This is a genomic window from Paracoccus sp. NSM, assembly GCF_052379855.1.
GTDB lineage: Bacteria > Pseudomonadota > Alphaproteobacteria > Rhodobacterales > Rhodobacteraceae > Paracoccus.
This window is the reverse complement of the sequence record NZ_JBQTCG010000005.1, coordinates 1-55,559: the sequence shown is the minus strand read 5'-3', so window position 1 is coordinate 55,559 and position 55,559 is coordinate 1. Positions and strand designations below refer to the sequence as shown.

The following is a 55,559-nucleotide window of genomic DNA, read 5'->3' as shown; positions in this document are numbered from 1 at the left end:
TCTGCGGCATGGCGGGCGTTCTGGACTCGGCGCGTTTCCGTCACTTCCTGTCGCTGGAATTCGGCGTCTCGATGCGCGACGTGACCGCCTTCGTTCTGGGCGGGCATGGCGACACGATGGTGCCGCTGGTGCGCTATTCGACCGTGGCGGGCATCCCGCTGCCGGATCTGGTCAAGATGGGCTGGACCACGCAGGACAAGATGGACGCGATCGTCCAGCGCACCCGCGACGGCGGCGCCGAGATCGTGGGCCTGCTGAAGACGGGTTCGGCCTTCTACGCCCCCGCGACCAGCGCCATCGAGATGGCCGAGGCCTATCTGAAGGACCAGAAGCGCGTCCTGCCCTGCGCCGCCTATGTGGACGGCGCCTACGGCCTCAAGGGCATGTATGTCGGCGTGCCGACCGTGATCGGTGCCGGTGGCGTCGAGAAGATCATCGACATCACCCTGGACAAGGACGAACAGGCGATGTTCGACAATTCGGTCAACGCGGTGAAGGGTCTGGTCGAGGCCTGCAAGGGCATCGACGGCAGCCTGGCCTGATTTCGGTCCAGATCGCAAAGACGACAGGCCCGGCCGCAAGCCGGGCCTTTTTCATCGCGCCCCTGCCCTGCCCCCGCCCTGCGCACCCCTAAATGACGCTGCGCTGCGGCATCATTGGTCTTGCATCGCGCCTCATATCTTGGATCGCCGCTGCGAATCACCTTGCTTGCGCTATCAGCGCCGGGCCTGTGATCACAGTGTTTCCGGCTGTGATCACATTAGGCGCGAACCCGCCAGATTTCCCGATTTCGCTGCGATTTGTGTTCTCGGCCCATCCGGGTTGTGGCACAACGCGCCAAATCCTGGAACCGAACGAGGGGGTCCCGATGAACATTCACGAATATCAGGCCAAGGCGCTTCTGCGTCAGTATGGCGCACCCGTCAGCGATGGCCGCATCGTGATGAAGGCCGACGAGGCCAAGACCGCCGCAGGCGAGATGGACGGCCCGCTCTGGGTGGTGAAGGCGCAGATCCATGCGGGCGGCCGCGGCAAGGGCAGCTTCAAGGAAGCCGAAGCCGGTGAGAAGGGCGGCGTCCGTCTGGCCAAGTCGGTCGAGGAAGCCGAGGAACTGACCCGTCAGATGCTGGGCCGCACGCTGGTCACGCACCAGACCGGCCCCGCCGGCAAGCAGGTCAACCGCATCTATATCGAAGACGGCAGCGACATCGCCCGCGAGCTGTATCTGGCCCTGCTGGTGGACCGCCAGACCTCGCGCGTCAGCTTCGTCGCCTCGACCGAGGGCGGCATGGACATCGAGGAAGTGGCCGCCCACACCCCCGAGAAGATCGTCAGCTTCTCGGTTGACCCCGCCTCGGGCCTGTCGGATTTCCACGGCCGCCGCGTGGCCTTTGCCCTGGGCCTGGAAGGCGCGCAGGTCAAGCAATGCGTGGCGCTGGTCAAGAACCTCTATCGCATGTTCATTGAAAAAGACATGGAGATGCTGGAGATCAACCCGCTGATCGTGACCCCCGAGGGCCAGATCAAGTGCCTCGACGCCAAGATGGGTTTCGACAACAACGCGCTCTATCGCCAGCCCGACATCATGGCGCTGCGCGACGAGACCGAGGAAGACCCCAAGGAACTGGCCGCGTCCAAGTTCGACCTGAACTACATCGCGCTGGACGGCGAGATCGGCTGCATGGTGAACGGCGCGGGCCTCGCGATGGCGACCATGGACATCATCAAGCTGTTCGGCGCCGAACCGGCCAACTTCCTTGACGTCGGCGGCGGCGCCACGAAGGAAAAGGTCACCGAGGCGTTCAAGATCATCACCTCGGACCCGAACGTCAAAGGCATCCTGGTCAACATCTTCGGCGGCATCATGCGCTGCGACATCATCGCGGAAGGCATCATCGCCGCCGTGAAAGAGGTCGGCCTGCAGGTCCCGCTGGTCGTGCGTCTGGAAGGCACGAACGTGGAGCTGGGCAAGGAGATCATCGCCAATTCCGGCCTGAACGTCATCGCTGCCGACGACCTCAAGGACGGCGCGCAGAAGATCGTCAAGGCCGTCAAGGGCTGATCCATCCGGGCGCGCGTCCGGCGCGCCCTCCTCTGGAACATCGCGGTGCAGAGGCGCCGCTTACGCAAGGAGGCCATGATGGCCGTTCTCGTTGACAAGAATACCAAAGTCATCTGCCAGGGGATCACCGGGTCCCAGGGCACCTTCCACACCGAACAGGCGATCGCCTACGGGACCAAGATGGTCGGCGGCGTGACCCCCGGCAAGGGCGGGTCCGAGCATCTGGGCCTGCCGGTCTTCAACTCGGTCCACGAGGCCGTGGCGAAAACCGGCGCCAATGCGACCGCGATCTATGTGCCGCCTCCCTTCGCGGCGGATTCGATCCTGGAAGCCATCGACGCCGAGATCGAGCTGATCGTGGCGATCACCGAAGGCATCCCGGTTCTGGACATGATGCGCGTCAAGCGCGCGCTGGCCAACAGCAAGTCGCGCCTGATCGGGCCGAACTGCCCCGGCATCATGACGCCTGACGAATGCAAGATCGGCATCATGCCGGGCAGCATCTTCCGTCGCGGCAGCGTGGGCGTCGTGTCGCGTTCGGGCACGCTGACCTATGAGGCGGTCAAGCAGACCTCGGACGTGGGTCTGGGCCAGTCCTCGGCGGTCGGCATCGGCGGCGACCCGATCAAGGGGATGGAGCATATCGACGTGCTGCAGATGTTCCTCGACGATCCGGAAACGACCTCGATCATCATGATCGGCGAGATCGGCGGCAGCGCCGAGGAAGAGGCCGCCGAGTTCCTGGCCGAGCAGAAGCGCAAGGGCAAGTGGAAGCCCACCGCGGGCTTCATCGCGGGCCGTACGGCGCCTCCGGGCCGCCGCATGGGCCATGCCGGCGCGATCGTGTCGGGCGGCAAGGGCGACGCGGAATCCAAGATCGAGGCCATGAAGAAGGCCGGGATCGTGGTTGCCGACAGCCCCGCCGGTCTGGGCGAAGCCGTTCTGAAGGCGATCAAGGGTTGATGATTTGACCCCCCGCCCCCCATCTTTCATAGGGGGCGGCATGACAAGGGGAAGGACCGGACAGTGACAGGACCATGGGCTGATCAGCCCCGGCAAGACCCGCCGCGCCGCCTTGCGACGCGAGGGTTGCCCCTGTCGCTGGCCGCCTTTCTTGTGTTGACGGCCTGCGGCGAGCGGATAACGGCCGACATCCTGCCCGGCGGCATCCCCGCGCGCACCAATCTGCATCTGGCGACGACGCTTCCGCCCGCCTCGGTCCGCACCGTGGCGCGGCGCGATTTCGGTTGGCGGGTGATCTACCAGCCCTCGCTGGCGCCGCCCGATGCCGAAAGCCGCGCAGCCGTCGCCTTGTGCGGGCTGGAACGGCGCGCCCCCGCCCGCATCCAGCAGCAGCCGAGGCTGGACCCCTTCGCCGATCCCGGCGCCCGCATCTTCGACATTCACTGCGCCTGAGCGCGTTTTTCCGCCCTGAACCGGGGACTGACCATGACCGAGCAGCCTAAGAACACCGACTTTCACGATTCCTCGTTCCTGCAGGGCCACAACGCGGCCTATGTGGAACAGCTTTACGGGCAATGGGCCAAGAACCCGGCGGCGGTCGATCAGGCCTGGGACGCGTTCTTCCGGGGTCTGGGCGACGAGCAGGCCGATGCCGCGCGCGAGGCCGAGGGGGCAAGCTGGTCGCGCAAGGACTGGCCTCCGGTTCCCGCCGATGAACTGACCAGCGCGCTGACCGGCGAATGGCCGGCGGGCGGCAAGGCCGAGGCCAAGGCCGCGGGCCAGAAGATCGCCGCCAAGGCTGCCGAAAAGGGCGTCGCCCTGTCCGAGGCGCAGCTGCGTCAGGCCGTGCTGGACAGCATCCGCGCGCTGATGCTGATCCGCGCCTACCGCATCCGGGGCCATCTGCATGCCGATCTGGACCCGCTTGGCCTGCGCAACGTCCCCGACCATGGCGAGCTGAACCCCGAAAGCTACGGTTTCGGCCCCGAGGACATGGACCGGCCGATCTTCATCGACAACGTGCTGGGCCTCGAGGTCGCCTCGATCCGTCAGATCCGCGACCTGATGGAGCGCACCTATTGCGGCACCTTCGCGCTGCAATTCATGCACATCTCGAACCCCGAGGAAGCCGCCTGGCTGAAAGAGCGGATCGAGGGCTTCGGCAAGGAAATCCAGTTCACCCGTGAAGGCCGCCGCGCCATCCTGAACAAGCTGGTCGAGGCCGAGGGCTTCGAGAAGTTCCTGCATGTCAAATACATGGGCACCAAGCGTTTCGGCCTTGACGGCGGCGAGGCGCTGATCCCCGCGATGGAACAGATCATCAAGCGCGGCGGCGCGCTTGGCGTGAAGGACATCGTGATCGGCATGCCCCACCGGGGCCGCCTGTCGGTTCTGGCCAACGTGCTGTCCAAGCCCTATCGCGCGATCTTCAACGAATTCCAGGGCGGCAGCTTCAAGCCCGAGGATGTGGACGGTTCGGGCGACGTGAAATATCACCTCGGCGCATCCAGCGACCGGGAATTCGACGGCAACACCGTCCACTTGTCGCTGACCGCCAACCCCAGCCACCTTGAAGCGGTGAACCCGGTCGTGCTGGGCAAGGCGCGCGCCAAGGGCGACCAGCTGGGCGACCGCACCGACCGCAGCTCGGTTCTGCCGATCCTGCTGCATGGCGACGCGGCCTTTGCCGGTCAGGGCGTCGTGGCCGAATGCCTTCAGCTTTCGGGCATCAAGGGCCACCGCACCGGCGGCTGCATCCATATCGTGGTGAACAACCAGATCGGTTTCACCACCGCGCCGCATTTCAGCCGCACCTCGCCCTATCCGACCGACATCGCGCTGATGGTCGAGGCGCCGATCTTCCACGTGAACGGCGACGATCCCGAGGCCGTGGTCCATGCCGCCAAGGTGGCGACCGAGTTCCGGCAGAAGTTCAAGAAGGACGTCGTCATCGACATCTTCTGCTACCGCCGCTTCGGTCACAACGAGGGCGACGAGCCCATGTTCACCAACCCGGCGATGTATACCCAGATCAAGGGCCACCGGACCACGCTGCAGCTTTATACCGAGCGTCTGGTCGCCGACGGGCTGATCCCCGAGGGCGAGATCGAGGACATGAAGGCCGCCTTCCAGAAACACCTCAACGAGGAATTCGAGCAGGGCAAGACCTTCAAGCCAAACAAGGCCGACTGGCTTGACGGCAAGTGGTCGGGCCTCGCGCGCGAGGGCGAGGAATATGTCGCGGGCGAGACTGGCATCGACCCCGAGGCGATGACCCGCATCGGCACCGCGCTGACCACCGTCCCCGAGGGAATGAACCTGCACAAGACCGTGGGCCGTCTGCTCGAGGCGAAAAAGCAGATGTTCTCGACCGGCGAGGGTTTCGACTGGGCGACCGGCGAGGCGCTGGCCTTCGGCTCTCTGCTGCTGGAGGGCCACGGCGTCCGTCTGGCCGGTCAGGACAGCACGCGTGGCACCTTCAGCCAGCGCCATTCGGCCTTCATCGACCAGCAGAGCGAGGACCGCTATTACCCGCTGAACAACATCGCGGAAGGTCAGGCGCAGTACGAAGTCATCGACTCGATGCTGTCGGAATATGCGGTGCTGGGCTTCGAATACGGCTATTCGCTGGCCGAACCGAACAACCTGGTCATGTGGGAGGCCCAGTTCGGCGACTTCGCCAACGGCGCGCAGATCATGTTCGACCAGTTCATTTCCTCGGGCGAGAAGAAATGGCTGCGCATGTCGGGTCTGGTCATGCTGCTGCCCCACGGCTTCGAGGGTCAGGGCCCGGAACATTCCTCGGCCCGTCTCGAACGCTTCCTGCAGGGCTGCGCCGAGGATAACTGGATCGTCGCGAACTGCACGACGCCGGCGAACTACTTCCACATCCTGCGCCGCCAGCTCAAGCGCAAGTTCCGCAAGCCGCTGGTCCTGATGACCCCGAAATCGCTGCTGCGCCATCCCATGGCCATCAGCCGCGCCGAAGAGTTCCAGACCGGCAGCACCTTCCACCGGGTGCTGTGGGACGACGCGCAGCGCGGCGGCTCGGCCACGGAACTGGCGGCGGACGACAAGATCAAGCGCGTCGTCGTCTGTTCGGGCAAGGTCTATTACGACCTGCTCAAGGCGCGCGACGAGGCCGGGATCACCGATATCTACCTGTTGCGTCTGGAACAGTTCTACCCCTTCCCCGCGCAGGCGATGGTCAAGGAACTGGGCCGCTTCAAGCAGGCCGAGATCGTCTGGTGCCAGGAAGAGCCCAAGAACCAGGGCGGCTGGAGCTTCGTCGAGCCCTATCTGGAATGGTGCCTGGAACGTCTGGGCGCCAAGCATACGCGGGCGCGCTATGCGGGCCGCAGCGCCGCCGCCTCGGTCGCGACGGGCCTTGCATCGCGCCACAAGGCCGAGCAGGAGGCCCTGATCGCCGACGCGCTCGGCCTGGAAGGCTGAGCCGATGAGCACCCCAGTCCACGTTCCCGCCCTGGGCGAGTCCGTGACCGAGGCGACGGTCGCCACCTGGTTCAAGAAACCGGGCGACCGCGTCCAGGCCGACGAGATGCTCTGCGAGCTGGAAACAGACAAGGTGACGGTCGAAGTGCCCAGCCCCATCGCGGGCGTATTGGCCGAGATCGTCGCAGCCGAGGGCGAGACCGTCGCCCCCGACGCCCTTCTGGCCCGGATCGGCTCTGCCGATGCCGGTGCCAGCGAACCCAAGCCCGAGAAACCGCAGGCCCAAGCACAGGCCGACAAGACCCCGGAAGGACAAGGCAAGATGAGCGGCAAATCCGTGGACGTGATGGTCCCCGCCCTTGGTGAAAGCGTGACGGAAGCGACCGTCGCCACCTGGTTCAAGAAGCCCGGCGACCAGGTCGCCGCAGACGAGATGCTGTGCGAGCTGGAAACCGACAAGGTCTCGGTCGAGGTTCCGGCCCCCGCGGCGGGCGTCCTGGCCGAGATCCTGGCCGGCGAAGGCACCACCGTCGATGCCAAGGCCCGCCTTGCGATCATCACCGAAGGCGCCAGCGGCGCGAAACCCGCCGCCGCCAGCGGCGCGCAGGCCGCGCAGGACACGGTGCTGAAGAACGCAGGCCCCGAGGAAATGCGCCCCCGCGACCCCGAGGACGCGCCCTCCGCCAAGAAGGCCATGGCCGAGGCCGGTCTCAGCCGCGACCAGGTTCAGGCCTCGGGCCGCGACGGCCGCGTGATGAAGGAAGACGTGGCCCGCGCCGCCTCGGCGCCCGCCCCGGCCCCGGCAGCCGCTCGCGCACCCTCGTCCGCTGACGACGCGCCGCGCGAGGAACGGGTCAAGATGACCCGCCTGCGCCAGACCATCGCCCGCCGCCTGAAGGACGCGCAGAACACCGCCGCGATGCTGACGACCTACAACGAGGCCGACATGAGCGGCATCATGCAGCTTCGCAACGAATACAAGGACGCCTTCGAGAAGAAGCACAAGGTCAAGCTGGGCTTCATGTCCTTCTTCGTGAAGGCCTGCTGCCACGCCCTGAAGGAAGTCCCCGAGGTCAACGCCGAAATCGACGGCACCGACGTCGTCTACAAGAACTTCGTCCATATGGGCGTGGCCGTCGGCACGCCCTCGGGCCTCGTCGTGCCGGTCGTGCGCGACGTCGACCAGAAGAGCTTCGCCGCGATCGAGAAAGAAATCGCCGAACTCGGCACCAAGGGCCGCGACGGCAAGCTCTCGATGGCCGAGATGCAGGGCGGCACCTTCACCATCTCGAATGGTGGCGTCTATGGCTCGCTGATGTCCTCGCCGATCCTGAACCCCCCGCAATCGGGGATCCTCGGGATGCACAAGATCCAGGATCGTCCGGTCGTCGTGGGCGGCCAGATCGTGATCCGCCCGATGATGTATCTCGCGCTCAGCTACGATCATCGCATCGTCGACGGCAAGGGCGCGGTCACCTTCCTCGTCCGCGTCAAGGAGGCGCTGGAAGACCCCCGCCGCCTGCTGATGGATCTCTGATCCGGCGAAAGATCAACGGATCGGGCGCAAGGCGCCCGGTCCATGCCCGGCCAAGGACAGCCCATGCCGACGCCCCTCCCCATCATCCAGACCGACGCCCGTCCGTCCCTCGACTGCAGAATCTCGAACACGTTGCGCCGCTGCGCGATAACGCGTTAAGGGAAACCGTGGACAGAAGGCGCGAAGCGGCATGACCATGACACCCGAACTGACCGTCCTGGCGCTGGCAGGCCTGCTGCAATTCGCGCAGATGATCGCCTTTTCTCTGGCCGCGCAACGCCAGATCGGACGCCGCGCCGCGATGGGCAACCGCGACGAACTTGCGGGCCACGCGCTGACCGGACGCGCGGGCCGTCTGCAACGTGCGCTGAACAACCATTTCGAGGGGCTGATCCTCTTCACCATCGCCGTGGTCGTGGTGACGCTTGGCCAGAAGTCCTCGACCCTGACCGCCGCCCTCGCCTGGACCTATCTCGGCGCCCGCATCCTCTATGTGCCCGCCTATCTGCGGGGCTGGGTGCCCGGCCGCTCGATCATCTGGGCTGTTGGCTTTCTGGCGACCATCCTCATGATCATGGCAAGCCTGCTGTGATTTGCCTTGGACCAAATATCCCGCGGGGGTCCGGGGGCGCGAAGCCCCCGGTCCTGCGGCCTGACGAAAGGAATTGCCATGTATGATCTGATCGTGATCGGCGCCGGACCCGGCGGCTATGTCTGCGCCATCCGCGCCGCGCAGCTGGGCCTCAAGGTGGCCTGCGTCGAAGGGCGCGAGACCTTGGGCGGCACCTGCCTCAATGTGGGCTGCATCCCCTCCAAGGCGCTTCTCCATGGCACGCATATGCTGCACGAAGCCCATGAGAACTTCGAGAAGATGGGCCTGATGGGCGCCCATGTCTCGGTCGATTGGGACAAGATGCAGGGCTACAAGGCCGAAACGGTGGCGGGCAACACCAAGGGGATCGAATTCCTCTTCAAGAAGAACAAGATCGACTGGCTCAAGGGCTGGGCCTCGATCCCCGAAGCGGGCAAGGTCAAGGTCGGCGAGACCGTGCACGAGACGAAGAACATCGTGATCGCCACCGGCTCGACCCCCGCGCCGCTGAAAGGCGTCGAGGTGGACAATGACGCGGGCCGCATCGTCGATTCCACCGGCGCCCTGGCGCTGAAGCGGATCCCGAAATCCATGGTCGTGATCGGGGCGGGCGTCATCGGGCTGGAACTGGGCTCGGTCTATGCGCGCCTCGGCGCCGAAGTGACCGTGCTGGAATACCTGGACGTCATCACCCCGGGCATCGACGGAGAGGTGCAAAAGGCCTTCCAGAAGATGCTGTCCAAGCAGGGCCTCAAGTTCACGCTTGGCGCCGCGGTGCAATCGGCCGCGGTTGCGGGCGATCAGGTCAAGGTCAGCTATGCCCTGAAAAAGGACGACAGCGCGCATGAGATCAGCACCGATGTCGTTCTGGTCGCGACCGGCCGCCGCCCGCATGTCGAAGGCCTGGGCCTCGACGCGCTTGGCGTCACGATGACCGATCGCGGCTTCGTGCAGGTGGACAAGCACTGGGCCACCAGCGTCAAGGGCATCTACGCCATCGGCGACGCGGTGCCCGGCCCGATGCTGGCCCACAAGGCCGAGGACGAGGGCATGGCCGTGGCCGAAGTCATCGCGGGCAAGCATGGCCATGTGAATTACGGCGTCATTCCGGGCGTCATCTACACCACCCCCGAGGTCGCCAATGTCGGCCTGACCGAGGAACAGGCCAAGGCAGAGGGCCGCAAGATCAAGATCGGCAAGTTCCCCTTCATGGGCAATGCCCGCGCCAAGGCGCAATTCCTGGGCGAAGGCTTCGTCAAGCTGATCGCGGATGCGGAAACCGACCGGATCCTCGGCTGCCACATCATCGGCCCGTCGGCGGGCGACCTGATCCACGAGGTCTGCGTGGCGATGGAATTCGGCGCCTCGGCCGAGGATCTGGCGCTGACCTGCCACGCCCACCCGACCGTGTCGGAAGCGGTGCGCGAGGCGGCCCTCGCCTGCGGCGGCGGCGCGATCCATGCCTGAGGCGGGCCTGCCCGACCTGACTGGCGCGGCGGGGGACCACGTCCCCGCCGACCGCGCCGGCGCCGCGGATCACGGCATCGCCCGCCGCTTCGGGCGGCGCGGCCTGATCCTCGGCGTGCTGGCACTTGCGGCCTGCGGGGGCGGCGACAGCGCCACCGCGCGCCGCGGCATGACGCATACCGGTCTTTATCCGAACGAGACGCCCTATCTGCGGCAGCGCATCAATTTCTGGGCCTCACATTACGACGTGCCGCCCGCTCTGGTGCAGCGCGTGGTGCTGCGCGAATCCAGCCACCGGCCCGGCGCGCGCAACGGCCCCTATTACGGCCTGATGCAGATCCACCCTCAGACCGCCCGCACGATGGGTTTTCGCGGGCCGGATGCGGCGCTTCTGGATGCGGATACGAACCTGAAATACGGCGTGCGCTATCTGCGCGGCGCCTGGATGGTCGCGGACGGCAATCCCGACCGGGCGATCATGTGGTATTCGCGCGGCTATTACTACGAGGCCCGCCGCAGGGGCCTTCTGCGCGAGACGGGGTTGCGGCGCTAGGCCGCGACCCGATCAGCCTCCGGCGATGATCCGCACATAGTTGCGGGTTTCGCGATAGGGCGGGATGCCGCCATATTTCTGCACCGCCCCCGGCCCCGCATTATAGGCCGCCAGCGCCAGCCGCCAGTTGCCGAACTGGTTGTACATCATCCGCAGATAGCGCGCCCCGCCTTCCAGATTCTGCATCGGATCGTTCGGGTTCACGCCCAGCTTGGACGCCGTGCCGGGCATCAGCTGCGCCAGCCCCATCGCGCCCTTGTGCGACCGCGCATTCGGGTTCCAGCCCGATTCCTGCTGGACGAGGCGCAGGAACAGATCCTCGGGGATGCCGTGGCGCTGCGCCGCCGCGCGGGCATGGGGCAGGTACTCGCTGCGCCGCCCGGTATAGCGCGGGATGTTGCCGCTGTCGGGGGCAAGCGGCATGGCCTGCTCGATCCGGCCGGGCTGAAGTCGCGCCGATTGCTGGTATTGCGTCGAGAGCCGCGAATCCATCAGACGGGTCTGGCGGGCGAATTGCTCGGCGCGGGACTTGGACGAGCTGCCCGAAAGGCGCAGCCCCTCGGCCGAGACGGGCGCCGCGACCCCCGTCGCCAGCGCCGCACAGATCGCGAGCCTGAAGAGATGTGTGAACCGCATGTCTCTGCCCTCGTGTTCGTCAGCTTGTCGCTGCTTCGACGCCGGGCACTATACACCGGTTTGCCCGCTCCGCCACCCGCCGCGCGCCCGGACGGGGGCGCAATGCCCCGCTCGGCGGCGGCTTGCCCATTGCCTGACGGCTTGCGGCGGGGGGCGCGGCTGCGCTAGACCGGCCTTCAACAATCGGAACAAGGGAACCCCGTCATGGCAGGCAGCGTCAACAAGGTCATCCTGATCGGCAATCTTGGGCGCGATCCCGAGATCCGCAGCTTTCAGAACGGCGGCAAGGTGGCCAATCTGCGGATCGCCACATCCGAGACCTGGAAGGACCGCACCACCGGCGAGCGGCGCGAAAAGACCGAATGGCACACCGTCGCCATCTTCAACGAGGGGCTCGTGAACGTGGTCGAGCGCTATCTGAAGAAGGGCAGCAAGGTCTATATCGAGGGCGCGCTGGAAACCCGCAAATGGCAGGACCAGTCCGGCCAGGACCGCTACTCGACCGAGGTCGTGCTGCGCGGTCTGGGCGGCAACCTGACGATGCTTGACGGCCGTGGCGAAGGCGGCGGCGGCATGGGTGGCGGTGGCGGCAGCATGGGCGGCGGTGGATCGCAGAGCGGCTATGACGATTACGGTAGCAGCCGGGGCGGCCCCTCGGGCGCGCCTTCGGGCGGCGGGCGCCCCGATTACGACGACGAGATCCCGTTCTGATCCTGACGGGTCAGGGCGAATCACTTCGGGGGCGGTCCGGTGGGCCGCCCCTTTCTTCATGCCGCGCGCCGCGGCGCGGCGTAGCGATCTTGCCGACGCCCCTGCCCTGACGATCCGCAAGTTGCGCGCCACCGGCCCCGCCCTTTCGGAATGATCCTGCGCTTGCAACGGCTTCCGGGCGGCGTTTTCTGGTCTGAAGGACCCGACAAAGGATAGCAGCCATGCCCCTGACCCTGACCGACCTGACCCCACCCGACGGTTTCGAGCGCCTCGTGCTGGCCCAGCACCCCGAGGCCGGTCTGCGCGCGCTGATCTGCCTGCATTCGACCGCACTCGGCCCGGCGGCGGGCGGTTGCCGGATGTGGCCCTATGCCGATGACGCGGCCGCGATCCTTGACGTGACCCGGCTTGCGCGCGGCATGAGCTACAAGAACGCGATGGCCGATCTGGGACTGGGCGGCGGCAAGGCGGTGATCATCGGCGATGCGCGCCGTGACAAGACGCCCGCGATGATGCGCGCCTTCGGCGAGGCGGTCGAGGCGCTTGGCGGGCGCTACTGGACGGCCGAGGATGTGGGCATCTCGCCCGAGGACATGGCCCATGCGGCCGAGGTGACGCGCCATGCGGTGGGGCTGTCTGGCGCATCGGGCGACCCCTCGCCCTGGACCGCCGAGGGCGTGTTCCGCTGCCTGCGCGTGGGCGCGGCGCATGTGTTCGGCAGCGACGACCTGACGGGGCGGCGCGTTCTGGTGCAGGGTCTGGGCCATGTCGGGATGTCCCTGGCCGAGAAACTGGCCGCCGCAGGCGCGCGGCTGATCGTGACCGACATCCATCAGGCGGCGCTTGACGATGCGGCGGGCCGGCTGGGCGCCACGATCTGCGCGCCCGATCAGGTCTTTGCGCAAGAAATGGACATCTTCGCGCCCTGCGCGCTTGGCGGCGTGCTGAACGCGCAGACGGTCCCGGCGCTGACCGCGCGGCTGGTCTGCGGCGCGGCGAACAACCAGCTTGCCAGCGATGACCTGACCGAGGCGCTGGCCGCGCGCGGCATCACCTATCTGCCCGATTACGTCGTGAATGCGGGCGGCATCATCAGCGTCGCCAGCGAAATCCACGGCAAGAACGACGCCTGGCGGCTCGAACGTCTGGCAGGCATCGCGGGCCGCGTGGCCGAGATGCTGGACCGCGCCGCCGCCAACGGCCAGCCTCCGGCCCGCATGGCCGATGCGATGGTCGAGGCGATGCTGGACCGCAAGCGCGCCGCCTGATCGGGCTTGCGCGGCAGCCAGCCGTGCGGCCCCCCTCGATGGGGGGACGCGCGGCTTTCCGGGCCGGGACGGGAAACGGCGCCTAGCGCGCGTCGTGCAGCACGGCCTCCAGCGTGGCGGCATCGACGGCGTCGCTGACAAAGGCCTCGCCGATGCCGCGCGCCAGAACGAAACGCAGGCGGCCATCCACGACCTTCTTGTCCTGTCCCATCAGCGCGATCAGCGCCCGGTCGTCGGGCAGATCGCCCGCAATCTCGGACAGGCGGGCGGGCATGCCCATCTGCCGCAGATGCGCCAGAACCCGGCTGGGCGCCTCTTGCGAACAGAGCCCCATCCGCGCCGACAGATCGAAGGCCAGCGCGCAGCCGATCGCCACCCCCTCGCCATGCAGCAGCCGGTCGGAATAGCCCGTCGCGGCCTCCAGCGCATGGCCGAATGTGTGGCCCAGGTTCAGCAGCGCGCGCTCGCCCTGCTCGGTCTCGTCTCGGGTGACGATCCCGGCCTTCATCGCCACGGAATGCGCGACCGCCCTCAGCCGCAGCGCCGGATCGTTGCGCAGGCCGGGCGCGTTCTTTTCCAGCCAGGCGAAGAAATCGGCATCTCCCAGCAGCCCGTATTTCGCGACCTCGCCATAGCCTGCCAGGAAATCGCGCGGGCTCAGCGTGTCGAGGACCAGCGTATCGGCCAGCACCAGCGAGGGCTGGTGAAACGCCCCGATCAGGTTCTTGCCATGCGCGCTGTTGATCCCGGTCTTGCCGCCGACGCTGCTGTCCACCTGCGCCAGCAGCGTGGTGGGCAGCTGCACGAAGCGCACGCCGCGCCGCAGGATCGCCCCTGCGAAGCCCACCAGATCGCCGATCACCCCGCCGCCAAGCGCCAGGACGACATCGCGCCGCTCGACCTGCTGTTCCAGCAGCCATTCCACGCAGCGCGTCAGATGCGGCCAGCTTTTCGTCGCCTCGCCCGCAGGCAGGATCAGCGCGCGGCTGTCGATGCCTTCGGATTTCAGCGCCTTTTCCAGCGCGGGCAGGTGCAGCCGGGCCACGGTCTCGTCCGTGACGATCGCCACGCGGGGCCGCGCCAGCAGGGGCGCGATCCGGGCACCCGCCATGCCGATCAGCCCCGGCCCGATCTCGACGTCATAGGCGCGCGCGCCAAGCGGAACATGGACGGTGACGGTCTCGGTCATCGGGGGCGGTCCTTCGACAGGGGGGCAAAGGGGGATGCGGGCGCGGCCTCCAGCGCGTCAAGCAGGCGCCGAGCCGAGGCCTCGACGCTGTCGCCCGCGCGCGAGGAAAAGCGCAGATCGGCCAGTCCGTAGACCGGGGCGCGTTCCGTCATCAGCCGGATCAGCGTGCCCTTGGGATCGGCGGTCTGCAACAGAGGCCGGGTCGGGCGCTGGCGGACGCGCTGCCACAGAAGCTCGATATCGCAATCCAGCCAGACCGAGATCGCGGCGCGGCCGATGGCCTTGCGGTTGCCCTCCTGCATGAAGGCACCGCCACCGGTCGAAATCACCCCGACCGGCCCCGCCAGCAGGCGGCCCAGCACCTCGGCCTCGCGGGCGCGAAAGAACGCCTCGCCGTCGCGGGCGAAGATTTCGGTGATGGTCATGGCGGCGGCGGTCTCGATCTCGGCATCCGAGTCGCGGAACGGCACGCCCAGACGCCGCGCCAACTCGCCCCCGATCGCCGTCTTGCCGGCCCCCATCATGCCCACCAGCACGATATGCCTGTTCAGTACCCGTCGCATCGCAATCCCTTTATCTTGCGACTGAATGGCGTGATCTTCCCGGAATTGCCATATATAATCCGTCAGGCCCCGGCATCAGACCGGGCACGGGCAAGCAAGACCCCGGTTCGACCGGGCAAGCAAGGGCAGGGCGATGCGGCTGATCAAGGTTCTGGCGGTGGTGATTCTGGCGGCTGTGGCCGGTCTGGCCGGTTACGCCTATTTCGGCGACATGGAGCCCATGCGCCACGAGACGCGCCTGCCGCTGCAACTGGGGATGCCGGGTGATTGAAAGGCACGCCCTCGCGGTCCTTCTGGCGCTGATCCTCGTTCATCCCGCGCCCCCGGCGTTCGGGCAGGGCCAGCCCCTGTCGGCCAGCGACTGGCTGTCGGGCAGCGTGCGCGGCCCGCAGCGCGAAACCTCGGCCTGGCGGCCGGGAGACGAGCCCCCGCCCGCCCCCGACACGATGTCGCGCCAGCCGGTTGCAGTCAGCGGCGATGTCGGGCCGGTTCTGGTGACGCGGCTGGATCAGGGCAATCCCGACGGGGCCGGCACGATGACGCCGCGCCGGGCGGGGCTGCCGCCGGATCTGTGGGCGGGCAGCGATCCGGCCGAGCTGTCGGCACTGCTTTTGCGGACTCCGGCCCGGCTGCAATCCATGCAGGCGCTGATGCGGCGCGTTCTGACCGCGCAGCTTGCCCCGCCCCAGATCGACGGCGCGCCCGATCCGCAGGGGCGGCTGTTCATGGCGCGGGTGGACCGCCTGCTGGACATGGGCGCGCTGGACGAGGCGCAATCCCTGCTGCTGGCCGCCGGTCCCGGCGATCCCGAGATCTTCCGCCGCCTGTTCGACATCGCGCTGCTTGAAGGTGACGAACACCGCGCCTGCCGGATCATGAACAACACCCCCGGCATCGCACCCAGCTTTCCGGCGCGCATTTTCTGTCTGGCGCAGACCGGCGACTGGGCGGCCGCCGCGATCAGCCTGCATGGCGCCGAAAGCCTCGGCCTGATCGACGAGCGTCAGGCGATCATGCTGACGCATTTTCTCGACGATGCCTTCGTCGATGGCGACGAGACGCTGGACCCGGCCGAGCGGATGACGCCGCTGGAATTCCGCATCCACGAGGCGATCGGCCAGCCCCTGCCCACGATCACCCTGCCCGTCGCCTTTGCCCATAGCGACCTGCGGCTGAACAGCGGCTTCAAGGCCCGGCTGGAGGCCGCCGAGCGGCTGGCGCGGTCTGGTGCGCTTGGGCCGTTGCAGCTGCGCGCGATCTATGGCGAACAGCGTCCCGCGGCCTCGGGCGGGGTCTGGGAACGCGCCAGCGCGATGCGGACGCTGGAGGCCGCGCTGCAATCGGGCGAGCTGGCGCAGGCCCTGCCCCGCGCCTTCGACGAATTCGCCGCCGTCGGCATGGCGGACCTGCTGGCCACGATGGTGGGTGCCGATCTGCCCGACCATTACCCCGGCGACGCGCGGACCGCCGAGATCATCACCCTCTTGCGCCAATGGCGCGGCCTGACCGGGACCGAGGCGCCGCAACCCGCCCCCGAACTGGTCGCCGAGGCGCCCGAAGCCCCGCAGACCGCGCGCGGCGCGGCGTTGCTGCTGGCCATGGCCGATATCGACGCCGCGATCGAGGGCGATCTGGCGCGGGCCGGGCGCGGCATCGCCATGCTGCGCACGCTTGGCCTGACCGAGGATGCGCGTCGCGCCGAAGATCAGATCACCTTGCTGCCCCGGATGGCAGGCACGCCATGAGCCGCGACGGCGCCGCCATATCCGCCTTTCTGGACGCGCAGGCCGCCGAGGCCGGGGCCGCGCGCAACACGCTGCTGGCCTATGGACGCGACCTGAACGACCTGTCGGGCTGGCTGGCGCGCCAGTCGCTGAGCCTGGCCGATCTGACACGCGAGCGGGTCGAGGATTACCTGGCCTTTTGCGAGGCGCAGGGCCTGTCGCGCGCGACGCGGGCGCGGCGGCTGTCCTCGATCCGGCAATTCACCCGTTTCGCGCTGGAAGAGGGCTGGCGACCCGACGATCCCGCCATCCGCATCAGCGGGCCGGGCCGCACGCACCGCCTGCCCCGCAGCCTGTCCCAGCCCGAGATCGCGCGCCTGCTGGAAACCGCCCCCACAATCGGCAGGACCGAGGCCGACCGCGCGCGCTCGGCCTGTCTGGTCGAGCTGCTCTATTCGACGGGTATGCGGGTCAGCGAACTGGTCGAACTGCCCGTCGCGGGCTGCCGGGGCGATCCCGAACTGCTGCTGATCCGTGGCAAGGGCGGGCGCGAGCGGCTGGTCCCCCTGACCGGCCCGGCACGGCGCGCGCTGACCGCCTGGCTTGTCCATCGCGACAACCCGCCCGATGGCAGCCCCCTTGCGAAGCTGGTCGCGGGGCGCGGCGGCCGCTGGCTGTTTCCCGCCCCCGGCAAGGCAGGCCACCTGCCCCGGCAGGCGATCTCGCGGCTGCTGGAACGCGTCTCGGTGGTGGCGGGTCTGGACCCCGCGCGCGTCACGCCCCATGTCATCCGCCACGCCTTTGCCACCCATCTGCTGGAGGGCGGGGCCGATCTGCGGGTGATCCAGACGCTTCTGGGCCATGCCGATCTGGGAACGACGGAAATCTACACCCATGTGGTCAGTGCAAGAATGCGGGAACTGGTTCTGAACCACCACCCACTGGCCACCCAACCAAACGATAAAACATAGGTTTATCAAATCACAATGGACGATCCCTCAAGTAGTATCGACAGCGTCTTCTGGCTGACTTGCGGCGCGATTGCCTGCCTTCTGGCGGTCTCGGCCTTCTTTTCGGGCTCGGAAACGGCGCTGACGGCCTCTAGCCGGTCCAAGTTGCAGGCCCGCGCCGACAAGGGCGAGACGGGCGCACAGGCCGCGCTGCGCGTGACCGAGGACAGCGAAAAGCTGATCGGCGCGATCCTTCTGGGCAACAACGTGGTCAACATCCTGTCCGCCAGCCTTGCCACCGCGCTTCTGACGCGGGTTCTGGGCAGCAGCGGCGTGGCGATGGCGACGCTGGTGATGACGGTGCTGGTCCTGATCTTCGCCGAGGTGATGCCCAAGACCTATGCCATCTCGGCCCCCGAAAAGGTCGCAAGCCTTGTGGCGCGTCCGATCCGGCTGGTCACGATCATCCTGTCCCCGGTCGTCGCGGTTGTGCGTGTGATCGTGCGCGGCATCCTGGCGCTATTCGGCCTCAAGACCGATGCGGGCGCGCATATGTTCTCGATCGAGGAAGAGATCGCGGGCGCCCTGTCCATCGGCCATGCTTCGGGTGCCGTCCACAAGGAGGATCGCGACCGCCTGCTGGGCGCGCTGGATCTGGGCAACCGCACCGTCGAGGAGATCATGCGCCACCGGTCCGAGATCCAGATGATCGACGCCGACATGGCCCCCGAACGCATCCTTGAGGCGGTGCTGTCCAGCCCCCATACCCGCCTGCCCGTCTACAAGGACGAGCGCGAGAACGTCGTGGGCGTGGTCCATGCCAAGGATCTGCTGCGCGCGGTCAACCGCTCGGTGCGCGACCAGCGCGACCCGATGGCCGACCGGCGCCTTGACCTGATGGCGGTGGCCATGCCGCCCTATTTCGTCCCCGAGACGACCGCACTTGACGAACAGATGCGCGAATTCCTCAAGCGGCGCACGCATTTCGCGCTGGTCGTCGATGAATATGGCAGCCTGCGCGGTCTGGTGACGCTGGAGGACATCATCGAGGAAATCGTGGGCGAGATCACCGACGAACACGATACCGAGGCCGACCAGACGCTGAAGCCCAGCCCCCAGGGCGATTATCTGGTCGAGGGCGGCATGACGATCCGCGACCTGAACCGCCAGCTGGACTGGAGCCTGCCCGACGACGAGGCGAACACCGTCGCAGGGCTGGTCATCCACATGGCGCAGTCGATCCCCGATCAGGGTCAGGTCTTCAGTTTCCACGGCTACCGGTTCGAGGTAGTGACGCGGCGCGAGAACCGGATCACGCGCCTGAAGATCAGGCCTCTGGCAGCGGCGCGGGCGGGGGAAAGCTGACGCCCGGCTTGCAACCGGGCCTCATCCAACCTAACAGGTGCCGGAAGCTTCTTGCCGCAAGGGACCCGTCATGGACATCGCCGCCCGCCGCTCTGCCAATCCCGACCACTGGAACCTCGCCGCGGCCATCCGCGTGCTGTCGATGGACGCGGTCGAGGCCGCCAATTCCGGCCATCCGGGCATGCCGATGGGCATGGCCGACGTGGCGACGGTGCTGTTCCGCAACCACCTGAAATTCGACGCCTCGGCGCCGCATTGGTTCGACCGCGACCGTTTCATCCTGTCGGCGGGCCACGGCTCGATGCTGATCTATTCGCTGCTGCACCTGACGGGCTATCAGCAGATGACGCTGGATCAGATCCGGAACTTCCGCCAGATCGACGCGATCACCGCGGGCCATCCCGAATACGGCCATGTCGAGGGCGTCGAGACGACGACCGGCCCTCTGGGTCAGGGCATCGCCACCGCCGTGGGCTTCGCCATGGCCGAGGAAGCGATGCGCGCTGAATTCGGCGCCGACCTCTGCGACCACCGCACCTGGGTCATCGCGGGCGATGGCTGCCTGATGGAGGGCATCAGCCAGGAGGCCATCGGTCTGGCCGGTCACCAGAAGCTGGGCCGCCTGATCGTGCTGTGGGACAACAACGACATCACCATCGACGGCCGCGTCAGCCTGTCGGACCGGACCGACCAGCGCGCGCGCTTTGCCGCCTCGGGCTGGCGGGTCCTGTCCTGCGACGGCCACGACGCCGCCGATATCGACCGCGCGCTGCGCGAGGCCGCGCAGGATGACGGCCGCCCGGTTCTGGTCGATTGCAAGACCGTGATCGGCTTCGGCTCGCCCGCCAAGGCCGACAGCAGCAAGGCGCATGGCTCGCCCCTCGGCGCGGCCGAGATCGCGGCCACCCGCGAGGTCTATGGCTGGACCGCCGGCGCCTTCGAGATCCCGACCGAGATCATGGACCAATGGCGCCAGATCGGCGCACGGGGCGCCGAGGCGCGCGCCGCGTGGCAGGCCCGCGTCGATGCGCTGGACGCCGCCAAGCGCGACGGTTTCGCCGCCCGCATCAGCACCGATCCGAACCCGCGCCTTGCGCCGACCATCGCCGCCTTCAAAGAGCAGACGCTGGACGGCAAACCCAAGGTCGCCACCCGCAAGGCCAGCGAGAACGTGCTGGAGGTCCTGAACGCCGAGATGCCCGAGAATTTCGGCGGCTCGGCCGACCTGACGGGTTCGAACAACACCAAGACCGGCGGTCAGGGCGTGTTCAGCCCGGAAAACCGTCTGGGACGCTACATCCATTACGGCATCCGCGAACACGGCATGGCCGCCGCGATGAACGGCATCTGGCTGCATGGCGGCTTCCGCCCCTATGGCGGCACGTTCCTGACCTTTACCGATTACGCGCGCGGCGCGATGCGCCTGTCGGCGCTGATGGGCCTGCCGGTCGTCTATGTGATGACCCATGACAGCATCGGCCTGGGCGAGGACGGCCCGACCCACCAGCCGGTCGAGCATCTGGCGATCTGCCGCGCCACGCCGAACACGCTGACCCTGCGCCCCTGCGACCAGATCGAGACCGCCGAGGCCTGGGAAATCGCGCTGTCGCAGACGAACCGCCCCTCGGTCCTGGCGCTGTCGCGGCAGAACCTGCCGACCCTGCGCGAAGAGATCGCCGAGAACCTGTCGGCCAAGGGCGGCTATGTGCTGCGCGAGGGGTCCTCGGCGCCGCAGGTCGTGCTGATGGCATCGGGGTCCGAGGTCGAGATCGCCGTCGCCGCGCGCGACACGCTGGAGGCCGAAGGCATCGCCACCCGCGTCGTCTCGGTCCCCTCGATCGAGTTGTTCCTGGCGCAGGACGAGGCCTACCGCGCCAGCGTCCTGCCCGCAGGCACCGTGCGCATCGCGGTCGAGGCCGCGATCGGCCTGCCCTGGGACCGGCTGCTGCTGGGCCTTGGCGGGTCCGAGGCGAAATCGGCCTTTGTCGGCATGACGGGCTTTGGTGCATCGGGTCCGGCGCCCGCGCTCTACAAGCATTTCGGCATCACCGCCGAGGATGTCGCGGCCCGCGCGAAGGCGCTTCTGTGAGGCGCAAGCCCGACAGCCTGATGATGAACGACGCAAACCGTGGCCCTCTTGACGATCAGAGGGCCACGGGCCGCGCCCGCTGATGACCGCGCCCCGGCCTGCCATCGACATGGCCCCGCCCATGGGCCGTTTCTCGGGCCAGTCGGCGGGGATCGGGCTGCTTCTGGCCGCGATCCTGGGCTTCACGCTGATGGATGCGACCGCCAAGCACCTGACCCAGACCTATCCGGTGGGTCAGGTGATCTGGGCGCGCTTCATGGGCAACCTGCTGATCTTTGCCCTGATCTTTCACCGCCACCTGCCCCGCCTGATGCGCACGCGCCAGCCCGGCCTGCAATTCGCGCGCGCTCTGATGCAGCTGGGCTCGGTCGGGCTGTTCTTTAGCTCGCTGGCCTATATCGGGCTGGCCGAGGCGACGGCGATCATGGACCTGAACCCGGTCCTGATCACGCTTGGCGCGGCGCTGTTTCTGGGTGAACGCATCGGGCCGCGCCGGGTCGCGGGGATCGTCGTCGCGCTGTTCGGGGCCATGCTGATCATCCGGCCCGGTCTGGGCGTCTTTCAGCCCGCCGCGTTGCTGCCGCTGGCCGGGGCCTTCACCTTCGCGGCGGGAGCGCTGCTGACGCGGATGGTCAGGGCGGACAGCGTCGTCACCTCGGTCCTGTGGTCGGCTGTGGTGGGAACGGCGCTGACCAGCCTTGCCCTGCCCTTCGTCTGGCAGCCGGTCGCGGCCTCGGACCTCTGGGCATTCGGGTTGCTTGCGATCCTTGGCACGGTCAGCCAGTATCTTCTGGTGCGCGCCTTCTCGCAGGCCGAGGCCGGGGCGCTGGCGCCCTTTGGCTATACCGGGCTGGTCTGGGCGGGGCTGTGGGGCTGGCTGTTCTTTGGCCAGCTTCCCGATATCTGGACGGTGACGGGGGCGACGGTGATCGTTCTGGCAGGGCTTTACGTCTGGTCGCGCGAGGCGCAGGCCGCCCGCGCCGCGCGGAGGGCCGGATGAGCGAGGACCGCCCCGGCCTTGCCGACCGCCTGGGCAACGCGGCCTTTCTGGCGCTGATGGGCGCGGTGCGCCTGCTGCCCTATGAACGGCGCATCCGGGCGATGGGCTGGATCTTTTCACGTCTGCTGGCGCCGGTGGCGGGCTGGCGGCGGCGCATCCGGGCCAATCTGGCGATGGCGCGACCCGACCTGTCCGAAGCCGAGATCGCGGCCCTTCTGCGTGCGGTTCCCGACAATGCCGGCCGGTCCCTGGCCGAGATCTATTCGGGCGAGGAATTCACCGCCCGCATCCATGCCGCCGACCCGCTGGAGGGTCCGGGCCTGCCCGTGCTGGAGGACGCCTTTGCCCAAGGCCGCCCCGTGATCCTGGCCTGCGCGCATTTCGGCAATTACGACGCGATGCGCGCGGCGCTTGCCGGGCGCGGCTGGCCGGTCGGCGCGCTTTACCGGCCGATGAACAATCAGGCCTTCAACCGCCATTACGTCCCCGCCATCACCGCCATCGCCGAGCCGCTTTTCCCGCGCGGCCGTGCCGGGCTGGCGGCGATGCTGCGCTTTCTCAAGGGGGGCGGCTGGCTGGCTTTGGGGTTCGACCAGTTCGACCATGACGGGACCGAGCTGCGCTTTTTCGACCTGCCGACGCGCACCGTTCTGACGCCCGCCGAACTGGCTTTGCGCTATGACGCGGTTCTGGTGCCCATCGCGGGGATACGCCTGCCCGACGGGCTGCGCTTTCGCGTCCATGTGGGCGCCCCGGTCGCCAAGGGCAGCCCGGCCGAGATGATGCAGGCGCTGAACGATGATCTCGAGGTTCTGGTGCGCCAGCATATGGATCAGTGGTTCTGGGTGCATCGCCGCTGGAAATAAGGCGGCGCACATGAAAAGGCCCCGCCAAGGCGGGGCCTTTCTATTCATGCGGCAGGCGATCAGGCCCGCGCGACCTCGCGCAGGGGGGCGGCCTCTTCGCGGCGGGCGCGCAGTTCCTCGGCCACCAGGAAGGCCAGTTCCAGCGACTGGCTGGCATTCAGGCGCGGATCGCAGGCGGTGTGGTAACGGTCCGACAGATCCTCGTCCGTCACGGCGCGCACGCCGCCCGTGCATTCGGTCACGTCCTTGCCGGTCATCTCGAAATGCACGCCGCCGGGGATCGTGCCCTCGGCCTTGTGGATCGCGAAGAATTCCCGAACCTCGCGCAGGATCGAATCGAAGGCGCGCGTCTTGTAGCCGGTCGAGGACTTGATGACGTTGCCGTGCATCGGGTCGCAGGACCAGACGACATTCGCGCCCTCGGCCCGGACGGCCTCGATCAGGCGCGGCAGGTGGTCGCCGACCTTGCCCGCCCCGAAGCGGGCGATCAGGGTCAGGCGGCCGGCCTCGTTCTCGGGGTTCAGCTTGGCCATCAGCACCTTGAGGTCATCCGCCGTGGTGGTCGGGCCGCATTTCAGGCCGATCGGGTTCTGCACGCCGCGGCAGAATTCGACATGCGCGCCATCGGGCTGGCGGGTGCGGTCACCGATCCACAGCATGTGGCCAGAGCCTGCAACGGGCAGGCCGGTGGTCGAATCGATCCGCGCCAGAGCTTCTTCGTATTCCAGCAGAAGCGCCTCGTGGCTGGTGTAGAAATCGACCTTGGACAGCTGATGCGCGGTGTCCGAATTCACGCCTGCCGCATGCATGAAGGCCATCGCATCGCTGATCCGGCCCGCGATGTCGCGGTATTTCGCGGCCTCGGGGCCGCCCACGAAATCGGCGATCCAGCTTTGCACGCGCTGCATGTCCGCAAAACCGCCGGTCGAGAATGCGCGCAGAAGGTTCAGCGAGGCCGCGGCCTGCGTATAGGCCGCCAGCATCCGCTGCGGATCGGGGATGCGCGCCTCGGGGGTGAAGTCGAAGCCGTTGATGATGTCGCCGCGGTAGCTGGGCAGTTCCACGCCGCCCATCACCTCGGTCGGGGCGCTGCGCGGCTTGGCGAACTGGCCCGCCATGCGGCCGACCTTGACCACCGGAAGCTGCGCGCCCCAGGTCAGCACGACGGCCATTTGCAGCAGCACCTTGAACGTGTCGCGCAGGTTATCGGCGCTGAATTCGCTGAAGCTTTCGGCGCAATCGCCGCCCTGCAGCAGGAAGCTGCGGCCGGCTGCGACATCGGCAAGCTGCGCCTTGAGGCGACGCGCCTCGCCGGCAAAGACCAGCGGCGGGTAACGACGCAGCTGATCCTCGACCGCCGCGAGGGCGGCCGGATCGGTATAATCGGGCATCTGGACGCGCGGATAGGCGCGCCAGCCGGCCTTGTCCCAGCTTTGGGTGGCGGCGGGTTTGCGGGGCTCCTGCGTCATCTTCCATGCTCCTTGGGAAAAACGATGCCGCCCGTATAGTCGCTAACAGCCGCCGTGGGAAGGCTTGGCTGCATTTGCGGCCGCTTTGCTCAAGGACGCCAAGCCCGCCCTTGTGGCGGCGCCGAAAGCCTGTTTCTGTGCGGGCGGAACCGCAGCCAAGACAGCCCTCATGCCATCGCAGAAACCGCGCCGATTCACCTTCCTGCTTCTGGATCGATTCACCATGCTGCCCTTCACGGCGGCGATCGAGCCTCTGCGCCTGGCCAATCGCGCCTCGGGGCAGGCGCTGTTCGAATGGCGGCTGGTCGGTCCGGGGGGCGATGTGGCCACCTGCTCGAACGGGACTCGGGTCCTGCTGGACGCGGGCCTCGAAAGCGAGGCGACGCCCGGCCGGGACGAGGTCGTCATCGTCTGTGGCGGCACCGAGATCGCGCGCGAGGCGACGCGGCCGGTCCTGTCCTGGCTGCGCCGTCAGGCGCGCGGCGGGGCCTCGATCGGGGCGGTCTGCACGGGGGCCTGGATCCTGGCCGAAGCCGGGCTGCTGGACGGGCGCAAGGCGACGATCCACTGGGAGAACCATGACGGCTTCGCCGAGGCCTTTCCGCGCGTCGATCTCTATCGGTCGGTCTTCGTGCAGGACGGCAACCGCCTGACCGCGGCGGGCGGGACCAGTTCCATCGACCTGATGCTGCACCTGATCGCCGAGGATCACGGCGACCAGATCGCCGCCGAACTGGCCGACCAGATGCTGCATACCGCGATCCGCACCGATCAGGACCGCCAGCGCCTGTCCATTCCCACCCGCATCGGCGTGCGCCATCCGCGTCTGGCCGCGGTCATCGCCCGGATGGAGGCCAATCTCGAGGAACCGGTCAGCCCCGCGGAACTGGCGCAGGATGCGGGCATGTCCACCCGCCAGCTGGAGCGCCTGTTCCGCCGCTATCTGAACCGCAGCCCCAAGCGCTACTACATGGAGACGCGCCTTGCCCGCGCCCGCAACCTGCTGATGCAGACCGAGATGTCGATCATCGAGATCGCGCTGGCCTCGGGCTTTTCCAGCCCGTCGCATTTCTCGAAATGCTACCGGGCGCAATATGGCAGCACGCCCTACCGCGAGCGCGGCACCTCGGCGCCACGCGGCAAGGATTCCTTAACCTCTGTTAACCAATCGTTAACCTGTTGACGCTACCCCTCGTTGCGTAGCACACGCAGGACGGGAAAACCCGCCTGACGGCAGCAGCAGGGGCAGGCGATGGAACGCGAGATCACCGTTCTGACGGTCAGTCAGACGATCAATGTCGGCAGCGGTTCGCCGGAGATGTTCGCGCCTTTTTTCGGGCGCACCGAGTTCTTCGCGCCAGAGGGGCCCGTCGTTTCGACCCTGCATCTGCTGGATGACGATGACCGGTTCGAGAACAGCATCTACACCCCGGACGAGACCGGACAGACCCTGACCCAGCCCGCCACGATCGGCTTTGGCCCGACCGCGACCACGCTGCCGGCCGGCACGCAGATGAACAACTTCATCGGCTCGATCATGGAGGACAGCCACGGCAACCGCTTTGCGATGATCCTGCCGCGGCTCTTTGCCCCGAACGATCTGGGCGATGAACTGGGCGACCGCCACAGCGTGCTGGTCTTTCCGCTGCCCGTCACGGATCCGGGCGGGGTCGCGGTCTTTCCGCGCTTCGACCCCTCGCTGCCAATGCGCTACGTCGATGTCTACCAGATCGGCGGGGTCGAGAATTCGCTGGCCTATGCGCCGCCCCTGTCCACGACCCTCCCGGGCGACCCGCCGCCCTGCCTGGCCAAAGGCACGTTGGTCCTGACCCGGACCGGCGCCCTGCCGGTCGAGGCGCTGCGCCCCGGCATGCAGCTGATGACGCTGGATCACGGCTGGCAGAGCCTGCTCTGGTCGGGCAGCCGCCATCTGGATGCGCGCGCGCTGGACCTGTGCCCGCATCACCGGCCGATCCGGATCGAGGCGGGCGCGCTCGGCCCCGGCCAACCCGCGCGCCCGCTGGCGGTATCACCCCAGCACCGGATCCTGCTACGCTCGCGCATCGCGCGGCGGATGTTCGGGAAGGCCGAGGTCATGACCCCCGCGCGCCATCTTCTGGGTCTGCCGGGCATCACGGTGGATCAGGGCGCAGGCTCGGTCACCTATTGGCACCTGCTGATGCAGCCTCACCAGATCCTGCTGACCGAAAACGCCTGGACCGAAAGCCTGCTGCCCGGCCCGCAGGCTTTGCGCGCCTTCGGCCCCGGAATGGCCGCGACGATCCGCAATCTGGCCCCGGGCTTGGCCACCGCGCCGATCCCCGCGCGCCTCGTTCCGCCGGGCCATGCGACGCGGCGGCTGGTCCAGCGTCACATCGCCAACCCGGCCCGCGCGCTGGTCGAACCCGCCGCCGAGACGGTGCCCTAACGGTCCAACCCGACCAGCGCGCGGGCGAAATCCTCGGCGTCGAACGCGTCCAGATCGTCGATCTGCTCACCCACCCCGATGGCATGGATCGGCAAACCGAACCGGTCGGCCAAGGCCACCAGAACGCCGCCCTTCGCGGTACCGTCCAGCTTGGTCATGACCAGCCCCGACACATCGGCCAGCTTGCGGAAGGTCTCGACCTGGTTCAACGCGTTCTGACCCGTCGTCGCGTCCAGAACCAGCAAGGTGTTGTGCGGCGCCTCGGGATCCTTCTTGCGGATCACCCGGACGATCTTGGCCAGTTCCTCCATCAGATCCTGGCGGTTCTGCAACCGCCCGGCGGTGTCGATCATCAACAGATCGGCACCCTCGGCCTCGGCCCGGACCATGGCGTCAAAGGCCAGGCTCGCCGGATCGCTGCCCTGCGGCGCGACCATCACGGGAACGCCCGCGCGCCGCCCCCAGACCTGCAACTGCTCGACCGCAGCCGCCCGGAATGTGTCGCCCGCCGCGATCACGACCGACTTGCCCGCGGCCCGGAACTGGCTTGCCAGCTTGCCGATGGTCGTGGTCTTGCCCGCGCCGTTCACGCCCACGACCAGCACGACCTGCGGACGCTTGGCATAGATCGGCAAGGGACGCGCCACAGGCGCCATGATCCGCGCGATCTCGTCGGCCAGAAGCCCGCGCAACTCGGTCGAGGACAACCGCCGCCCCATCCGCCCCTCGGCGATGTTGGCGGTGACGCGCAGCGCGGTCTCGACCCCCAGATCGGCCTGGACCAGCATGTCCTCCAGTTCCTCAAGCATCGCGTCGTCCAGCACCCGGCGCGGCTCCGCTTCGCTTTCGCTACGCCCGAACAACCGCCCCACCAGACCCGCAGGCGCAGGGGCGGCAGGCGCCTCTGCCTCGCCCACGATCTCGTCAAGCCCCGCCCCGATCTTCGAGGAGGATCGCGTCAGCCGCTCTCGCAGCTTCGAGAAGAACGCCATCATCAGTCCTTTCGCTAGCGCCCGGACCCTAGCCCGCCCGCGCAGAAAGGAAAAGCCACCCGGCCTTTGCCTTGGGCCAAATATCCCGGGGGGAGTCCGCAGGACGGGGGGCAGCGCCCCCCTGCCCGGCCCGCTTCCGGGTGCCTCAGCCGCGCATCTGCCGGATCAGCCCCGCCAGCCGCTCGGTCGAGCCGTCATGCCCGGCCCCGCCCTCGCCCTTCAGCAAGGGCTCGACCTTCAGCGCCAGTTCCTTGCCCAGTTCCACGCCCCATTGGTCGTAGCTGTTGATCCCCAGGATCACGCCCTCGACAAAGACGCGATGCTCATACAGCGCCACGATCTGCCCAAGCGCAAAGGGCGTCAGTTGCTCGATCAGCAAAGTGGTCGACGGGCGGTTGCCCGGAAAGACCCGGTGGCGGGCCTGCCGTTCCAGCTCAGTGCCCTCCAGCCCCTTGGCGGCCATCAGCGCCCGCGCCTCGTCAAGGCTGCGCCCGCGCATCAGCGCCTCGGACTGCGCAAGACAATTCGCGGCCAGCAGGATGTGGTGATGCGCCAGGTCGGGCTCGTGCCCGCGCGCGGCCAGGATGAACTCGCAGGGCACAGGTGTCGTGCCCTGATGGATAAGCTGATAGAAAGCGTGCTGACCATTCGTCCCCGGCTCACCCCAGACGACGGGCCCCGAGACGATCTGCAAATCGCTGCCATCCATCGCTACGCGCTTGCCGTTCGATTCCATCTCGAGCTGTTGCAGATAGGCCGGCAGCCGCATCAGGCGGTTGTCATAGGGCAGCACGGCGCGGGTCGGATAGCCGCAGATCTGGTGATGCCATATCCCCGTCAGAGCCAGCAGCACCGGCAGGTTCGCGTCCAAGGGCGCTGTACGGAAATGAGCGTCCATCGCGGCCCCGCCCGCCAGGAATTCGTCGAACCGCGCGGGCCCCACGGCCAGCATCAGCGACAGCCCGATCGGCCCCCACATGGAATAGCGCCCGCCAACCCAATCCTCGAAGCCAAAGACCCGATCGGCCGCGATGCCGAATTCGGCGGCCTTGGCCGTGGCCGAGGACAGCGCCACGAATTGCGCGCCGGGGTCCGAGACCGACGCCGCCATCCAGTCGCGCGCGGTCCTTGCGTTGGTCATCGTCTCGATCGTGGTGAAGGTCTTGGACGCGACGATCACCAGAGTGGTGGCCGGATCAAGGCCCTTCAGCGTGTCGGCGATGTCGGCGCCGTCCACGTTGCTGACGAAATGCGTGCGCGGCCCGTCATGCCACGGCGCCAGCGCCAGCGCCGCCATGGCCGGACCCAGATCCGAGCCGCCGATGCCGATATTGACGACATCGGTGATCCGCCCGCCCTGCCCGGCCACGCGCCCGTCACGGACCCGCGCGGCGAAGTCGGACATGCGGGCATGGGTCGCGCGGACCTCGGGCATCACGTCCTGGCCGTCCACGACCACGCTGCCCGACAGGTTGCGCAGCGCGGTATGCAGGACGGCGCGGCTCTCGGTCTCGTTGATCTTCTCGCCCGAGAACATCGCCTCGCGCCGGGTCTCGACCGCCGCGTCGCGCGCAAGGTCCAGCAGCAGATCGCGCGCGCCCGCGTCGATCATGGTCTTGGAGTAATCGAGGATCAGCCCGTCCGCGCTGGCCGAGAATGCCTCGGCGCGGGCGGGGTCGGTGGCGAACAGCGCCTCGATCCGCGCATCGCCCTGCGCCTGACGATAGGATTGCAGACGATTCCAGAGATCAGACATGGCGGTCCTCATTCGGCCCAATGAACGGTGGCTTGGTCGAGAAAGGCGCGGATCGGCGCCTTGATCGGATCCAGCTTCTGCGCCCGGTCCAGCGCCTCGCGCTTTTCCGGCCCCATGATCAGGACATGGATGTTCAGCGCATCGGCCAGAACCGGGCGTGTCAGGGTGATGCGCGGTTCTTCGGCGCCCTCGGCGCGGATCGCCATGACCGGGGCCGCGTCCGGGGCCATCGCGGCCTCCAGATGGTCGGCGCCGGGGAACAGGCTGGCTGTGTGCATGTCGTTGCCCATGCCCAGCAGAGCCACCGTCAGCGGCAGATGCGGCGCCAGCCGCGCGGCCAGTGCATCGGTCGCCAGATCGGGCGAGGCATCGCCGGTATAGAGGTCGATATATTCCGCCGCAGCCGCCTTGTCCTTCAGCAGGTGCCGCCGCAGCAGGCGCGAATTCGACCGCTTGTGATCGCCATCCACCCACCGTTCATCGCCCAGAACCACGGTCACGCGGCCCCAGTCCAGATCGGCGCCCGACAGCGTCTCGAAAACGGGCGCGGGCGAGGTGCCGCCCGGCACGCAGAGCGTGGCGCGTTCGTTGCTGCGAAGATGCTGCGCCAGTTGCGAGGCGATGCGGTCGGCCAGCGACAGAGCCAGCATCTCGCGGTCGGGATAGTCCCGGAATTCCATGCTCATGACCTGATCTCCCTCCAGCGGCGATTGTCGCGGTGCATCAGGCGCAACGCTTCCTCGGGGCCCGAGGATCCGGGGTCATAGGGTTCGGGACGGCGCTTGCTGTCCTCCCATGCGTTGATGATGGGATCGGTCCAGGCCCAGGCGGCCTCGACCTCGTCGCCGCGCATGAACAGGGTCTGGTTGCCGCGGATCACATCCATGATCAGCCGCTCATAGGCATCGGGCATGTCCGCACCATCGGCGCCAAGCGCATCGGCAAAGGACATGTCCAGCGGCACCTGCACAAGGCGCATCCCCCCCGGCCCCGGCTCCTTGATCATCACCTTGAGGTTCATGCCCTCGTTCGGTTGCAGGCGGATGACAAGCTCGTTGGCCTTGGGCTGGCCGCTATCGTCAAAGATCGAATGCGGCGGCTCCTTGAAGGTGATCGCGATCTCGCTGGTCCGCGCGCGCAACTTCTTGCCGGTGCGCAGATAGAAGGGCGTGCCCTGCCAGCGCCAGTTCGAGATACGCACCTTCATCGCCACATAGCTTTCCGTGCGCGAATCCGGATCCTCGGCATGGATCAGGTAATCGTCGCCATCGTCGCGATACTGGCCGCGCACGATATCCTCGGGCGGGACGGCCTCCAGCGCGCGGATCACCTTGAGCTTCTCGTCGCGCACGGCATCGGGGTCGAAGTGGTAGGGCGGCTCCATCGCGATGAGGCAAAGCAGCTGCATCATGTGGTTCTGGACCATGTCGCGGATTGCGCCGGACTTGTCGTAATAGCTGCCCCGGCCCGCCACGCCGACGGTTTCGGCCACCGTGATCTGGACATGGTCGATGAACTGCGCGTTCCAGAGCGGCTCGAACAGGACATTGGCAAAGCGCACCGCCATCAGGTTCTGGACGGTTTCCTTGCCCAGATAATGGTCGATCCGATAGATCTGGTGTTCGTGGAAATGCTGCGCGAGCGTGGCGTTCAGCGCCTTTGCGCTGGCCAGATCGCGGCCAAAGGGCTTTTCGACCACGATGCGGCTGTCATCATCGGCGATGCCGTGTCCGGCCAGCCGTTCCGCGATGTCGCCGAACAGGGCAGGCGCGACCGAGAAATAGAAGGCGTGAACCGCGCCGGGGCGCATCCGGGCCTTCAGCTCCTGCCAGCCACCCTCGCCGCGCGCGTCGATGGCGACATAGCCCAGCAGCGACAGGAACTCGGCCAGCTGCGGATCGCCCTCGGCGGCGCCCCCGAATTCACGGATCGCGCCCTCGGCCTCGGCCTGAAAGGCCCTGTCGTCCTGGGGGGTGCGTGCAGCACCGATGATGCGGCTGGTCGCCGGGATCTGCCCGGCCTTGAAGCGCCGGAACAGGCCCGGCAGGATCTTGCGATGGGCCAGATCGCCCGTGGCACCAAAGATCACCAGATCGAAATCATCGACCGGAATGACGCGCGAGACCATGCTGTCCTCCTTGTGGATCGGCTTCGCCTTATCCGTTGTTAGCGTTAACAGCAACCGGGTTCAACCTTCACGGCACGTGCCAGCCGCGGCAGGCGGCAGCGTTTGAGCATTTCGGCCATGTCCATGCCGCCCCCAAGGGCAGAGGCCTTGGCCCGCGCGGCCTCCAGCGCGGCGCGGACGGCGGCGGGATGGGCGCGGTGCAGGTCCAGCAGGAAGGCGTCGGGATGGATGGCCCGCAGCCCCAGCCCCGCCATGATCCGGGGCGGGAAATCGCGCAGATTTGCGGTCACGACCAGATCGGCGCCACCCGCCAGAGCGGCCTCCAGCACGTGACGGTCGGCCGGGTCGGGCAGGTCCAGATCGATCGCCGCACAGCCCTGATCGTCGCATTCAGCGTCGGGAAAGCGCAGCCGCAAAAGCGCAATCTCGGCCCCGGCCACGGTAGCGGCATCTTCGCCAAGCCGTGCCGCCGCATGGCGCCATTCCTCAAGGATGCGCGGCGACCACAAAGGCCGGAACAGCCCGGCCCCCGCCAGATCCGACAGGATCTCGCGCAGGATCGTGGGATAAAGCACGTTGGCGTCCAGCAGGGCGCGCATCAATCCAGCCGGAAGAACAGGGCCTTGAGATAGCCGGTCTCGGCAAGCTGCGGCAGGGTCGGATGATCCGGCCCGGCCTGCCCGGTATGGATCAGCACCCCGCGCCTCCCGCCCCGCCCGATGCCGCGCGCGCTGACATTGCGGAACGCGGTCAGGTCGGCGGCATGGCTGCAACTGCACAGGCCCAGATAGCCCCCCGGCGCGACCAGAGGCGCGGCCAGCTTCGCCACCCGCTCATAGGCGCGAAGGCCCGCCTCCAATGCGGGTTTCGAGGGCGCAAAGGCGGGCGGATCGCAGATCACCACCTCGAACCGGCGGCCTTCGGCGGCCAGCGCCTCAAGCGCGTAAAAGGCATCGGCGCGCATGACCTCCAGCCGGTCGCCCGCGCCCATCGCCTGCGCGCCCTGCTGCGCCAGCTCCAGCGCAGGCGCGCTGCCATCGACGCAAAGCGCGCTGGAGGCGCCCCCCGCCAGCATCGCCAGCCCAAAGCCGCCGACATGGCTGAACACGTCCAGAACCGCGCCGCCCCCGGCCAGCCGCTGTGCAAAGGCATGGTTCGGCCGCTGGTCATAGAACAGCCCCGTCTTCTGCCCGCCCATCAGATCGGCCATGTAGACGGCGCCGTTCATCGTCACCGGAACAGGCCGCTCGGGGGCGGTGCCGCGCAGAACCTCCATCCGCTCACCCAGACCCTCAAGCCCGCGCGCGCGACCCTGCCCGTTCAGAATCACCCCCGTGACGCCTGTGACGTTGACCAGCGCATCCGCGATCGCCCCCGCCATGCCGTCCGCCCAGGCGGCATTGGGCTGGATCACGGCATGATCGCCGAACCGGTCGATGACCAGACCGGGCAACCCGTCAGCCTCGGCATGAACCAACCGGTAGAAGGGCGCGTCATGCAGCCGCTCGCGCAGCGCCAGTGCGCGGGCCAGCCGCGCCTCCAGCCAGGCCGCGTCGATGCGCGCCTCGGGATCGGCATCCATGACCCGCGCGACGATCTTCGAATTCGGATTGACCGTCACCAAGCCCAAAGGCCGCCGTTCGGCATCCTCCAGCACGGCCAGCGCACCGGGCGCGACGCCGCGCGTGCGCCGGTCCAGCACCGCCTCATCGGCATAGACCCAGGGAAAGCCGTGGCGGATCGCCTGGGGCTTCGATTTCGGACGCAGGCGGATGACAGGCAGGTCGGACATGGCAGGATTCCTTTCGCCGCCGATCTGACACGCGCCGCAGCGGCAAACAAGCCACAGAGGCACCCCCGCTTCTTCTTCACCCAAATATCCCGGGGGAGTCGCCGCAGGCGACGGGGGCAGCGCCCCCTGCCCGCCCGAAATCACGCGCGCCCGGTTGAACCGTTACCGCTAACGCTGTATATACCCCTCATAGCCAGAGGAGCCCCAGATGACCCTTCACGCCACGCTCGACCGGGTGACCGACCGCATCCGCGAACGCTCGCACAAGGCGCGCAGCGCCTATCTGGCCAAGATCGCGCGCGCCGCACAGGAAGGACCCGCCCGCGCGCACCTGTCCTGCGGCAACCAGGCCCATGCCTATGCCGCGATGGAGGACAAGGCCGATCTGGCGACCTCGCGCAAACCCAATATCGGGATCGTGACCGCCTATAACGACATGCTCTCGGCCCACCAGCCCTATGAGCGCTATCCCGACATCATCCGCCGCGCGGGCCGCGAGGCGGGCGCCACGGTGCAGGTCGCGGGCGGCGTCCCGGCCATGTGCGACGGTGTCACCCAAGGGCGCCCGGGGATGGAGCTGTCGCTCTTTTCGCGCGACGTGATCGCGCTGGCGGCGGGGGTCGCGCTGTCGCATGACTGCTTTGACGCGGCGCTCTATCTGGGGGTCTGCGACAAGATCGTGCCGGGGCTGATCATCGCGGCGGGCACGTTTGGCCATATCCCGGCGGTGTTCATCCCGGCAGGCCCCATGCCCTCGGGCCTGCCCAATGACGAAAAGGCCAAGGTCCGCCAGCAATTCGCCACAGGCGAGGTCGGGCGCGAAGCGCTGATGGCCGCCGAGATGGCCAGCTATCACAGCGCGGGCACATGCACCTTCTACGGCACCGCGAACACCAACCAGATGCTGATGGAGTTCATGGGCCTGCATCTGCCCGGCTCCAGCTTCGTCAATCCCGGCACGCCGCTGCGCGAGGCGCTGACCGTCGCCGCCGTGCAGCGTGCCGCGCAGCTGACCAATCTGGGCAACGAATACCTGCCCGCGGGCGAGGTTCTGGACGAACGCGCCTTCATCAACGGGATCGTCGGGCTGATGGCCACGGGTGGCTCGACCAACCTCGTGCTGCACCTGCCCGCGATGGCGCGGGCCTCGGGCGTGATCCTCGACATCGAGGATTTCAACGACCTCTCCGAGGCCGTGCCGCTGCTGGCACGCGTCTATCCCAACGGTCTGGCCGATGTGAACCATTTCCACGCGGCGGGCGGGCTTGGCTTCATGATCCGGCAATTGCTGGAGGGCGGGCTCTTGCATGCCGACGTCAAGACGGTGAACGGCACCGGCCTTGACGGCTATATCGCCGAACCCAAGCTGGACGGGACCGGCATCCGGTGGGAGGAAGGCGCCCGCGAAAGCCTGAACGACCGCATCGTGCGCCCGATCAGCGACCCCTTTGCGCGCACAGGCGGGCTGAAGCAGCTTGCCGGCAATCTGGGCCGGGGCGTCATCAAGATCAGCGCCGTCGCCCCCGAGCGCCACATCATCGAAGCCCGCGCCCGCGTCTTCGAGGATCAGGAATCGGTCAAGACCGCCTTCAAGTCCGGCGAATTCACCGAGGACACCATCGTCGTCGTCCGCTTCCAGGGACCGCGCGCGAACGGGATGCCGGAACTGCATTCGCTGACGCCCACCCTGGCGGTGCTGCAGGATCGCGGCCTCAAGGTCGCGCTGGTGACGGATGGGCGGATGTCGGGCGCTTCGGGCAAGGTTCCCGCCGCGATCCATGTCGCCCCCGAGGCAGCGGGCGGCGGTCCGCTGGCGCGGCTGCGCGACGGTGATCTGGTGCGGCTGGACGCGGTGGCGGGGACGCTGGACTGCCTGGAACCCGATTTCGACGCGCGCGAACCCGCGATCCACGATGCCAGCCACAGCGCCGAAGGCGTGGGGCGAGAGCTTTTCGCGGCCTTCCGCGCCGTGGCCGGACCCGCCGATCAGGGCGCAGGCGTCGTCGTCTGACGCCAGCCCCCCCGAACCCGGCCCAAGAAGAAAGGGGCGCGCTTGCCGCGCCCCTTTCCCGTGTCAGCCGATCTGCAGCGGATAAGGCCCCGCGCCCAGATCGTGGCGCAGATAGGCGATGGCGGTGGCCATCACGCCCTCGGGTGGCTCGACCGCGTCGCAAAGCGCAAGGATGGTCGCGTTCAGCGTGTCGTCGTCGGTCTCGCGGTCAAGGCCCAGCACTTCGCGGGCATCGCCGCGATGCGCCTCGATCTTGGTCAGGCTCCAGCTCATCAGGGCGCCCAACAGCGCATCGTCGCTGTCGCGCAGCGCAAGCTGTGTGACGGCCGCAGCCTCGGGCCAGCACCCGGCGCGCGCTGCCGAGATCTGCGCCAGGGCGGCAATGTCGCGGTCCGCGCGGTCCTGCTGGACGAGGCGACGCAGCAAGGGCGGCGCGCTGGCGTGGCGATGCGCCTGATGCAGCACGCTCAGCAATTGCGCGAATTGCGACAGCGGCGGGACGGGCTGCTGTTCGGGGTCCAGAAGCAGGTCGTTATACCACTGGAACGCGGTGCGCGCGCGTTCCGCGCCAAAATGGAACTGGAAGTTCGACGGATAATCGTTCGGCCCCTTGACCAGCAGCACCCCGTCCCGGAAGCCCGTCATCTGGATCACCAGAGGCGCGGTCTCGATCGGCTGGACATGCGGAAAGGCCAGCGATTGCTCGACATGGTCGATCTGCTGGAACAGGTTCAGGATCGGCGCGGTCGCGGCGGGCCAGCCGGGAATGGCCAGCGCCTCGCCATCGGCCATCTGGTCCAGACGGTCGCGCAGGGCCAGATGATCCTCCCACAGGGCGTGGTCGCCCTGTTCGACGCGCGGCTCGGTCAGCTCGATCCCCCAGAGCCCCGCGCGCCCGACGGCCAGCGCCGCGCCGCCCGGCGTCAGAGGCAGCGCCTCGGGGGCCGCGCCCTCCTCGGCGGTGGTGACGGCGATGATGTTGTGCATCCGGTCGATGCGCGAGATGACCGGACCCTGGGGCATCGCCGCATCCGGTCGCCCCAGATCCAGCATCAGCCCGCCGAAGCTGCCGATCGTGTTCGGCGCCGTCATCGTGATCGAGCCACCAAGCGCGAGCATGAAGGCCGCTTGCACATCCTCGACCAGATAGAGCCCGCCAGGTTTCAAGGCCGGGAACAGCATCGTGAAGCTCTGCCAGACATGGGCATTGTGGTGGCTGCCATCGTCCAGGATCACGTCAAAGGGACCGTGTTCGGCAATCAGGCGCGCGATCACGTCCGGATCGATCTGGCTGCCCTGCACGATTGTCACGCGCGGACCCAGATCAAGCTGCTTGGCCGCGACATCCAGCCCGACAATGCTGGCCTCGGGCAGGTAATCGCGCCACATCGCCAGCGATTCGCCGCCCGCAAGCGGGTCGTCATAGCCGCCGACGCCGATCTCTAGCATCTTCAGCGGCCTGTCGCGCCGGTCCGCCAGCAGCGCGTGATAGACGGGGGTGTAATCGTGCATCCCGAACTTGTCGGTGCCGTGAAGGATCGCCAGGCGCGTGAGCGGATCGACCATGAAAACTCCTGAGAGAGACAGCCCTCAGGATGCCCGGAGCGCGGCCCGCTTGGCAAGGTCTCAGGCCGCCGCCGCGACCACCTCGCAGACGGCACGGCGCAGATAACCCGTAAAATCCGAGGCAACCAGCCGCGCCGGGCCGTCGGCCACATAGACGTTCAGCCAGGTCGGCGGCAAGGGCGGCAGCGCGCCGCCATGTTCGACCACCTCCAGCCCCGGGGTCGAGATCCCGCGCGGCAGGATCGTGATGCCCAGATCGGCCGCTGCCAGAACCCGCCAGGTGTCGCTGCCGCCATCACCCACGACCTGCATCCATTCGATGCCCGCATCCTGCAGCGCGGCCATGCCCACCGGATAATAGGCGCAATGGGGCGAATTGGCGATCGGCACCGGCCTTTCGCGCCAGGCGCTGCCCCGCTGCGCGCCGAACCAGGCCAGATCGACCTTGGCCAGATGGATCGCACCCGCCGGCGCGTCGAATTCCGTGGTCAAGATCACATCATGCTCGCCCCGCTTCATCTGGGCGCGCAGGTCCTTACTGCGGGCATCGTTGATGATCAGCTCGACCTGGCCGTTCTCGCGGCGAAAGGCGCGCACGGCCTGCGCCACGCGGTCGAACAGCCAGTCAGAGGTCAGCCCGACACGCAGCCGCATCTCGGGCCGGGCGCCGGTGAAACGCGACAGGATCGCGTCGTTCAGCGCGACCAGCTTGCGGCTTTCGCCCAGCAGGTCCTGCGCGAAATCCGACAGGACCACGCCGCGGCCCGATCGTTCCAGCATCGGGCGGCCGAACACGTCCTCAAGCCGCTTCATCTGCATCGAAAGCGCGCTTTGGGTCATGTTCAACGCCTCGGCCGCGCGGGTGACGGCGCCGTATTCGGCCACAGCCTGCAGGGACCGCAGCGTTGCGATGTCGAGATTGCGCATTCTTCATCATCCGTGATGGGACAGATCAAAAGCATTCGTTTCACAAATATCAGTCGCCCGCCTATCTATCAATCATGAATATCGGAAAGCATCCAATCATCACGAATTATGATATTCCAGATCAGCGGAGTTGAACCATGACCACCAGATCCAATGCCATGCTGCGCGTCGTCACCGGACAGGGGCTGATCCCCCGCCCGCGCCTGCTTGAGCGTCTGCTGACCATGTTCGATGTCCAGCGCACCCGGATCGACCTGTCGCGGCTGGACGACGAGATGCTGCGCGATATCGGCCTGTCCCGCGACGAGGTCGAGGCCGAACTGAGCCGCCCGGTCTGGGACGTGCCCGCCAACTGGCGGCGCCGCTAGGCGTCCTTGGGGAGGCCGAACCGTTCGCGCATCCGCGTCTCGATCTGGTCACGCACCTGACGATAGAGCGCCAGTTTGGCGTCGCGCCCCTCGGCCAGGCCCGAAGGGTCCATGATCGGCCAGTATTCGACCTCGATATGGGCGTGGCGCGTCATCTCCAGCGCCATGCGCTGGCTGGCAGGCGACAGGGCGACGATCAGGTCGAACTGGCCCAGATCGTCGCCCCAATCCTGCATCTCGTCGAAGCTGCGGCTGCGGTGGTGGGCAAGCGGCACGCCGATCTCGTCACAGACGGCGATGGCGAAGCCGTCCACCTCCATGTCGTTCTTGACGCCCGCCGATTGCACATAGGCGGCCCGGCCATAGAACTTCTTCATCATCCCCTCGGCCATCGGGGAACGGATGGCATTGTGATCGCAGCAGAACAGTATCGACGAGGGGATCTTGTCCTCGGCCATCGCGTCACGCCTGCGGGATCAGCGCGCAGATCAGCGTGAACAGACGCCGGGCCGTGTAGACATCCAGATCGGCCTTGCCCTCCAGACGTTCCTGAAGCGTGCGCGCCCCTTCGTTGTGGATGCCGCGCCGCGCCATGTCGATCGCCTCGATCTGGGCCGGAGGCAGGCGGCGCACGGCGTCGAAATAGCTTTGGCAGATCTGGAAGTAATCCTTGACCACCTGCCGGAAAGGCCCAAGCGACAGGTGGAATTCCGCCACCTTGTCGCCGGTTTCCTGCTGCACGTCAAAGACCAGCCGCCCCTCGCGGATGCACAATTCCAGCACGAAGGGGCCTTCGGGGGAGGACTGGCCGTCACGGCCGGGAATGGCGAAGCTGTTTTCCTCGATCAGGTCGAAGATCGCCACGCGGCGTTCCTGCTCCATCTCGGGGGTCGCGGGCGGCGCCGCGCTGTCGTCAATCTCGATCCTGATCAGGCGGCTCATCCGGCGGGCCTTTCGTTCAGCGTTCCCAGCCGAGCCTGAACCGAAGCGCCATGCGCCTGCAAGCCCTCGGATGCGGCCAGACGCACCGCGGCGGGTCCGATTGCCGCCAAAGCGCCCGGTGTCAGCCGCGCAAGGGTGGTGCGCTTAAGGAAATCCATCACCGACAGGCCCGAACTGAACCGGGCAGAGCGGGCCGTGGGCAGGACGTGATTCGGGCCGCTGACGTAATCGCCGACGGCCTCGGGCGTGTGGGCACCCAGAAAGATCGCGCCCGCATGGATGCATTTCGCGGCCAGAGCCTCGGGGTCGGCCACGCACAATTCCAGATGCTCGGGCGCGATGCGGTTCGACAGGGCAGCCGCCTGATCCAGATCCTCGACCACGATCAGCGTGCCGTAATCGCGCCAGCTTGCCCCCGCAATGGCCGCGCGGTCCAGCGTCGGGATGATGCGATCGACCGCATCCGCCACGGCACGGGCCATGGCGGGGTCGGTCGTGATCAGGATCGACTGGGCGTCCGCGTCATGTTCGGCCTGCGCCAGCAGGTCCCAGGCCAGCCAGTCGGGGTTCTGGTCGCCATCCGCGATCACCAGAACCTCGGACGGACCGGCGATCATGTCGATGCCCACGCGGCCAAAGACCTGCCGCTTGGCCGCCGCGACATAGGCATTGCCCGGCCCGGTGATCTTGTCCACCGGCGCGATGGTCGCGGTGCCATAGGCCATCGCGGCCACCGCCTGCGCGCCGCCGATGCGGTAGATTTCGTCCACGCCCGACAGGCGCGCGGCCAGAAGGACCAGCGGATTGACCACGCCCCCCGGCGTCGGCACGCAGATGACCAGCCGTTCCACCCCTGCCACGCGCGCCGGGATCGCGTTCATCAGCACGCTGGACGGATAGGCCGCCTGCCCGCCCGGCACATAAAGCCCCGCCGCCGATACCGCCGACCAGCGCCAGCCGAGGGTCGCGCCCTCCGGGTCGGTCCAGCTGGCATCCTGCGGCATCTGGCGGGCGTGGTAGGCGCGGATGCGCTCGGCGGCCAGTTCCAGCGCGGCGCGATCCTCGGGGCTGACAAGGGCGATCTGGGCGTCGATCTCGGCGGGGGAAAAGCGCAAGCCCTCGGGCGGCAGGTCCAGCCGGTCGAAACGCGCGGTCAGCTCGCACAGAGCCTGATCGCCGCGCGCACGCACATCGGCGATGATCGCGGCCACCGCGTCGTTCACATCGGTCGAATCCTCGCGCTTGGCCGACAGCATCCGGCCAAAGCCCGCCTCGAAATCGGCATCCGCCATGTTCAGCCAGACAGGCATCGTCACTCTCCTTGCCGAAAATCCATCCCGAACGCGTCATCCGGGCTGCGCGTGTCCCGCGCCATCGGACAGGGTGACGCGGCCACCCTGCCCGCCACCCTCAATCGGGATGGCTGGGCGCCTGACGCGCCTGCGCCACATGCGGGCGCGTGACGTCGCGCAGGTCCAGGTTGATGCATTCCACCTCGGCCATGATCGTGCCGTCGCCCGCGAAATCCAGCACTAGACGCCCGGTCCCGTCCTCACCCGGCTGCCAGCGGATCGCCAGCAGCGCCAGCACCGTGTCGGCGTCGCGCGCCACCCCGTCGCTGAGAACGCGCGTCACGTCCCCGATCACCAGAACCGAGCGCACGCGTTCGAAGGAACGGCCCTCGGCCTCGGCGGCCTCGGCGTCCTCCCACCGGAATCGCGTCACCAGCAGCGACAGGCAGCGGCGGCGCGTGTCATGCGCGATGTCGGCGCCCGACAGAACCGCGTCCTGCACCAGCGAGGACAGGATGCGCAGATCGACCTCGTCTTCGGCTTTCAGCGCAAGGGGGCGCGGGTCTGCATCAGCGAAACGGGCGTCGCGGGTCATGGGCTATTCCTCCTTGACACGTTCGATATGGGCTCCGACGGCGCGCAGCTTGCGCACGACGTGTTCATAGCCGCGATCCAGATGGTAGACGCGGCTGACCGTAGTCTGCCCCTCGGCGGCCATGCCGGCAAGGATCAGGCTGACCGAGGCGCGCAGGTCGGTGGCCATCACTGGCGCACCGCGCAGGGACTCGACCCCGTGGACGGTGGCATGGCCGCCCTGAACCTCGATCCGGGCGCCCATGCGGGTCAGTTCGGGGGCGTGCATGAAACGGTTCTCGAAGATCGTTTCCTCAAGGATGCTGGTGCCGTCGGCCAGGCACATCAGAGCCATGAACTGGGCCTGAAGATCGGTCGGGAAACCGGGGAAAGGCGCGGTCGTCACGTTGACGGCCCGCACCCGGCCATTGGGGCGCGAGACCTTGATGCCGCGCGCGGTTTCCTCGACGACAAGGCCCGCCTCGTCCAGCTTTTCGCAGAAGGCCTCCAGCAGTTCGATGCGGCCGCCGAGGCATTCCACCTCGCCGCCGCACATGGCCGGGGCCAGCATGTAGGTGCCCAGCTCGATCCGGTCGGTGACGACGGGATGGGTCGCGCCATGCAGGGCATCGACGCCCTCGATGGTCAGGGTGCTGGTGCCCTCGCCCTCGATCCGGGCGCCCATGGCGCGCAGGCAGCGGGCCAGATCGACGATCTCGGGCTCGCGCGCGACGTTCTTCAGCACGGTCGTGCCGCGCGCCAGCGTGGCGGCCATCAGCGCGTTCTCGGTCGCGCCGACCGAGACCAGCGGGAATTCGAAGACCGCGCCGCGCAACCCGCCATGCGGCGCGCGGGCATGGACATAGCCGTCGCGCAGATCCAGCGAGGCGCCCATCGCCTCGAGCGCGCGCAGATGCAGGTCAACCGGCCGCGCCCCGATTGCGCAACCTCCGGGCAGCGAGACCTCGGCCACGCCGTCCCGCGCCAGCATCGGCCCCAGCACAAGGATCGAGGCACGCATCTTGCGCACGATGTCGTAATCGGCGCGGTGGCTGGTCAGGGCGTGGCTGGACAGGGCCAGAACCTGCCCCTCCTGCAGGCCCGCCACCTCGGCGCCGAGCGATTGCAGCAGCGCGGTCATGGTGCGGATGTCCGACAGGCGCGGCGCGTTGGTCAGCGTCAGCGGCTGGTCGGTCAGAAGCGTCGCGGGCATCAGCGTCAGGCAGGCATTCTTGGCGCCCGCAATCGGGATCTCGCCCTTCAAGGGGCCGTTGCCCCGCACGATGATCTGATCCATCAGCTTTCGTCCCTGCCCGTTTCCGTTTCGGCCGCCTGTGCCGCAGCCTTGTCCGTGATGTCCGATCCGTCGTCCCCGCCTGCCCGCGCGCGCGCCTGCGCCTTGCGCCGCTGCAGATTCGCCCGCAGCGCCTCGCGCAGCCGTTCGTCGCGGCTGTTCGCTTGGGTGCCGGTTCCGGATCGCTTGCTCATGCCACGCCCTTAGCGCCGCTTGCCGCGACAGTCCAGCAAAGCGACGCGGCGCTTCGGCCCGTGTCACATTTTCCGCCAGAAATCGCGCGACCCCCCTTGCACTGGTCTGATGCAGGGGCTAAACGCCGCTGCACAAATGCTGTGGTAGCTCAGTGGCAGAGCACTCCCTTGGTAAGGGAGAGGTCGAGAGTTCAATCCTCTCTCACAGCACCATCCCATCCCACCCGGATTGTGACCCGCCCCAAGCGCATCATGTTGCATGCCGCGCCGCGTCTGATCATGCCGGTCAGACCGTGTTACCCGACAAAATCACTCTTGCTTTTTGGCGGGCGGGCGCCTATCGAAAGCCGACTCTTATCGTCGGAAAATGGATCCCGAACATGTTGAACCAAAGCCTCGTGGCGCTTTGCGGCGTCGCAGCGGCTGTCGCCTGCACCGCGGCGCAGGCGGAACCGACCTCGTACCCGCTGACCATCGAGAATTGCGGGCAGAGCGTCACTTTCACGAAGGCCCCCGAGCGCGCCGTCGCCCTGGGCCAGAACAGCGCCGAGATCCTGCTGATGCTGGGTCTGCAGGACCGCATGGCCGCCACGGCCTTTTGGCCGAACCAGGTGCTGCCCGATCTCGAGGCGGCCCATGAGGGGGTCGAGGTCCTGACCGTCGAATTCCCCACGCTGGAAGCCGTGCTGTCCAAGCAGCCCGATTTCGTGCCGGCGATGCTGGTTACGCTGATGGGTCCGGACAGCAAGGTCGCCAAGCGCGACGATTTCGAAAGCCTGGGCATTCCGACCTACCTGTCGCCGAGCGCCTGCACGACCGCCGACAACGCCGCGGACGCCTATGGCAACCGCGACGATCTGTGGACGATGGACCTGCTTTACCAGGAGATCGAGGATCTGGCGCGCATCTTCGACGTGGCCGATCGCGGCACCGCGCTGATCGAGGATTTCAAGGCGCGCGAGGCCGCCCTGCGCGCCGAATTCGCGGATCGCGAGGACCTGACCTTCCTGTTCTGGTTCTCAAGCCCCTCGCCCGCCGATGACGCCTATCTGGGCGGCGGCAACGGCCCCTCGGGCTATATTGCCGATATTCTCGGCGGCTCGAACGCGGTCCGGACCGAGGCCGAATGGCCGACCCTGGGCTGGGAAGGCATCATGGCGGCCGATCCGACCGTCTTCGTCGCCGCGCAGGTGGATCGCAACCGTTGGGATCTGGACCGGGCCGAGAACAAGATCGCCTATCTGACCACTGACCCGACCGTCAGCCGGATGGAGGCCGTCCAGGCGGGCCGCATCGTCGTGATGAGCGGGGCTGCGATGAATCCCAGCATCCGCACGCTTTACGGCCCCGAAGAAGTCGCGGCGCAGCTTCGGGCGCTCGACCTGCCGTGAGCCATGCCGACGACACCGAAAGCGGGGCGGGCTGGCTCGCCCTCTTTCTGGCGCTGGTCCTTGCGGGCCTCGCCTTCGCCATCGCGCTTGCGACGGCGATTGGCGATTACCGCATCGGGCTGGGGACAGTGGTGCTGGCCGTCACCAACGGCCTTGGGCTGACCGGGGCCGAGATCCCGCCGATCCAGCAAAGCGTCGTCTGGGACCTGCGGCTGAGCCGCGCGCTGGTCGCGGCTTTGGCCGGGGCGGGGCTGGCGATCTGCGGGGCGATCCTGCAGGCGCTTCTGCGCAACGCGCTGGCCGAGCCCTTCGTCCTCGGCGTCTCGGCGGGGGCCTCGACGGGGGCGGTCTGCGTGATCGTCCTGGGCATCGGTGCGGGCGGGCTGTCGCTGTCGATGGGCGCCTTTGCCGGGGCCTTCGCCGCCTTTGCGGTCGTCGCCCTGCTGTCGAACGGCGCGACCAGCGGGCCGAACCACACCATCCTTGCGGGGGTCGCGGCCTCGCAGCTGTTCAACGCGCTGACCTCATACATCGTCACGACCTCGGGCAATGCCCAGCAGGCGCGCGACGTGATGTTCTGGCTGCTGGGCAGCTTCGGCGGCGTGCGCTGGCCGGATGTGCAGCTGCTTGTGCTGGTCGTCGGGCTGGGACTGGCGATCTGCCTGTGGATGGCGCGGTCGCTGGACGCCTTCACCTTCGGCGACGAGGATGCCGCCGCCCTTGGCGTGCCGGTGGCGCGCATCCGGCTGATCCTGTTCGGCGTGACCGCGATGATGACCGCGACCATCGTCAGCATGGTCGGCGCGATCGGCTTCGTCGGTCTGGTCGTGCCCCATGCGACGCGCCATGTCGTCGGTCCGATGCATATGCGGCTGCTGCCCGCCTGCGCGGCTTTGGGGGCGCTGTTCATGGTGCTGGCCGACATCACCTCGCGTGTGATCGTCACGCAGCAGACGGTGCCCATCGGCGTCGTCACGGCACTGGTCGGCGTGCCCTTCTTCGCGCTGATCCTCTATCGGTCGAGGCCGCAGACATGAGCGTGATCGCCGAGAACCTGACCTGGGGCGTCCGCCGCCGGGTGATCGTCAACGATGTCTCGCTGGAGGTCCGCCCCGGCGAGACGCTCGGCCTGATCGGGCCGAACGGGTCGGGCAAGTCGTCGCTGCTGCGGCTGCTTGCGGGCCTCAGGCGGCCGCATTCGGGGCGGGTGCGGATCAACGATCAGGACGTCGCGCATCTGCCCCGCCGGGCGCTGGCGCGGCAGCTGGCCTTCGTGCAACAGAACGCGGCGACGGATACCAATGTCTCGGTGCGCGACGTGGTGCGGCTGGGCCGGACGCCGCACCGATCGGCCCTGTCGGGCTGGTCGGCCGAGGACGAGGCTGCCGTCTCGGCCGCGCTCTGCCGCGTGGACATGGCGGACAGGCGCGGACAGGCCTGGCAGACGCTGTCGGGCGGCGAACGTCAGCGGGTCCATATCGCGCGCGCTTTGGCGCAGGCGCCGAGCGTGATGTTTCTGGACGAGCCGACCAACCATCTGGACATCCACCACCAGATCGAGATCCTGCGCATGGTCCGCGATCTGGACCTGACCAGCATCGTCGCGCTGCATGACCTGAACCTTGCGGCGATGTTCTGCGACCGCATCCTGGTCCTGCGGGACGGCGCCGCCATTGCCTGCGGCAGCCCGGAGGCGGTGCTGACCGAGACCCTGTTGCGCGACGTTTTCCGCGTCGAGGCCCAGATCGCGGCACCCGATGGCGCCCGCCCCCATATCCGCTTTCGCCCCGACTGACGCGGCTGCGGATCAAGGGTTCGCGACGGCATGGCTCCGGCGGTTGCCTGCCCCCGGCGATCAGCGTTCAGCGCGGCAGACGGTAGGCGACGGCCTGGTCCGACACTTCGGGCTTCAGGATCGAATTCCCGCCTGCGGTAAAGACGACGTAATCCTCGCCCTCATGCGTGAAGACCGCCGGGATCGAGACGGCGGGCGCCTCGACCAGATCGGCCCACAATTCCTCGCCCGTCGCCGCGTCCAGCGCCCGGACGCGGGCATCCATCGAGGCGCCGATAAACACGACCCCGCCCGCCGTCAGCACCGGACCGCCCAGCGTGGGCGATCCCCAATCCGCCAGCCCATAGAAGCCGTGGAACTGCGCGCGCCCGAAGGGCACCTCGTAGAGCAGTTCCCCGGTGGTCAGGTCCACTGCCGAAAACGTGCCGAAGGGCGGCTTCCAGCAGGGCATCCCTGCCCAATTGCTCCAATCCGTCAGGTGGATGCCGTAGGGCGAGCCGTGCTGCGGGTGGTGCCCTTCCTCGTTGCCGCCCTCGCGCGCCTCGGATTCGTATTCCTCGCGCGGGATCAGGCGGATCAACTGAACGATCCGCGAGGCGTTGACGTAAAGGATGCCGCTGCGCGGATCGACCGCGACCCCGCCCCAGTTCGTCGCCCCGGCGGTGCCGGGAAAGAACAGCGTCCCCTGCTCTGATGGTGGGGTGAAGATGCCCTGATACAGGTATTTCCCGCGGTCGCGCGAGCATTGGCCAAAGCTGACCATGTCCGATAGCCCCCAGACTTCGGGCAGTTCCATCGGGGCGCCGACCGGTGCCGGGATCGAGGCAAAGGGCTGGACGGGGCTGGCCGCCTCGCCCTGGGCCGTGCTTGCGGGGACCGGGCGCTCCTCGATCGGATAAAGCGGCTCGCCCGTGCGGCGGTCCAGCACGAAGAGGAAACCCTGCTTCGTCGCCTGGACCAGCGCGGGGATCACCTCGCCGTCGCGGGGGATGTCCACCAGCGTCGGCGCCGATGGCGTGTCATAGTCCCAGATGTCGTGAAGGATGTGCTGAAAGCTCCACGCGATCTCACCGGTCTCGATCTCGACGGCGGTCACCGAGGTGGCCAGCGGAATGCTCTCGGTCCTGAGTCCGCCCCAGTAATTCGGGCTGGGCGACGAGACCGGCGCATAGACCAGCCCCAGTTCGGGATCAGCTGTCATCGCGGTCCAGATATTCGCAGTCCCGGTCCGGGGGATCAGGTCTTCGGGGATGAAGCCCGTATCCCAGAGCAATTCGCCCGTTCGTGCATCCACCGCCAGCAGATTGCCCGGCGGGGCGGTGGTGTATTCCCAATCCTTGCCCGCCCAGCCCATCAGCAGCGTGTCGCCCACCACGATCGGCGGCTGCAGCAGGGAAAAGGGAAAGACATCGTTACTGGTGTTCCACTGGTTCACGTTCAGGATGCCCGCCTGTGCGAATTCCGCGCAGGGCTGCCCGCTATCGGCGTCCACCGCATGAAGCTGCGCGTCCATCGTGCCGATATAGACGCGCTTTTCGCAGGGACCTTCGGCGCCGCTTTCCCAATAGGCAACGCCGCGGTTCTTCAGCGCGGGCTGGGTCAGGGGTTCCAGACGCGAGCGGCTGTCATAGCTCCAGCGTTCGTGGCCCGTGGCAGGGTCCAGCGCGATGATGCGGTAGAAGGGCGTTCCCAGATAGAGCGTCCCGTTGGCATAGACGGGGGTGGCGGACCAGACCGTCTCGACCAGATCGCCCGACCCGTCCGACACGTCGCCGGTGCGGAAATCCCAGGCCCGTTCCAGCCGCCCGACGTTCTCGGGGGTGAAGCTGGTGACGTTCGAGAACTTCGTCGATCCCAGATCGCCGTGAAACCCTGTCCAGCTGTCCTGCTGGCCCAGGGCCGGTGAGGTGGCAAGGGCGGCCAGCAGCGCAGGCACAAGAGGTTTCATGCAAGGGTCCTTCTGCGATGGGCCACGCCCGCGATGGCAAGCGTGGCGGCGCTGGCGATCATCAGCAGCATCAGCGCGGTCTGCATCAGGAAAAGCGCTGCGATCGCCGTCAGCAGCGCGGCCAGCAGGGCCGCGACGTGCAGTCCCAGCCGCCAGCGCGAGGGCAGGCCTTCGCGCATCAGCACCAAGACAAGGATGCAGGTCGCCAAGCTCCCCAGCACGGCCAGCCCGGCGCCGAGGGTCCAGTCGATCCCGGTATTGCCGAACGGCGCCGTCCACATGATGACGGCCGTCACGAGGCCGGCAACCGAGGCGATCAGGGAGACTGTGCGAAAAAGGTTCATAACGCGCCAACACACAGCAAAGCCGATTGTTCCCGGCCTTTTCCGCGCCGGTTCGGACCAGAACCCGGGGCAGGAAGGGGCTGGCGCGTTGCTGCTGGCCGCGGCTGGCGCGGGACCATCGTTCGCGTTCCGAAACCGCGCCGATCTGCGCGAGGCCTAGAACATCGGCGCGTATTTCCATTCATCCGCGTCGGGTGTCACCGCATCCAGGTCGTAATCGGCAGCCCGCAGGCGCTGCGCGATCAGCAGCCCCTCATCGGCGGCACGGTCCACCAGCGCGCGCCCGCCCTCGACATCCCGGGCGACACCCCGCCCGCGCATCATGTCGATGCCATGGTTGAAGCTGCCGACCGGGTCGCCCAGTTCGGCGGCGCGGCGGCTCCATTCGGTAGCGCGGTCGGGGTTCTCCTCGGCGCCCAGGCCGTTATGGTCAAGCTGGCTCATCCAGGTCATGGCCTGCGTCCAGCCCGCATCGGCGCAGGCCTCGAAGATGGTACGCGCCTGTTCATGGCGCCCCGATTTCGTGGCCAGGTAGCCGTTGGCGCAGACCATCATGTCCACATCGCCTTCGGCGGCGCGTTCGACCAGCCGGTTCAGCGTCATCTCCTCGGGGTTGGTGGTGCCGTATCGGGACAGGTCCTCATCGGCATGGGCGGGCAGCGCGATCAGCAGCAGGGTCGGAAGCAGGCGCATGGCATTTCTCCGATGTCAGCGTGTCTTGCGCGTCATGATACCACGCGCGGGGTCGAATCCCCAGAGGGCAAGCCCCAGGAACAATGCGAAGGTCAGCGCCACCCAGCCGAGGCTCTCCAGGTTCAGCCGAAGATACAGCGCGAAGCGGATCAGCTCGACCGCGTGGCTGAAGGGGTTCCAGGCGCAGATGTCGCGCAGCAGGCGCGAGGATTCGGCCATCCGCCACAGCGGGTAAAGCGCCGTGGACAGGAAGAAGACCGGGAAAATCACGAAGTTCATCACCCCCGCGAAGTTCTCCAGCTGCCGGATGGTCGAAGCCAGAAACAGCCCCACCGCCCCCAGCATCAACCCCGAAACGACCAGCGCGGGCAGCACCGCAAGATAGCCGAGCGGCGGCAGGCGGATGCCGAAGGCCCAGGCGATGGCCAGGAAGGCATAGACCTGAAGGATCGAGACCAGCACCCCCGCCATAAGCTTGCAGAACAGAAGCCACCAGCGCGGCATGGGCGCCGTCAGCAGCAGCCGCATCGAGCCCATCTCGCGGTCATAGACAAGGCTCAGCGCCGATTGCATCGCGTTGAACAGCTGGATCATCGCCACAAGACCGGGGAGGATGTAGGTCTCATAGGTGATGTAGGTCTGGTAGGGTGGCGTGATCGACAGGCCGAGCGCGGCGCGAAAGCCCGCCGCAAAGACCAGAAGCCAGATCAGCGGGCGCACCAGTGCCGCCAGGAACCGCTCGCGCTGTGTCAGGAAGCGCAGCGCCTCGCGCGTCAGGATCGCGGTCATGGCGCGCAGGGCGGGCCTCATGCGGCGTCCTCGGTCAGGGCCAGGAAATGCGCGGCCAGCCCGCCCTGGGGTGCCAGCGCATCCGCGCGGCCCGATTGCAGGATCGCGCCGTGATGCAGGATGATCGCGCTGTCGCCGGGGGCGATTTCATCGACCAGATGCGTGGCCCAAAGGACCGCGATGCCGTCCTCGCGCGCCAGGGCATGGACATGCGCGGTGATCGCGGCGCGGGAACGGGCGTCCAGACCCACGGTCGGCTCGTCCAGCAGCAGCAGGCGCGGGCGGTGCATCAGGGCGCGCGCGATCTCCAGCCGTCGGCGATGACCGCCATTCAGGTCACGGGCGCGTTCACGGGCGCGTTCGGCCATGTCCAGCCGCTCCAGAACCTCGGTCGCGCGCATCGCCGATTGCCGCGCGGTCATGCCGTGCAGCGCGCCGAAATAGGCCAGATTGCGCGCTACGCTGAGGTCCAGATCCAGCGTCATCTGCTGGAACACCACCCCCATCCGCGCCAGCGCCGCGCGCGGATCGTCCTGAAGATCGCGCCCCATCACCGAAATCCGCCCCTGCCGCGACACGAAAAGCCGGGTCAGCAGCGCGAACAGCGTCGATTTCCCGGCGCCGTTCGGCCCCAGAAGCGCGCAGAATTCGCCCGCGCGAACGTGAAAAGAGACGCTCTTGAGCGCCTCTTTCCGCCCGTAGCGGAAGCTCAGGTCACTGACCTCGAGCGTGTGCATCAACTGTCTGCGGGGCGGTAGGCCGCGCCCCAGGGAAAGCGGCCGACCTTGATCGTCTTGACCGGCTCGCCCCGCGCAAGGTCGATCACCGTCACATCGCCCGAGACGCCGTTCGTCGTGAACAGCATGGTCTCGTCATCCGACATGGTCATGTGCCAGACGCGGCGGCCGACGAGGTGATAATCCAGCACCTCGTAACTCTCCATGTCCACCACTGCGATCCGGTTCGCCGGACCAAGCGCGACATAGGCGCGGGTCATGTCGTCGGTCAGGCGAAAGCCGACGGGCTGGATGTCGTGGGGGTGGACATCGGGGATTTCGAACCGGATCTCGGCCAGTTCCTCGAAGGTCTCGGTGTCGAATACATGCAGGCCGCCGCCGATCTCGGCGCTGACGACAAGGCGCTTGTCGTCGGTGGTGAATTCCGCGTGGCGCGGGCGCGAGCCGACCAGCGAGTTCTGAAAGATCTCGTGCGTGGTCGTGTCGATCCAATGCGCCATGTTCGTCGTTTCCGACGTGGTGATGGCAATGGTGCCCGCGTGGTTGACGGCCTTGCCCTCGGGCTCGACCCCCACGGGGATCTGGGCCACGATCCGGCGATCCACCACATCAAGGACCGAGGTGATGTTGTCGTCCTCGTTCGAGATGTAGATGTGGCGGTTGTCGGGATGCAGGGCGAATGTCTCGGGGTTCTCGCCCGAGGGCAGGTTGTGCAGGATCTCGCGCGTGGCCACGTCGATCACCTGGATCGTGCTGTCATCCGAGGCGCAGAGATAGGCGACCTTGTGATCATGGCTGAACATCAGCCCGCGCGGACGGGCGCCGACCTCGATCGTCTCGATCACCTCCAGCGTGGGAACGTCGATGACGCTGATCGTGTTGTCGCGTTCGTTGGAAATCCAGACCTCCTGCGACAAGGCGGGGGCGGTCATCAGGGCGGTCAGGGCAAGCGCGGATGCGGTGCGGAAAAGCATGGGCGGTGTCCTCTCACTCAAAGGCGTTGCATTGCGTTTCGGGGCGGTCGCGACCCATCGTATCGAGCGTGCTGACCTGATGCAGAAAGCCGGGCATCGGGGCCATGGCGACCAGTGCTGTGCGGGTGGCGATGGGCATGGGCTGACGCATCTGGCCGTTCCAGTCCCGATAGGTGATGGCCGCGCCCTTGAAGGCCGCCAGTTCGAATTCGTCGCCCAGGATATAGTCGCGCAAGATCGCCGGATCGGCCTGCCCGGTGCGCGTGACAGCCTCGCCCACCGACCGCACGGCCGCCCACGCCGCGTAATCGACCGCAGCCATGGGCCGGTTGGCCAACCGGTTGAAGCGCAGTTGCAGCTGCGCCGCGCCAAAGGCCTCGACCCGGTCCGACCAGCCATCGGGGCGTGCGCCCGCCGATCCGGCGACGGGGCGCGGCTCCCATGCGTGGAATTCCAGATAGGGGGCGAAATCGTTCGTCTCGTCGGCAACCAGCATCACGTGATGGCTGGGGAAATCCTGCGTGAACAGCGGGAATTCCTGCCCGATGTTGCGCCGCATGTCCGAGGTCATGTCCCATTCCTTTTCGGCGCTGATGCGGGCGCCGAACTTGGTGGCCGCTGCCCGCAGCGCCTCGGCAAAGGCGCGGTCGGGGTCGCGCTGGCCGGTGATCATCACCAGATCGGTCCAGCGCCGTGACACCAGGAACTGCATCAGCGCGTCCGCGCGCATCGCGTAGCTGGGCATCGTGTGCAGCAGGTTCGCGCGGCAATCTCCCTCGCGCAGGGCCTCGTCTTCGGCGCTGGCATTGAAGATCAGCGCCCCTTGCGCTTCGGGCAGATCGGCCAGCGCCAGGATCGCCTGGGCGGGCGCGTTCACCACGATGATGCGGTGATCGGCCAGCACGGCGCGCGCGGCCTTAAGCCAGTCGTCGCCCACCGGCACCACGGTTTCGCTCAGGCTGTAATCATGCCCCATGAAGCCGCCGGTCGTGGCATTGTCGGCCAGCCCGAGGGCGGCGCCCATGCGGCCCAGATCCTCGGGGATCGGGTCCAGGTTGGTCAGGACCGGAGGACGTTCGATCTGCTGTTCCAGATAGGCGATCGGAACCTCGATCGAGGCAAGCACCGGCTGCGCCGCAAGCCCTGCCGCGCAGGCTGAGATAACAGTGAAGAACCGGATGTCTGGCCCCCTCCCAAAGGCTGCCTCGACGGTAGCGCGCGATTTCGGGGGCGTGAAACTCGACCATGGTCGTATTTCGCAGCCCGCGTCACGTCTGTTTTGCTGAGGCCCAGACCGAGGAGGAGGAAACACGACATGATCCGCATCACCATTGCCGCTGCAGCCCTGCTGGGCACCAGCCTTTCGGTCCATGCCGCCGGGGGCGATCTTGCGACGCAGCCCATTGCGCTGGACAGGCTGGAGATCGGACAGGGCGATACCGGTTTCGGCGTCAGCGTCAGTGAATACCAGATGCAGACCGGGCAGGCCTATTCGCTGCAGATCAACGCCGTGGGCTGGCACGAATGCAACTGGGAGGCCCCCTCGTTCTTCAAGAACGCCTGGCTGCGCAAGATCGAGGCCGGCGGCATGGAGATCAAGGTCCCGTCGCTGAACGAGCTGGAGATGAGCTCGGATGGCGAGGCCGAGCTGTATTTCGTTCCGATCCGCCCCGGCACCTACAAATGGGGCTGCCGCGGGCTTGAGGATCGCGGCCTCACCGGGGTGTTCATTGTCCAATAGTCGCATGGCTTTTGGTCGAATAGCGCCCCTGCCGCGGCGGCGATAGCCTGCGACGGAACAGACGAACCCAGGAGGAATGACATGTCCAACAGCCTGAAGAAATTGCCGCTGGCCGTGTTGGCCCTGTGTCTCTCGACCGGCATCGCCGTGTCGCATGGCGATGTGGCGCCCCAGCCCGTGAACACCGAGGGGCTGCCCGAACTGGGCGAGGATTTCGCGCTTGAGAACCCGTTCCGCGACCCGTCGGGCGAATACTGGGACCGCGCGGTCCGCATTGGCGACAGCGCCTATAACCAGAACTGCGCCCGCTGCCACGGGCTGGAGGTGATCTCGGGCGGGCTGGCGCCGGACCTGCGCTTTCTCGCGGCCGAGGAGATGGACGACGAATGGTACCTGGAACGTCTGCGCAATGGCGCAGGCGACCGGATGCCCGCCTTTGATGGCGTGATGAACCAGCAGGCCATGTGGGCCATCCGCACCTATGTCGAGACGCGCCCCGATCCCGACGGCATCGCCGAATACATGCCCCGCCTGCGCGAGATCCGCGACGGGCTGCGCGCCAAGCAGGAGGCCATCGCCGCAGGCACCGCCACGCCCGACGATTATGCCGACGAGATCGCCGCGCTGAAGGTCGAGCTGGCCAAGATCGCCGAAGCCGTGCCGACCCTGTCAGGCGCGCCCAAGGCCGACAGCATCGCCCGCCGCGCCGCGATCATCCTCGAGACCGGGGGCGACGCGTCCCTGCGCACCGCCGACGAGACCCTGACCGTCGGCCTTTCGGTCGCGCGCTGAAGGCCCACCTTACGGAGACGCGATGCGACATATCCCCCGGCTTGCCGCCCTGATCACCGCCATCGTCCTGACCTTTTCCGGGTCGGGGCTTTGGGCGCGGGATTACCCTTCGGACGATTCCGGTCGCGATCAGGTGGGCATCGACCTCGACGAGATCCGCGAGAGGGGTTTTATCGAGATCGGTGTCTACGAGGATTTCCCCCCCTATTCCTGGCGTGACGAGACCGGCGCGCTGGTCGGTGTCGATGTGGATCTGGCCGGCCTCATCGCCGAAGGTCTTGGGGTGGATCTGCGGCTTCTGGACCTGCCCGCCGACGAGGACGTGGACAAGGACCTGCGCAACTACATCTGGCGCGGTCACTACATGGGCCGCCGTATCGTGAACGTGCTGATGCGTGTGCCCTATAACCGCGAACTCGATTACCGCAACGAACTGGCCGCGCTGACGGGCCGCTATTCGCAGGAACGCCTGTCCATCGCCTATCGGGTAGCGGCGTTTCCCGACGAGCCGCCCTTTCCGGGCAGTTTCCGCATCCATCCCGTCGGTGTCGAGGATCACCGTCTGGCCGATTTCTATCTGACCGGCCTGCCGGGCGTTCCGCCCAATATCCGGCGACGCCGCTCGCTGGACGACCTGTTCGAGATGCTGCGCAATGGCGAGGTGGTCGCCGTGATGGGCCTGCGCGCGCAGCTTGAGCACCATGTCGGCGACGAGCCTGATTTCGCCGTGGAATCCGGCCCCCTACCCGGCCTCGGCATCGGCACCTGGCCCGTGGGCGTGGCGACGGCCTTCTACACCGCCCGGATGCTCAGCTACGAGGTCGACGATATCCTCACCGCCGCTGTCGCCGATGGCCGCGTCGAGGCCATCTACGCGACCCACGGCCTGACCTGGGATGCGCCCGGCCGCTGAAGGCCAACATCCATCGCGGCCATTCGGCAAACACTCTTGCTGCCCGCGCCTCTGCATCCTAAGACAAGAGCGGCGGCCCCGTGGCTCAACTGGATAGAGCAGCCCCCTCCTAAGGGGCAGGTTGCAGGTTCGAATCCTGCCGGGGTCACCAAATTATTATTTAAAATCAAATTACTATCGGCTTATCCTGGGAGCTTCATGCAGCAATTTGCATGATTTTCCGGTCCATTTCGCACGGAATCCGGGCTTCGTCTGTACAATACCTGTACAGATGGCCGCTCATCACGCTGCTGCGGCCAGGTGCAGCCCAAATGAAAACCCCGGCTCGGCGGCAACCGAAACCGGGGTCAAAGTTCATGTGAGAGCATCCAACTTTCCCGTCGCTTATAGCATCACCAGAGAGATGCCGTCCAGAAAAGAGGTGCTGTTACGATGCAGCATCTTACGCATGGTGGCCTCCCGGACGGTATGACGCGCTGGCAGTTCTTCGGCTTGATCGAGAGCGCCCGGCGGTAGCTCGGTCTCAGCAAAGGTGCTATCGCCTATCTGAAGGTCGCGATCTCGCGCACGATGGACGAAGATTTCCTTGCTGGACGCATTTGCAGCTTCTGGACCTCGGTCACAAAAATTGCGGCCCGAGCGGAACTGGACAGACGACAGGTCGCGCGCATCGAGGCTGATCTGATCCAGCGCGGGCTACTGGTTAAGACCGCATCAGATGG

The 55,559-nt window shown here is 67.4% G+C and carries 53 protein-coding genes and 2 tRNA genes (1 of these 55 running past the window's edge); 30 read left to right on the top strand and 25 right to left on the bottom strand.

Annotated features, from left to right (window positions below):
- The 9 genes from mdh to ACTZWU_RS09970 form a co-directional block, all read left to right on the top strand.
- Positions 1–542, top strand: the 3' portion of a protein-coding gene (mdh, locus tag ACTZWU_RS10010) for a malate dehydrogenase (protein ID WP_444737218.1). It extends 421 nt beyond the left edge of the window; the window shows 542 of its 963 coding nt (coding positions 422–963); its start codon lies beyond the left edge, outside the window; its stop codon occupies positions 540–542.
- Positions 543–868: 326 nt separating this feature from the next.
- Positions 869–2,062 (top strand): ADP-forming succinate--CoA ligase subunit beta, encoded by a 1,194-nt coding sequence (gene sucC, locus ACTZWU_RS10005; RefSeq protein WP_444737217.1) that lies wholly within the window; start codon positions 869–871, stop codon positions 2,060–2,062.
- Positions 2,063–2,140: 78 nt separating this feature from the next.
- Positions 2,141–3,025: a succinate--CoA ligase subunit alpha gene (gene sucD, locus ACTZWU_RS10000; protein WP_444737216.1), complete on the top strand. Its 885-nt coding sequence runs from the start codon at positions 2,141–2,143 to the stop codon at positions 3,023–3,025.
- A 63-nt stretch (positions 3,026–3,088) separates the two neighbouring features.
- Complete coding sequence (locus tag ACTZWU_RS09995) at positions 3,089–3,478, top strand: hypothetical protein (protein ID WP_444737215.1); 390 nt, start codon at positions 3,089–3,091, stop codon at positions 3,476–3,478.
- A 33-nt stretch (positions 3,479–3,511) separates the two neighbouring features.
- Positions 3,512–6,478 (top strand): 2-oxoglutarate dehydrogenase E1 component, encoded by a 2,967-nt coding sequence (locus ACTZWU_RS09990; RefSeq protein ID WP_444737214.1) that lies wholly within the window; start codon positions 3,512–3,514, stop codon positions 6,476–6,478.
- Between the two features lie 4 nt (positions 6,479–6,482).
- The gene (gene odhB / locus ACTZWU_RS09985; RefSeq protein WP_444737213.1) at positions 6,483–8,015 is read left to right on the top strand and encodes a 2-oxoglutarate dehydrogenase complex dihydrolipoyllysine-residue succinyltransferase; all 1,533 of its coding nucleotides are present in this window, start codon (positions 6,483–6,485) and stop codon (positions 8,013–8,015) included.
- Positions 8,016–8,211: 196 nt separating this feature from the next.
- Positions 8,212–8,607 carry an MAPEG family protein gene (locus tag ACTZWU_RS09980; protein ID WP_444737362.1) on the top strand — a complete coding sequence of 132 codons (396 nt, stop codon included), beginning with the start codon at positions 8,212–8,214 and terminating at the stop codon, positions 8,605–8,607.
- A gap of 72 nt (positions 8,608–8,679) precedes the next feature.
- Positions 8,680–10,074 (top strand): dihydrolipoyl dehydrogenase, encoded by a 1,395-nt coding sequence (gene lpdA / locus ACTZWU_RS09975; RefSeq protein ID WP_444737361.1) that lies wholly within the window; start codon positions 8,680–8,682, stop codon positions 10,072–10,074.
- Positions 10,067–10,627 (top strand): transglycosylase SLT domain-containing protein, encoded by a 561-nt coding sequence (locus ACTZWU_RS09970; RefSeq protein ID WP_444737212.1) that lies wholly within the window; start codon positions 10,067–10,069, stop codon positions 10,625–10,627. Before lpdA ends, ACTZWU_RS09970 begins: the two co-directional genes overlap by 8 nt.
- A gap of 12 nt (positions 10,628–10,639) precedes the next feature.
- Here ACTZWU_RS09970 and ACTZWU_RS09965 read toward each other — a convergent pair whose 3' ends face one another.
- Positions 10,640–11,263 carry a lytic transglycosylase domain-containing protein gene (locus ACTZWU_RS09965; RefSeq protein ID WP_444737211.1) on the bottom strand — a complete coding sequence of 208 codons (624 nt, stop codon included), beginning with the start codon at positions 11,261–11,263 and terminating at the stop codon, positions 10,640–10,642.
- A gap of 204 nt (positions 11,264–11,467) precedes the next feature.
- Here ACTZWU_RS09965 and ssb point away from each other — a divergent pair, with 204 nt between their 5' ends.
- Both ssb and ACTZWU_RS09955 read left to right on the top strand, forming a co-directional pair.
- Positions 11,468–11,974 (top strand): single-stranded DNA-binding protein, encoded by a 507-nt coding sequence (gene ssb / locus ACTZWU_RS09960; protein ID WP_444737210.1) that lies wholly within the window; start codon positions 11,468–11,470, stop codon positions 11,972–11,974.
- 221 nt (positions 11,975–12,195) lie between these two features.
- A complete protein-coding gene (locus tag ACTZWU_RS09955; RefSeq protein WP_444737209.1) occupies positions 12,196–13,242 on the top strand; it encodes a Leu/Phe/Val dehydrogenase in 1,047 nt (348 codons plus the stop codon).
- Between the two features lie 82 nt (positions 13,243–13,324).
- On the opposite strand, the gene aroB is transcribed toward ACTZWU_RS09955, so the two are convergent.
- Together aroB and ACTZWU_RS09945 are read right to left on the bottom strand one after the other, a co-directional pair.
- On the bottom strand, positions 13,325–14,431 hold the full coding sequence (gene aroB, locus ACTZWU_RS09950; protein ID WP_444737208.1) for a 3-dehydroquinate synthase: 1,107 nt from the start codon (positions 14,429–14,431) through the stop codon (positions 13,325–13,327).
- A complete protein-coding gene (locus ACTZWU_RS09945) occupies positions 14,428–14,994 on the bottom strand; it encodes a shikimate kinase (RefSeq protein ID WP_444737207.1) in 567 nt (188 codons plus the stop codon). The genes aroB and ACTZWU_RS09945 overlap by 4 nt, the downstream gene beginning before the upstream one ends.
- A gap of 133 nt (positions 14,995–15,127) precedes the next feature.
- Between ACTZWU_RS09945 and ACTZWU_RS09940 the strand changes: the two genes are divergently transcribed.
- The 7 genes from ACTZWU_RS09940 (at position 15,128) to ACTZWU_RS09910 (ending at position 22,988) form a co-directional block, all read left to right on the top strand.
- Positions 15,128–15,265, top strand: coding sequence for a hypothetical protein (locus ACTZWU_RS09940; protein WP_444737206.1), 138 nt, complete (start codon positions 15,128–15,130; stop codon positions 15,263–15,265).
- Complete coding sequence (locus ACTZWU_RS09935; protein ID WP_444737205.1) at positions 15,258–16,739, top strand: hypothetical protein; 1,482 nt, start codon at positions 15,258–15,260, stop codon at positions 16,737–16,739. The genes ACTZWU_RS09940 and ACTZWU_RS09935 overlap by 8 nt, the downstream gene beginning before the upstream one ends.
- Positions 16,736–17,689, top strand: a complete 954-nt coding sequence (locus tag ACTZWU_RS09930; RefSeq protein ID WP_444737204.1) for a tyrosine recombinase — start codon at positions 16,736–16,738, stop codon at positions 17,687–17,689. Before ACTZWU_RS09935 ends, ACTZWU_RS09930 begins: the two co-directional genes overlap by 4 nt.
- Before the next feature lie 15 nt (positions 17,690–17,704).
- Positions 17,705–19,033, top strand: a complete 1,329-nt coding sequence (locus ACTZWU_RS09925) for an HlyC/CorC family transporter (RefSeq protein ID WP_444737203.1) — start codon at positions 17,705–17,707, stop codon at positions 19,031–19,033.
- A gap of 70 nt (positions 19,034–19,103) precedes the next feature.
- Positions 19,104–21,122 (top strand): transketolase, encoded by a 2,019-nt coding sequence (tkt, locus tag ACTZWU_RS09920; RefSeq protein ID WP_444737202.1) that lies wholly within the window; start codon positions 19,104–19,106, stop codon positions 21,120–21,122.
- Positions 21,123–21,204: 82 nt separating this feature from the next.
- On the top strand, positions 21,205–22,122 hold the full coding sequence (locus ACTZWU_RS09915; protein ID WP_444737201.1) for a DMT family transporter: 918 nt from the start codon (positions 21,205–21,207) through the stop codon (positions 22,120–22,122).
- A complete protein-coding gene (locus ACTZWU_RS09910) occupies positions 22,119–22,988 on the top strand; it encodes a lysophospholipid acyltransferase family protein (RefSeq protein WP_444737200.1) in 870 nt (289 codons plus the stop codon). The genes ACTZWU_RS09915 and ACTZWU_RS09910 overlap by 4 nt, the downstream gene beginning before the upstream one ends.
- Before the next feature lie 59 nt (positions 22,989–23,047).
- On the opposite strand, the gene ACTZWU_RS09905 is transcribed toward ACTZWU_RS09910, so the two are convergent.
- A complete protein-coding gene (locus ACTZWU_RS09905; RefSeq protein ID WP_444737199.1) occupies positions 23,048–24,457 on the bottom strand; it encodes a class II 3-deoxy-7-phosphoheptulonate synthase in 1,410 nt (469 codons plus the stop codon).
- 169 nt (positions 24,458–24,626) lie between these two features.
- On the opposite strand from ACTZWU_RS09905, the gene ACTZWU_RS09900 reads away from it, so the two are divergent.
- Positions 24,627–25,640 (top strand): GlxA family transcriptional regulator, encoded by a 1,014-nt coding sequence (locus ACTZWU_RS09900; protein WP_444737198.1) that lies wholly within the window; start codon positions 24,627–24,629, stop codon positions 25,638–25,640.
- Positions 25,641–25,709: 69 nt separating this feature from the next.
- Entirely contained in the window at positions 25,710–26,885 is a 1,176-nt protein-coding gene (locus ACTZWU_RS09895; RefSeq protein WP_444737197.1) for a Hint domain-containing protein, read from the top strand.
- Here the strand turns inward: ACTZWU_RS09895 and ftsY are convergent.
- From ftsY to ACTZWU_RS09865, 6 genes are all read right to left on the bottom strand, one after another.
- A complete protein-coding gene (gene ftsY, locus ACTZWU_RS09890) occupies positions 26,882–27,877 on the bottom strand; it encodes a signal recognition particle-docking protein FtsY (protein WP_444737196.1) in 996 nt (331 codons plus the stop codon). The two genes, ACTZWU_RS09895 and ftsY, sit on opposite strands and share 4 nt — an antisense overlap.
- A gap of 145 nt (positions 27,878–28,022) precedes the next feature.
- Positions 28,023–29,633 (bottom strand): glucose-6-phosphate isomerase, encoded by a 1,611-nt coding sequence (gene pgi / locus ACTZWU_RS09885; RefSeq protein ID WP_444737195.1) that lies wholly within the window; start codon positions 29,631–29,633, stop codon positions 28,023–28,025.
- A gap of 8 nt (positions 29,634–29,641) precedes the next feature.
- Positions 29,642–30,313, bottom strand: a complete 672-nt coding sequence (gene pgl, locus ACTZWU_RS09880) for a 6-phosphogluconolactonase (RefSeq protein WP_444737360.1) — start codon at positions 30,311–30,313, stop codon at positions 29,642–29,644.
- Positions 30,314–30,315: 2 nt separating this feature from the next.
- Positions 30,316–31,761: a glucose-6-phosphate dehydrogenase gene (gene zwf, locus ACTZWU_RS09875; protein WP_444737194.1), complete on the bottom strand. Its 1,446-nt coding sequence runs from the start codon at positions 31,759–31,761 to the stop codon at positions 30,316–30,318.
- Between the two features lie 44 nt (positions 31,762–31,805).
- The gene (locus ACTZWU_RS09870) at positions 31,806–32,360 is read right to left on the bottom strand and encodes an RSP_2648 family PIN domain-containing protein (RefSeq protein ID WP_444737193.1); all 555 of its coding nucleotides are present in this window, start codon (positions 32,358–32,360) and stop codon (positions 31,806–31,808) included.
- Complete coding sequence (locus ACTZWU_RS09865) at positions 32,360–33,553, bottom strand: RSP_2647 family RNA methyltransferase (protein WP_444737192.1); 1,194 nt, start codon at positions 33,551–33,553, stop codon at positions 32,360–32,362. Before ACTZWU_RS09865 ends, ACTZWU_RS09870 begins: the two co-directional genes overlap by 1 nt.
- 208 nt (positions 33,554–33,761) lie before the next feature.
- Here ACTZWU_RS09865 and edd point away from each other — a divergent pair, with 208 nt between their 5' ends.
- Positions 33,762–35,564 carry a phosphogluconate dehydratase gene (edd, locus tag ACTZWU_RS09860; RefSeq protein ID WP_444737191.1) on the top strand — a complete coding sequence of 601 codons (1,803 nt, stop codon included), beginning with the start codon at positions 33,762–33,764 and terminating at the stop codon, positions 35,562–35,564.
- A gap of 63 nt (positions 35,565–35,627) precedes the next feature.
- Here edd and ACTZWU_RS09855 read toward each other — a convergent pair whose 3' ends face one another.
- Positions 35,628–37,130: a hypothetical protein gene (locus ACTZWU_RS09855; protein WP_444737190.1), complete on the bottom strand. Its 1,503-nt coding sequence runs from the start codon at positions 37,128–37,130 to the stop codon at positions 35,628–35,630.
- A gap of 60 nt (positions 37,131–37,190) precedes the next feature.
- Positions 37,191–38,057, bottom strand: a complete 867-nt coding sequence (locus tag ACTZWU_RS09850; RefSeq protein ID WP_444737189.1) for a LysR family transcriptional regulator — start codon at positions 38,055–38,057, stop codon at positions 37,191–37,193.
- A 137-nt stretch (positions 38,058–38,194) separates the two neighbouring features.
- Here ACTZWU_RS09850 and ACTZWU_RS09845 point away from each other — a divergent pair, with 137 nt between their 5' ends.
- The gene (locus ACTZWU_RS09845) at positions 38,195–38,425 is read left to right on the top strand and encodes a DUF1127 domain-containing protein (protein WP_444737188.1); all 231 of its coding nucleotides are present in this window, start codon (positions 38,195–38,197) and stop codon (positions 38,423–38,425) included.
- On the opposite strand, the gene ACTZWU_RS09840 is transcribed toward ACTZWU_RS09845, so the two are convergent.
- The 6 genes from ACTZWU_RS09840 to ACTZWU_RS09815 all read right to left on the bottom strand — a co-directional run bounded on the left by ACTZWU_RS09840 (position 38,422) and on the right by ACTZWU_RS09815 (position 42,720).
- Positions 38,422–38,883 carry an arsenate-mycothiol transferase ArsC gene (locus ACTZWU_RS09840; protein ID WP_444737187.1) on the bottom strand — a complete coding sequence of 154 codons (462 nt, stop codon included), beginning with the start codon at positions 38,881–38,883 and terminating at the stop codon, positions 38,422–38,424. The two genes, ACTZWU_RS09845 and ACTZWU_RS09840, sit on opposite strands and share 4 nt — an antisense overlap.
- Before the next feature lie 4 nt (positions 38,884–38,887).
- The gene (locus tag ACTZWU_RS09835; protein WP_444737186.1) at positions 38,888–39,367 is read right to left on the bottom strand and encodes a UPF0262 family protein; all 480 of its coding nucleotides are present in this window, start codon (positions 39,365–39,367) and stop codon (positions 38,888–38,890) included.
- Positions 39,364–40,677, bottom strand: coding sequence for a histidinol dehydrogenase (hisD, locus tag ACTZWU_RS09830; protein ID WP_444737185.1), 1,314 nt, complete (start codon positions 40,675–40,677; stop codon positions 39,364–39,366). The genes ACTZWU_RS09835 and hisD overlap by 4 nt, the downstream gene beginning before the upstream one ends.
- 100 nt (positions 40,678–40,777) lie before the next feature.
- Positions 40,778–41,254 (bottom strand): DUF2948 family protein, encoded by a 477-nt coding sequence (locus tag ACTZWU_RS09825; RefSeq protein ID WP_444737184.1) that lies wholly within the window; start codon positions 41,252–41,254, stop codon positions 40,778–40,780.
- 3 nt (positions 41,255–41,257) lie between these two features.
- On the bottom strand, positions 41,258–42,529 hold the full coding sequence (gene murA / locus ACTZWU_RS09820; protein ID WP_444737183.1) for a UDP-N-acetylglucosamine 1-carboxyvinyltransferase: 1,272 nt from the start codon (positions 42,527–42,529) through the stop codon (positions 41,258–41,260).
- Positions 42,529–42,720: a hypothetical protein gene (locus tag ACTZWU_RS09815; protein WP_444737182.1), complete on the bottom strand. Its 192-nt coding sequence runs from the start codon at positions 42,718–42,720 to the stop codon at positions 42,529–42,531. The genes murA and ACTZWU_RS09815 overlap by 1 nt, the downstream gene beginning before the upstream one ends.
- Positions 42,721–42,858: 138 nt before the next feature.
- Between ACTZWU_RS09815 and ACTZWU_RS09810 the strand changes: the two genes are divergently transcribed.
- The 4 genes from ACTZWU_RS09810 to ACTZWU_RS09795 all read left to right on the top strand — a co-directional run bounded on the left by ACTZWU_RS09810 (position 42,859) and on the right by ACTZWU_RS09795 (position 45,906).
- A tRNA-Thr gene (locus ACTZWU_RS09810) sits at positions 42,859–42,933 on the top strand.
- A gap of 167 nt (positions 42,934–43,100) precedes the next feature.
- A complete protein-coding gene (locus tag ACTZWU_RS09805; RefSeq protein ID WP_444737181.1) occupies positions 43,101–44,111 on the top strand; it encodes an ABC transporter substrate-binding protein in 1,011 nt (336 codons plus the stop codon).
- Positions 44,108–45,148 carry a FecCD family ABC transporter permease gene (locus ACTZWU_RS09800; RefSeq protein ID WP_444737180.1) on the top strand — a complete coding sequence of 347 codons (1,041 nt, stop codon included), beginning with the start codon at positions 44,108–44,110 and terminating at the stop codon, positions 45,146–45,148. Before ACTZWU_RS09805 ends, ACTZWU_RS09800 begins: the two co-directional genes overlap by 4 nt.
- Complete coding sequence (locus ACTZWU_RS09795) at positions 45,145–45,906, top strand: ABC transporter ATP-binding protein (RefSeq protein WP_444737179.1); 762 nt, start codon at positions 45,145–45,147, stop codon at positions 45,904–45,906. Before ACTZWU_RS09800 ends, ACTZWU_RS09795 begins: the two co-directional genes overlap by 4 nt.
- A gap of 67 nt (positions 45,907–45,973) precedes the next feature.
- On the opposite strand, the gene ACTZWU_RS09790 is transcribed toward ACTZWU_RS09795, so the two are convergent.
- From ACTZWU_RS09790 to ACTZWU_RS09760, 7 genes are all read right to left on the bottom strand, one after another.
- On the bottom strand, positions 45,974–47,854 hold the full coding sequence (locus tag ACTZWU_RS09790; protein ID WP_444737178.1) for a pyrroloquinoline quinone-dependent dehydrogenase: 1,881 nt from the start codon (positions 47,852–47,854) through the stop codon (positions 45,974–45,976).
- Positions 47,851–48,135: a hypothetical protein gene (locus tag ACTZWU_RS09785; protein ID WP_444737177.1), complete on the bottom strand. Its 285-nt coding sequence runs from the start codon at positions 48,133–48,135 to the stop codon at positions 47,851–47,853. The genes ACTZWU_RS09790 and ACTZWU_RS09785 overlap by 4 nt, the downstream gene beginning before the upstream one ends.
- Positions 48,136–48,354: 219 nt before the next feature.
- Positions 48,355–48,891, bottom strand: coding sequence for a tetratricopeptide repeat protein (locus ACTZWU_RS09780; protein WP_444737176.1), 537 nt, complete (start codon positions 48,889–48,891; stop codon positions 48,355–48,357).
- A 15-nt stretch (positions 48,892–48,906) separates the two neighbouring features.
- Positions 48,907–49,701 (bottom strand): ABC transporter permease, encoded by a 795-nt coding sequence (locus ACTZWU_RS09775; protein ID WP_444737175.1) that lies wholly within the window; start codon positions 49,699–49,701, stop codon positions 48,907–48,909.
- Positions 49,698–50,417: an ABC transporter ATP-binding protein gene (locus tag ACTZWU_RS09770; protein WP_444737174.1), complete on the bottom strand. Its 720-nt coding sequence runs from the start codon at positions 50,415–50,417 to the stop codon at positions 49,698–49,700. The genes ACTZWU_RS09775 and ACTZWU_RS09770 overlap by 4 nt, the downstream gene beginning before the upstream one ends.
- Positions 50,417–51,391, bottom strand: coding sequence for a PQQ-dependent catabolism-associated beta-propeller protein (locus tag ACTZWU_RS09765; RefSeq protein ID WP_444737173.1), 975 nt, complete (start codon positions 51,389–51,391; stop codon positions 50,417–50,419). The genes ACTZWU_RS09770 and ACTZWU_RS09765 overlap by 1 nt, the downstream gene beginning before the upstream one ends.
- 13 nt (positions 51,392–51,404) lie before the next feature.
- Positions 51,405–52,517, bottom strand: a complete 1,113-nt coding sequence (locus ACTZWU_RS09760) for an ABC transporter substrate-binding protein (RefSeq protein WP_444737172.1) — start codon at positions 52,515–52,517, stop codon at positions 51,405–51,407.
- Positions 52,518–52,706: 189 nt separating this feature from the next.
- Between ACTZWU_RS09760 and ACTZWU_RS09755 the strand changes: the two genes are divergently transcribed.
- The 4 genes from ACTZWU_RS09755 to ACTZWU_RS09740 all read left to right on the top strand — a co-directional run bounded on the left by ACTZWU_RS09755 (position 52,707) and on the right by ACTZWU_RS09740 (position 54,988).
- The gene (locus ACTZWU_RS09755) at positions 52,707–53,132 is read left to right on the top strand and encodes a hypothetical protein (protein WP_444737171.1); all 426 of its coding nucleotides are present in this window, start codon (positions 52,707–52,709) and stop codon (positions 53,130–53,132) included.
- An 81-nt stretch (positions 53,133–53,213) separates the two neighbouring features.
- Positions 53,214–53,924 carry a cytochrome c-550 PedF gene (gene pedF, locus ACTZWU_RS09750; protein WP_444737170.1) on the top strand — a complete coding sequence of 237 codons (711 nt, stop codon included), beginning with the start codon at positions 53,214–53,216 and terminating at the stop codon, positions 53,922–53,924.
- 22 nt (positions 53,925–53,946) lie between these two features.
- Positions 53,947–54,837: a substrate-binding periplasmic protein gene (locus ACTZWU_RS09745; protein WP_444737169.1), complete on the top strand. Its 891-nt coding sequence runs from the start codon at positions 53,947–53,949 to the stop codon at positions 54,835–54,837.
- A gap of 74 nt (positions 54,838–54,911) precedes the next feature.
- A tRNA-Arg gene (locus tag ACTZWU_RS09740) sits at positions 54,912–54,988 on the top strand.
- The last annotated feature ends 571 nt before the right edge of the window (positions 54,989–55,559 follow it).

Excerpts from the sequence above, each read along its gene's own strand:
- sucC (WP_444737217.1), top strand. The coding sequence starts at position 869 with ATGAACATTCACGAATATCAGGCCAAGGCGCTTCTGCGTCAGTATGGC.
- sucD (WP_444737216.1), top strand. The coding sequence starts at position 2,141 with ATGGCCGTTCTCGTTGACAAGAATACCAAAGTCATCTGCCAGGGGATC.
- ACTZWU_RS09990 (WP_444737214.1), top strand. The coding sequence starts at position 3,512 with ATGACCGAGCAGCCTAAGAACACCGACTTTCACGATTCCTCGTTCCTG.
- odhB (WP_444737213.1), top strand. The coding sequence starts at position 6,483 with ATGAGCACCCCAGTCCACGTTCCCGCCCTGGGCGAGTCCGTGACCGAG.
- ACTZWU_RS09980 (WP_444737362.1), top strand. The coding sequence starts at position 8,212 with ATGACACCCGAACTGACCGTCCTGGCGCTGGCAGGCCTGCTGCAATTC.
- ACTZWU_RS09970 (WP_444737212.1), top strand. The coding sequence starts at position 10,067 with ATGCCTGAGGCGGGCCTGCCCGACCTGACTGGCGCGGCGGGGGACCAC.
- ACTZWU_RS09965 (WP_444737211.1), bottom strand. The coding sequence starts at position 11,263 with ATGCGGTTCACACATCTCTTCAGGCTCGCGATCTGTGCGGCGCTGGCG.
- ssb (WP_444737210.1), top strand. The coding sequence starts at position 11,468 with ATGGCAGGCAGCGTCAACAAGGTCATCCTGATCGGCAATCTTGGGCGC.
- ACTZWU_RS09955 (WP_444737209.1), top strand. The coding sequence starts at position 12,196 with ATGCCCCTGACCCTGACCGACCTGACCCCACCCGACGGTTTCGAGCGC.
- aroB (WP_444737208.1), bottom strand. The coding sequence starts at position 14,431 with ATGACCGAGACCGTCACCGTCCATGTTCCGCTTGGCGCGCGCGCCTAT.
- ACTZWU_RS09945 (WP_444737207.1), bottom strand. The coding sequence starts at position 14,994 with ATGCGACGGGTACTGAACAGGCATATCGTGCTGGTGGGCATGATGGGG.
- ACTZWU_RS09940 (WP_444737206.1), top strand. The coding sequence starts at position 15,128 with ATGCGGCTGATCAAGGTTCTGGCGGTGGTGATTCTGGCGGCTGTGGCC.
- ACTZWU_RS09930 (WP_444737204.1), top strand. The coding sequence starts at position 16,736 with ATGAGCCGCGACGGCGCCGCCATATCCGCCTTTCTGGACGCGCAGGCC.
- ACTZWU_RS09925 (WP_444737203.1), top strand. The coding sequence starts at position 17,705 with ATGGACGATCCCTCAAGTAGTATCGACAGCGTCTTCTGGCTGACTTGC.
- tkt (WP_444737202.1), top strand. The coding sequence starts at position 19,104 with ATGGACATCGCCGCCCGCCGCTCTGCCAATCCCGACCACTGGAACCTC.
- ACTZWU_RS09915 (WP_444737201.1), top strand. The coding sequence starts at position 21,205 with ATGACCGCGCCCCGGCCTGCCATCGACATGGCCCCGCCCATGGGCCGT.
- ACTZWU_RS09910 (WP_444737200.1), top strand. The coding sequence starts at position 22,119 with ATGAGCGAGGACCGCCCCGGCCTTGCCGACCGCCTGGGCAACGCGGCC.
- ACTZWU_RS09905 (WP_444737199.1), bottom strand. The coding sequence starts at position 24,457 with ATGACGCAGGAGCCCCGCAAACCCGCCGCCACCCAAAGCTGGGACAAG.
- ACTZWU_RS09900 (WP_444737198.1), top strand. The coding sequence starts at position 24,627 with ATGCCATCGCAGAAACCGCGCCGATTCACCTTCCTGCTTCTGGATCGA.
- ACTZWU_RS09895 (WP_444737197.1), top strand. The coding sequence starts at position 25,710 with ATGGAACGCGAGATCACCGTTCTGACGGTCAGTCAGACGATCAATGTC.
- ftsY (WP_444737196.1), bottom strand. The coding sequence starts at position 27,877 with ATGGCGTTCTTCTCGAAGCTGCGAGAGCGGCTGACGCGATCCTCCTCG.
- pgi (WP_444737195.1), bottom strand. The coding sequence starts at position 29,633 with ATGTCTGATCTCTGGAATCGTCTGCAATCCTATCGTCAGGCGCAGGGC.
- pgl (WP_444737360.1), bottom strand. The coding sequence starts at position 30,313 with ATGGAATTCCGGGACTATCCCGACCGCGAGATGCTGGCTCTGTCGCTG.
- zwf (WP_444737194.1), bottom strand. The coding sequence starts at position 31,761 with ATGGTCTCGCGCGTCATTCCGGTCGATGATTTCGATCTGGTGATCTTT.
- ACTZWU_RS09870 (WP_444737193.1), bottom strand. The coding sequence starts at position 32,360 with ATGCGCGCCCTGCTGGACGCCAACGTGCTTTATCCCACGATCCTGCGC.
- ACTZWU_RS09865 (WP_444737192.1), bottom strand. The coding sequence starts at position 33,553 with ATGTCCGACCTGCCTGTCATCCGCCTGCGTCCGAAATCGAAGCCCCAG.
- edd (WP_444737191.1), top strand. The coding sequence starts at position 33,762 with ATGACCCTTCACGCCACGCTCGACCGGGTGACCGACCGCATCCGCGAA.
- ACTZWU_RS09855 (WP_444737190.1), bottom strand. The coding sequence starts at position 37,130 with ATGGTCGATCCGCTCACGCGCCTGGCGATCCTTCACGGCACCGACAAG.
- ACTZWU_RS09850 (WP_444737189.1), bottom strand. The coding sequence starts at position 38,057 with ATGCGCAATCTCGACATCGCAACGCTGCGGTCCCTGCAGGCTGTGGCC.
- ACTZWU_RS09845 (WP_444737188.1), top strand. The coding sequence starts at position 38,195 with ATGACCACCAGATCCAATGCCATGCTGCGCGTCGTCACCGGACAGGGG.
- ACTZWU_RS09840 (WP_444737187.1), bottom strand. The coding sequence starts at position 38,883 with ATGGCCGAGGACAAGATCCCCTCGTCGATACTGTTCTGCTGCGATCAC.
- ACTZWU_RS09835 (WP_444737186.1), bottom strand. The coding sequence starts at position 39,367 with ATGAGCCGCCTGATCAGGATCGAGATTGACGACAGCGCGGCGCCGCCC.
- hisD (WP_444737185.1), bottom strand. The coding sequence starts at position 40,677 with ATGCCTGTCTGGCTGAACATGGCGGATGCCGATTTCGAGGCGGGCTTT.
- ACTZWU_RS09825 (WP_444737184.1), bottom strand. The coding sequence starts at position 41,254 with ATGACCCGCGACGCCCGTTTCGCTGATGCAGACCCGCGCCCCCTTGCG.
- murA (WP_444737183.1), bottom strand. The coding sequence starts at position 42,529 with ATGGATCAGATCATCGTGCGGGGCAACGGCCCCTTGAAGGGCGAGATC.
- ACTZWU_RS09815 (WP_444737182.1), bottom strand. The coding sequence starts at position 42,720 with ATGAGCAAGCGATCCGGAACCGGCACCCAAGCGAACAGCCGCGACGAA.
- ACTZWU_RS09805 (WP_444737181.1), top strand. The coding sequence starts at position 43,101 with ATGTTGAACCAAAGCCTCGTGGCGCTTTGCGGCGTCGCAGCGGCTGTC.
- ACTZWU_RS09795 (WP_444737179.1), top strand. The coding sequence starts at position 45,145 with ATGAGCGTGATCGCCGAGAACCTGACCTGGGGCGTCCGCCGCCGGGTG.
- ACTZWU_RS09790 (WP_444737178.1), bottom strand. The coding sequence starts at position 47,854 with ATGAAACCTCTTGTGCCTGCGCTGCTGGCCGCCCTTGCCACCTCACCG.
- ACTZWU_RS09785 (WP_444737177.1), bottom strand. The coding sequence starts at position 48,135 with ATGTGGACGGCGCCGTTCGGCAATACCGGGATCGACTGGACCCTCGGC.
- ACTZWU_RS09780 (WP_444737176.1), bottom strand. The coding sequence starts at position 48,891 with ATGCGCCTGCTTCCGACCCTGCTGCTGATCGCGCTGCCCGCCCATGCC.
- ACTZWU_RS09775 (WP_444737175.1), bottom strand. The coding sequence starts at position 49,701 with ATGAGGCCCGCCCTGCGCGCCATGACCGCGATCCTGACGCGCGAGGCG.
- ACTZWU_RS09770 (WP_444737174.1), bottom strand. The coding sequence starts at position 50,417 with ATGCACACGCTCGAGGTCAGTGACCTGAGCTTCCGCTACGGGCGGAAA.
- ACTZWU_RS09765 (WP_444737173.1), bottom strand. The coding sequence starts at position 51,391 with ATGCTTTTCCGCACCGCATCCGCGCTTGCCCTGACCGCCCTGATGACC.
- ACTZWU_RS09755 (WP_444737171.1), top strand. The coding sequence starts at position 52,707 with ATGATCCGCATCACCATTGCCGCTGCAGCCCTGCTGGGCACCAGCCTT.
- pedF (WP_444737170.1), top strand. The coding sequence starts at position 53,214 with ATGTCCAACAGCCTGAAGAAATTGCCGCTGGCCGTGTTGGCCCTGTGT.
- ACTZWU_RS09745 (WP_444737169.1), top strand. The coding sequence starts at position 53,947 with ATGCGACATATCCCCCGGCTTGCCGCCCTGATCACCGCCATCGTCCTG.